Source organism: Pseudomonas putida S13.1.2 (genome assembly GCF_000498395.2).
GTDB lineage: Bacteria > Pseudomonadota > Gammaproteobacteria > Pseudomonadales > Pseudomonadaceae > Aquipseudomonas > Aquipseudomonas putida_Q.
Window position 1 is genome coordinate 1,933,642 of sequence record NZ_CP010979.1, and the last position, 57,671, is coordinate 1,991,312.

Here is a 57,671-nt window from a genome sequence, read left to right on the forward strand (position 1 = left end):
ATCCTCACCGGTGAAGCCGGTGTGGGCAAAACCGCCGTGGTCGAAGGCCTGGCCCTGCGCATCGCCCAGGGCGATGTGCCAACTGTGCTCAAGAGCGTTGCCGTGCATACCCTCGATCTTGGCCTGCTGCAAGCCGGGGCCGGGGTAAAGGGCGAGTTCGAAAACCGCCTGAAGGCGGTCATCGAAGAGGTCAAACGCAGCCTGCACCCGATCATTCTGTTCATCGACGAAGCCCACACCCTGATCGGCTCTGGCGGCCAGGCCGGGCAGAACGACGCTGCCAACCTGCTCAAGCCGGCGTTGGCGCGTGGCGAACTGCGTACCATCGCCGCCACCACCTGGGCCGAGTACAAGAAGTACTTCGAGAAGGACGCCGCCCTCGCCCGCCGCTTCCAGGTGGTAAAGGTCGAAGAGCCTGACGAGGACAAGGCCATTCACATGTTGCGCGGGCTGCTGGGCAAGATGCGCGAGCACCACAAGGTGGCGGTGATGGACGAAGCGCTGGTGCAGGCGGTGCGCCTGTCCAGCCGCTACATCACCGGGCGCCAACTGCCTGACAAGGCGGTCAGCGTGCTCGACACCGCCTGTGCGCGCATTGCCCTGGCACAATCGTCGCAGCCTGGCTTGCTGGAAGACTGCCGTCGACAGATCGACAACCTGCAGGCAGAAATTGACGTGCTCGGCCACGAAGCCGGCAAGGGCCACGACCATGACCGCCGCCTGGGTGAGCTGCAGGCCAGCCTGCAGGCCAAACAGCAGCAGGAACAGCAATTGAACGAGCAGTGGCAGCAAGAGCTGGCGCTGGTCGAACAGCTCAAGGCGCTGGATGCCGCCAACGACGCCGATGCCGGGCAGCTCAATAGCCTGCGCGCCGAACTGGCGCGCGTGCAAGGTGACCAGCCACTGGTGCACGCGCTGGTCGACAGCGGCGCCATCGCCCAGGTCATCAGCGGCTGGACCGGCATCCCGCTGGGCAAGATGCTGCGTGACGAAATCGACACCGTACAGCGCCTGCCGGCCCTGCTCGGCGAGCGCGTGCTGGGCCAGGACCATGCCCTGCACGAAATCGGCAAGCGCATCAAGATTTCCCGGGCGCGCATGGAAGACCCGAACAAGCCGATCGGTGTGTTCCTGCTGCTCGGCCCCAGCGGCGTCGGCAAGACCGAAACCGCCCTGGCCCTGGCCGATACCCTGTACGGCGGCGAGCGCAACCTGATCACCATCAACATGTCCGAGTACCAGGAGGCCCACACCGTGTCGAGCCTCAAGGGCTCGCCACCCGGCTATGTCGGCTATGGCGAAGGCGGCGTGCTGACCGAGGCGGTGCGCCGCAAACCGTACAGCGTGGTGCTGCTCGACGAGGTTGAAAAAGCCCACCCGGACGTGCTCGAACTGTTCTTCCAGGTATTCGACAAGGGCGTACTGGACGACGGTGAAGGCCGCGAAATCAATTTCCGCAACACGGTGATCATCCTCACCTCCAACACTGGCACCGAGCGCATCATGCAGACCTGCCTGAATGCCACCGAGCTGCCCACGCCGCAGGCCATCGTCGAAGGCCTGCGCGACGAACTCAATCATGTGTTCAAACCGGCCTTCCTTGGCCGCCTGAGCATCGTGCCGTTCTACCCGGTGCAGGACCAGATCCTGGAGCGCATCGTCGCCCTCAAGCTCGCGCGCATCGCCAAGCGCTTCGCCCGCAACCACCAGGCCGAACTGAGCTACGACGAGGCGCTGGTCAAAGCCATTGCTGCGCGCTGCACCGAGGTAGACAGCGGTGCGCGCAATATCGACAACATTTTGTCCCAGACCTTGATGCCCGAACTCGCCCAGCGCGTGCTCGAACGCATGGCCCAGGACACGCCCATCGAACGCCTGGTGATCGAATTGGGCAGCGATGGCGACTTCGCCTATCGCCTGGCCTGATCAACGACCGGAGGTTTAGCCGTCATGCAACGCAAGCACACAGCCCTCAAACGCCTGACCACCGCCGCCCTGCTGCTGGCGCTGGCCGGTTGTGGGGTTACCGACCGAATCGGCAAACGCATGGAGGACAGCTGGGCTGCCGACATGCTGGCCGACAGCGAAAAGGTCATCCTGACCTCTGACGGCGGCAACCAGCTCAACCCTGATGCCGAGGGCACGCCACTGTCGGTGGTGATGCGCGTGTACCAGCTGACCGACCTTGAGCGCTTCGCCGCGACCGATGCCGAGACCCTGTGGGATACCCCGCAAAAGGCACTGGGCAACACCTTGGTGGAAGCACGCGAGATCACCCTGCTGCCGGGCATCGGCCAGATCGACCAATGGCCGCTGGCCAAGAATGCTCGCTACGTTGGTGTGGCGGCGTTCTTCCGCGATGAACAAGGCGCGCGCTGGAAAGTCGCTTTCGACGCCAACTCGCTGCGCAAGGACGGCATCTGGTTCTCCTCCGACGGCCTGCGGGTACTGGTGGACAAGACTGAAATCAGCGCCATGCGTGGCGTGGATGTGCTGAACAAACCACCCACCGCCGACCAGCTCGCGGCTGCGCAAAAGGCCAACGACGCTGACCCGACCCTGACGGACAAGGTGCAGGGCGCAGCTATCGAGAAAGCCTCCGACGCCGCGGGCCAGTCGGCCAGCAACGCCATGGATTCAACCTTCAACTCTTTAGTGGATAGCGTCAAATGAGCAAGCAGAGCCGGGTGATGTGGTCGGAAGGCATGTTCCTGCTGCCCCAGCACTTCCAGTACCAGGACGAGTTCCACCAGCACCAGTTGGCTGAGGCGACCCTGCGCAGTACCCCGTTCCATTGGGGGGTACAGGCGCTGCAGGTCGACGAGGACGCCCTGGCCAACGGTACGCTGCAGCTCAAACGCCTGAAGCTGGTGTTCTCCGATGGCAGCCTGTACGACGCTCCGCAGCACGACCCGCTGCCTGCCGCACGCGACCTCAAAGACCTGCTCAAGGCCAATGACCTCAAGGTTTATGCCGCACTCAAGCTGCCTGAGCCCTTTGGCCTCAATTACGTCGAAGATGGCCACGAACACAAGGCTGCGCGGCGTTTTCGCAAACAGTTCGACACCCTGCCAGACCTTAACGAAGGCGAACTGGAGAACGAAATCACCAGCCTGCGCCTGAACGTGGTAATGCTGGTCGACGGTGACAGCCTCGACGGTTACACCCATTGTCCATTGGCCAAGCTGACCCGCAACAGCATGGGCGGCTTCAATATTGACCCGCATTTCGTCCACCCTACCCTTCACCTGGGTAGCCACGAAACCATCGTCGGCCTCGGCAAGCGCCTGCTCGGCGCCCTGCAGGCCAAAAGCAAGGCACTGTCCGGCCGGCGACGTGAGCGCGCCGACCAGATCGCCGAGTTCGGGTCCAGCGACGTCACCCTGTTCTGGTTGTTGAACACGGTCAACCGTGCCCACCCGCAGTTAGCTCATCTGCTGGCTCACCCGCGCCTGCACCCGGAGCGCCTGTACCTGTTCCTCGCCGACCTGGCTGGCGGGCTGCTGACCTTCACCCTGGACACCCAGTTAAGCGACATCCCTGAGTACGACCATCAAGACCCTGCAGCGTCATTGGTGAAACTGGACGAGATGATCCGGGTAATGCTCGACAACGTCGTGCCCAACCAATGCATCGTCATCAACCTTACCCAGACCAAACCGTCGCACTGGCAAGGCCAGTTGCACGATCCACGCCTGGCCGAGGCGGACTTCTATATTGCCGTGCACGCCGACATGCCCGGCGCCAGCCTGCTGGAGCTGGTGCCCCGGGCGTTCAAGGTCGGCTCACCGGAAGACATCGAAGTGGTGGTCAACAGCGCCATGCCTGGTGTCACCCTCAATCATGCCGCCCGGCTGCCGAACGCGATTCCGGTACGCCTGGACAACCAGTACTTCGCCATCGAGCCGCACGGCAATGTGTATGAGCGAATGATCAATGCCCAGGCTATCTGCTTCTATGCGCCCAGCGCCTTTACCAACCTCAAGCTTGAACTGATGGCGGTGCTCAAATGACCGAAGCCGTATTGCAACAGGGCGCCGTCGCGGCCGCCAATGACAAACCGACACTCAAGGACCTGGTCCAGGACTTCATCAGCATGGCGCTGATCGTGCGTCGCGGGCGCCAGGTCACCTCGGTGCAGGCTTTCGAGGGCAGCGTCGAGCGCTTTTTCACCAACCTGGAGCGTGATGCCCGCGCCGCCAACTACAGCGTCGAGCAGGTCAAGGACACCCAATACGCGCTGTGCGCTTTCCTCGACGAAAGCGTACTGCGCTCAGGCGACAACGAACTGCGCCGGCACTTTGAACTGCAGCCGTTGCAGTTCCGCTATTTCGGCGTGCACCTGGCAGGTGAAGGCTTCTTCGAAAAAGTGGATGCGCTACGTGCCGACGTCAAGCAGAACATCGACGTGCTCGAGGTCTACCACCTGTGCCTGGCCCTGGGCTTCGAGGGCAAGTTCAGCCTCGGCCAGAAAGACCAGCTGCGCTACCTGGCCAACACCTTGGGCCAGGATATCGCCCGCTACCGCAAGGCGCCCAAAGCCCTGTCACCGGACTGGGCCCTGCCCGACCAGGTGTCGCAGATGCTGCGCCATGAAGTGCCGCTGTGGGTGTATCTGGCGCTGATCGCCCTGGTCTGCATCGCCGTGTACCTCACGCTCGACTGGTTGCTGGACAAGGACGTCGCCGCCCTGTCCGAACAAATCCGCCAGCTGTTCAGTGCCTGAGCACACGTCAGGTAGCCGAGTCAGGAAGACATGAAAACATTACTGCGTCTGTTGAAAAGTTTCTGGGTGCTGCTGCCATTGCTTTGGCTGGCCAGCCTGTTGATTTGCTGGCTGGCCGCGCCGCTGGTGCCGTGGCTGCGTCATCACGTGCCGGAAGCGCTGGCAATCATCAGTGCCTGCTTCCTGCTGGTGATTGTGCTGCGCCAATATCAGCGCATCCGTGCCGAGCACAACCTCGAGAACCTGCTGCAAATCGAGGTCGACCGCTCGTGGAATGCCACCGGCGAGTTCCGTGACCAGCAGGTGCTGCGCGAGCGCCTGAAGCACGCCATCGCCATGCTGCGCACCGACCGTTCTGCCGGAGGCGGCGGCAAGGCGGCGCTGTCCGATCTGCCCTGGTACCTGGTGGTTGGCATGTCGGCTGCGGGCAAGACCTCGCTGCTGACCCATTCCGGCCTGTCGGCCAGTATTGCCACGGCTAACGACAGTGAAAGCGGTACCCAGCACTGCGACTGGTACTTCAGCCCCGACGCCGTGATGATCGATACGGCCGGGCGCTACCTGCGCGACGACCAGTCGGCCAGCGAGTTCTCGGCCTTTCTGCGGATGCTGCGCAAGCAGCGCGGCAAGGCGGCGATCAATGGCCTGGTCCTGGTGGTCAGCCTGCCCGAGTTACTGGCGGCCAACAGCGATGAGCGCAATGCCCTGGCCAACCAGTTGGTGGCAAGGGTGGAAGAATACGCCGAATGCCTGGGCGCCAACCCGCCGATCTACCTGATGTTGAGCAAGACCGACCAGCTGCCGGGGTTCAGCCAGGCATTTGAGGGCCTCGACCTGCACGAACGCCAGCAGCCGCTGGGCATGACCTTTGGCCTGTCGGAAATCCGCAACAATGGCCTGCACGCCGTGCTGCAAACGCGGCTAAAAAACCTGCAAGGCCGTATTCGCCAGCACGTCGACGCACAGATGATCGCCCTCGGTGCCGAAGCCGATAGCACCCTGCTGAACTTCCCGCAGTACTTCGCCGCCCTGGGTGAAGTGCTCGAACCCTTCCTCGACCACTTCACCCAGGGCCATCGCGAGGGTAAACCGCTATTGCTGCGGGGCCTGTACTTCACCAGTGCGCTGCAGACCGGACAGCAGCTGGGGCAGGTTTATGAAGACGTCATCGCCGATGAATTCGCCCTGCAGGCGGCCTACGACGAGCGGGTCGAAAGCACCACCCAGGCCGTGGGTAACCGCAGCTACTTCATCACCGACACCTTCCGCCGGGTGATCTTCCCGGACCGCGACCTGGCTTTGTACCAGTCGCGCCCGGGCAGGCAGGCCGCGTTCAGCCCCCTGTTCCTAGGCCTGGCCGTCGCCACGGGGGTTGTGTTCATCGGCTGGCAGGCTCTGTCGTTCATCAACAACCGGCAATGGCTCGAAGGCCTGCGCGGGCAACTGGCGCAGATCGAACAAGCGCAGGAGCGCGAGCAACTGCTGGCTGCCGGCAAGGGGTTGGAAGTGCTGCGCGAACAGATGTCGATCGTCGAAGCCCATCGCCTGCAAGGTGTCCCGCTGCAATTGGCTGCCGGCCTCTACCATGGCGAAGCGATCCACCAGGTGAGCAGCACCGCTTACCTGGCACAATTGCGCAGCCAGGCGCTGGAGCCGATCGCCCGCAGCCTGCAAGTGCAGATGCGCGCGTTCAACACCTTCGCCAACGGCATCAACCAGGCCCTGGAGTTCACCCCGGCGCCGCAGCCTAAAAAACGCGGCGGCAAGGCAATCGCCGCTGCCGTGGCTGCCAAGGCCGCAGCAGTCGACACCCGCCTGGGCGCCTACGCCGCCAAGGTCAACCTGGCCACGGCCAGCGATGCTGCCGAGCTGTCTGCCACTACCGGCGGCCTGTCGTTGTCCGAAGAAATGCTTGGCCGGTTGAACGAACAACAGGTGGCCTCGATCATCGAGGCCTACAACACACTCAAACTGTACCTGCTGGTGACCGAACCCCAGGCTCACCCGGACCCGGCCTTCGTCGCTGCGAGCCTTCCCCAGGCCTGGGCCGGTGCAGCAGCTGAAGGGTCCCCGGCCGACACCCGGGTAATCGAAGAAAATGTGCCGCTGTACGTGCAACTGCTGGAGCAAGGCCAGGCGCCCGCGCTGCCGCGCAACGAGCAGTTGATCAACGAAACCCGCCAGAACCTCAAGGCATTCATGATCTCCAGCTCCCTGGTCGATCGCGAATACCTGCGCCTGCAACTTGAGTCGAGCCGCCAGTTCCCGGCGCTCAGCCTCAACGACCTGGTCCCGCAACCTGGCCGCGCGCTGTTGTACAGCTCCGCTGGCATACCGGCAATCTACACGCGCCAGGGCTGGGACACCTTCGTCAAGCCCGAGCTGATCAAGCTGGTGTCGGGCAACCTGCGCAACGAGTCGGACTGGGTGCTGGACGGCGAAGGCGGCGATGCCGTCGTGCAAAAAGCCAACTTCGTGCGCGAGTTCATGGCCCGCTACAAACGCGACTACACCCAAGCCTGGTACAAGATGGTCCGCAGCGTTGGCATGCGCCACTTCGCCGACCTGGCCTCGGCCACCGATCAACTGGGCCTGCTCAGCGATGTGCAGAACTCGCCGGTAAAGAACCTGCTGGCTGCGGTCAATGACAATACCCGGTGGGACCTGCCGATCAACCCTGCGATCCCGGCCCCAGGTGCCGCCCGCGATGACGGCTTCTGGAGCAAGGTCACCGGCCTGTTCGATGCCGATCACGCGCTGCCCGCCAACGTCGCCCCGGCCCTGCCGGCGGTGGATGACGGCAGCCTGGCCAAGCGTTTCGAGCCGGTGGCGCGGGTGTTCGCCGAGAACAACGCAGAAGGCGCCGACAGCACCATCATGGACCGCTACCTGGCGGCGCTGCGCAAGCTCAAGGTGCGCATGAACAACATCCAGCGCTCGCAGGATGTGGGCAAGAGCAGCAAGCAGTTGATCAGCGAGACCCTGGAAGGCCAGCCGAGCGAAGTCACCACCGTACGCAATTATGTGGAAGGCAGTGTCGACACCAGCCAGGACGGCCTGTCGCGCTCCTTGCAGGGGCTGTTCAGCCTGCCCATCCAGTACGCCTGGGCCACCCTGCGCGACCCGGCCGGCCAGCAAATCGCCAAAGCCTGGGCGCAGCAGATCGCCAAACCGTGGGAACAGGTCATGGCGCACCGTTACCCCATTGCCGGTGGCAGCAACAACGAAGCGTCGGTGAAAGACCTGCAGCGCTTCGTCGACCCGCAAAGCGGCCTGCTCCCGGCGTTCAAGCGTAACGAAATCGGTAACCTGGCCGGCGGTGAAGGCCTGGGCGTGGGCGACAACAAGGGGCCAGCGCTGGTCAACCCCGGCATGCTCAACAGCATCGACAAGGCCAGCTCGGTTGGCCAGGTGATCGCCAGCCTCTCGGACCGTGACAACGGCTTTGAGATCATGCTGGAGCCTTCAGCCAACTTCACCGACATCGTGTTCACGCTCGATGGCCAGGAACAGCACTACCGCAACGGCCGCAGCAGCTGGAACCGCTTTGCCTGGCCGGCCACCAGCAACGCCCCAGGCGCACGCCTGGACGTGGTTACCCTGAGCGGCGCACGGGTTACCGTGTTCGACTTCCCGGGCCGATGGGGCCTTCTGCGCATGAACGAAAGCGCCCGCGTCGACGACCTGGACGGCATTCAGCAACGCTTTAGCTGGAACACTGCCAGTGGCCGCGTGAGCCTTGTTGTACGCAACTTCGGTGGGGTCAAGCTGACCGACCTGGGCAACGTCAAGGCCCTGAGCGCCCTCAACGACAGGGGCGCGCAATGATCGGTTGCTTCGGCAAGCTACCGACGAGCGCGGACTTCGTCAGCCTGCACGGCGCGACGGAGGAAGCCTGCGAGTTCGACGCCTGGTTGCAGTCGTCGCTGGCGGCCATGCGCCACCACGATGACTGGCAAGCGTTGTTCGACACGCTGCCGATGTGTTTTTTCAACTACCGCGCACGCAACGGCAACTGGCTGCTGGGCGGCCTGCTCAGCTCGCGCGATGCCAGCCAACGGCGCTACCCGTTCTTTATCTTCCAGCTGATCAAGGGCGAGGAAGGTATTGCAGGGGTCAACCCGTTCACCCTTGGCGAACTGTTCAGCGCGCAGATCAAGCCTTTGCTGCATCAGGCCGTGCAAGGCGCCGATTGCACCAGCCTGTTCGAACGGATCAAGGCCTTGCGCCCGCTGCAGGGCCAGGACCTGGACCTGTTCCGCCGGGTTCATGCCAAGTTCCTGCACGACTTCAGCTTTGCTGATGTCGCCCGCGCCCTGCACGGTTCGTGGCCGGGCTTCGACAGCGCCACCGCGCTCGCTCACCTGAAAAACGGCAGGGGCTCGCTGCACGGCGACTTTGCGGGCGGTATTGAATTGCCACTACCGGCAGAACGCGGCCTTAAAAATCCTGTTGCCGATCTGTGGCTGACCTGGCTGACACGCATGAGCGGTAGCCATGGCGTGCCGGCGGTAAGCCTGTTGGCCGATGACTTCATGCACCCGCGCCTCTACTGCTTCCCGTCGCGCCATGCCAACTGTGCCTACCGACTGCTCAGTGGCTGCGCTGACAAGGGTGAGCACCTGAAATTGTTGAGCCCACTGACAGGTGCGCCACAGCTGCACGATTACGACCGACCTCTTGAACACGTCATCGACCAGTTCGTCGATGCACTGGATGCGACGCCTGTATGAACAAGATCAAGTACTACTGCCTGCGCTACCAACCCTACCTGCTGGGGGTGGCGTTCTTCCTGGCGATTTTCCTGGTCTGGGCCATTGGCCGTGCCTTCGGCTTCGCCTCGCTGCACAGCTTGCTCGCAGGTATCGGCGTGTTTCTGGTGCTGTCTGCGGGCTATGTACTGCTGCTGTACCGCGGTGTCGGCCAGCACCACAACCTCGAAGGCTTGCTGCGTGACGACGCTGACCAGGCCGTACTCAGCGCCACCCCGGCCGACCGCGAAGAAGTCAGCCTGTTGCGCGAGCGCCTGCTGCAGAGCATCGAGCGCCTGCACAGCAACAAGCCCCGCGGCGCCTCGGCCAAGGACGCGCTGTATGCCCTGCCCTGGTACCTGGTGATAGGCCAGCCGGCTGCGGGCAAGAGCACCATGATCCTGCAGTCGGGCCTGAACTTCCCCTATGCCGAGCGCGAAGGCGCAAGGGTGGCGGGCCTGGGCGGCACGCGCAACTGCGACTGGTTTTTCAGTTCCGAAGCGGTGCTGCTGGACACTGCCGGGCGCTACATGAACAGCCCGGAAGAAGCCGGTAAATGGCGCGGTTTCCTGCAGCTGCTGCGCCAGCATCGCCAACGCCGTCCCCTTAACGGGTTGATCGTTAGCGTCAGCATCGACGACATCCTGCATGGCTCGGCCGAGGACCAGGAGCGCGTGGCCAAGCGCCTGCGCGAACGCATCCAGGAAAGCTGCGCCCTGCTCGAAGTGCGCCTGCCCATCTACCTGGTGTTCACCAAGTGCGACCTGATACCCGGGTTTACAGCGTTCTATCGCCAGCTGGACGACGCCTCACGTGGCGAAGTGATGGGCAAAACCTTCTCGCACAAGGGTTACGAACAGGCCGACTGGGGCCAGCGTTTCGGCAAGGCCATGGACGAGCTAACCGGTTACTGGCGGCAGGTGGCAGGCCAGCAGTTGGTGCAACAGGACATTCAGGTGACTCGGCAGAACAACGCTGCTTATCGGTTCCCGCTGGAGCTCGCCGCCCTCAAGCCGCGCTTGCAGCAGTTCGTCGACAGCCTGTTGCGTGCCAACCCGTACCAGAGTGCCGAAATGCTGCGTGGTTTCTATTTCACCGCCGCGCTGCAAGCCGACGAGGCCCAGTGGGGCAGCCACGGCCAGCATGTGGCCGAGCGCTTCGCACTCGAACACGCCGCAGGTGCTGCCGAAGCTGGCAGCCAGCCGGCGCCGCTATTCATCAATAGCCTGTTCCGCAAAGTCATCATCCCCGACCAGCACCTGGTGGCGCTGTACACCAGCAACCACCGCGAGCGGCGGCGCAAGGCCGGGTGGGTTGGCGCCGCCGGCCTGGCGGCCCTGGTGCTATGCAGCCTGTGGGGCTGGTCGTACCTGAACAACCGCGCCACCCTGGCCAGCATTGCCGGCGAACTGGCCCAGGCCAAGGCCGACGACCAGGCTGCCAGCGGCCAGTACACCGCCTGGCGTAGCCTCGACCGGTTGCGGTTCTGGGCCGCGCACTACTATCAGCAACACCATGAGCAGGGCGTGCCGCTCGGCATGCGCCTGGGCCTGTACCAGGGCCATGAAGTCGAGCCGCTGCTGCGCAGCCGCTACTTCGCCACGTTGCAGAACGTGATGCTCAAACCCACGGCCGATAACCTCACGCGAACCCTTTACCTGTTGACCACGCTCAAGGTCTACCAGCGCAACACCCGCGAGTTGCAGCCGGTGAGCGGTGTTGACAGTGTCGAGGCCGAGGCGCTGCCGCATGACAACCGCGCCCAGTCGATCGCCGATTTCGGCAAGGCCACGCTGGACACCTATGTGATGCTGTCCCCGGCCCAGCGCGAAAAGGCCGACCCGGCGTTCCTCAAGGCGCACCTGCCGGACTACTGGTACCCGGCTATCGCCCGCCACACCGGCCAGCGCATGACCGCAGCCGGTAGCGAAGCAGACAGCAAGGACTACCTGTACGCAAGCCGTCAGATCACTTTCTACAGCGACCAGATCCGTGAGCCAGATGTGCCACGCATCCTCGACAACGCCTTCCTGATGTCCAGTTCGCGTAACTACATCGACAGCCTGCGGGCCCAGTCGCTGCGCTCGATCGAGACCATCACGCTGGAATCCGACACCCTTTTCGCTTTCGGCCGCGCCGACTTCCAGAGCCTTAGAAACGAAGGCCAGGGCCAGCTTAGCGCGATTGCCAGCAAGCTGCTGAACACCCCGAACATCGGCAAGATCGTCATCTCGGGCCACGCCGACCAGTTGGGCGACAGCCAGGGCAACCTGCAGGTTTCGAAACAACGGGCGCAAACCATACGCACCTATCTGGTCGGCAAGGGCGTGCCTGCCGAACTGGTGGTTGCACAAGGCGAAGGGAGCCGCAAGCCATTGGTCAATTGCGACATGCAGCAACCGCGAGCGCAATTGATCAAGTGTCTTGAGCCCAACCGCCGGGTGGAAATCGAAGTGCGTGGTCTGAACTGAGCCATGCCGCAAGAACCGGTCGCCCAGGCCTCACAGGAGGAGGCCTGGGGGGCGGCAAGCTACCTCTGCCGGCGTGCCCGGCGAGGTCAAAACCAAGGGGTGCATGAGCAACCCTTTACATGTTGTTAATGGAGAGTTTCACAATGGCATTTGACGCGTATATCCAAATCGACGGCATCCCGGGCGAAGTACTGGATGACAAACACAAGGACTGGATCGAAGTGCTGGGCTACGAGTACGGCGCCACCCAGGCTACCTCGGCAACCGCCAGCTCCTCGGGTGGTGCGTCGTCCGAGCGTGTTGCCCTGAGCGACTTCAAGATCCGCAAAGCCGTCGACAAGGCTTCGGCCAAGCTGTTCGAGCACTGCTGCACCGGCAAGCACATCGCCAAGCTGAAGCTGAACGTCAACCGTGCAGGTGGCGATAAAGTCACCTACCTGACCATCGACATGGAAGAAGTCGTGGTCTCGTCGGTGAAGTTCGTTGCCGGTGGCAACCAAGGGGGTGAAGACAAGGCCGTCAGCGACCTGCCAATTGAAGAAATCAGCTTCAACTTTGCCCGTATCAAGACCACCTACACCCAGCAGAACCGCACCGACGGTCAGGCCGGCGGCAACATCGTCGGTGGCTGGGACCGCACCGCGAACAAAGTGTTTGCCTAAGCAGGTGACAAACATGGGCCGCTTCGGCGGCCTGAACCAGCAGCGCCGCCAGGTCTTCTGGCGCGCTGTTCATTAGCCATGTCCAGAGTGTTATATGCCTGAAATCCTCAATGACCTTTCGCTGGCCACGCTGGCCGCCCCCATCGAGGGTGGCAGTGGCGAAGACTTGAGCTTCTCTGCCTTGTTCGACCAGATCAAGGAGGCACGCCGGGCCGACCCTGACTACCTGACACAGGGCGACTGGCAAACCGACCTGAAGACTGCCAACTGGGAGCAGGTGATCGACCTGTCGGCGCAAGGGCTGGCGGAGCAGAGCAAAGACTTGATGCTGGCGGCCTGGCTCAGTGAAGGGCTGGCTCAGCGCGAGCACTTCAAAGGTATCACCTTTGGCCTGGAGCTGACCGAACGGGTTCTGGACGCGTTTTGGGAGACGCTGTACCCAACCCTGGAAGACGGCCTGGATGAGCGCGCAGCGCGGCTGTCCTGGCTCAAGACCACGCTCAGCGACATTGCCGGTGGTTTGCCCATTACCCAAGGGCAGAATTTTGGCGTGTTGCGCTATGACGAATCACGCCACGTAGAAAACCTCGCCTTGCAAAACCCCAAGGCAATGCAGACAGCGCTGAACGAAGGCAAGATCAACGCCGAGATTTTCCAGCGCTCGGTAGCACTTAGCGACACCGATCACCTGCGCGCCAAGGCCTTGGAGATTGCCACCAGTCTCAATGCATGCAAACGCCTGCAGGCTACGGTAGACCGCCTGTTCGAGCGCGAGGCACCCAGCTTTGCCAGCCTTGCCGACATGCTCTCGCGTGCCAGCCAGCTGGCGGAGAAATTGCTCAAGGACCGCGGTGTCGAGCTGCACCCCACCCTCCTCGAGGAGCAGGAGCCAGAGGCCATCGCGGCCAACGCCCAATCAGCAGGTGAACAAATGGATACACGCCCACCGGCGACTGCGCCAGCCGCCATGCGCACCACGCCGCTGACCCGCGACGAGGCGTTTACCATGCTTGCGGGCATTGCCCAGTACTTCAAGCAGAGCGAACCGCAAAGCCCGGTACCCTACCTGATAGAACGTGCAATAAAGTGGGGCAACATGCCGCTGGAAGGCTGGCTCAGTGATGTGATCAAAGACAACAATGTCGTGGACAACATCCGTGATGTGCTGGGCACCCGCTAAAATGCTGTTACTTTGACGGCCACTCCCCCAACGTTCAAGGATCGCCGCATGCGTCAGCGCCCTACCTCGCCAACGGGTTTTGTTCGAGTCCGTGGCGCCCGCGAGCACAACCTGAAGAACATCGATGTGGATGTGCCCCGCGATGCTTTGGTGGTATTCACCGGCGTGTCCGGCTCGGGCAAGTCTTCACTGGCTTTTTCCACGCTGTATGCCGAAGCCCAGCGTCGCTATTTCGAATCGGTGGCACCCTACGCCCGGCGCCTGATCGACCAGGTTGGCGTGCCAGACGTGGATGCCATTGACGGCCTGCCGCCGGCGGTTGCGCTGCAGCAGCAACGCGGTACGCCAAGCGCACGTTCCTCGGTGGGTAGCGTGACCACCCTGTCCAGCTCAATCCGCATGCTCTACTCGCGGGCCGGCCACTACCCGGCCGGGCAGGCGATGCTGTACGCCGAAGACTTTTCACCGAACACGCCCCAGGGCGCCTGCCCGGAGTGCCACGGCCTGGGCCGGGTCTACGAGGTGACCGAAGCAACCATGGTCCCCGACCCGTCGCTGACCATCCGCGAGCGCGCGGTGGCGGCGTGGCCGATGGCCTGGCAGGGGCAGAACCAGCGCGACATCCTGGTAACGCTGGGCTATGACGTCGACATTCCCTGGCGCGACCTGCCGCAAGCGCAGCGCGACTGGATCCTGTTCACCAAGGAGACGCCCACCGCACCTGTTTATGCCGGTCTGACCCCGGCACAGACCCGCGAAGCGCTAAAGCGCAAACAGGAGCCCAGCTACCAGGGTACGTTCATGGGCGCCCGGCGATACGTGCTGCACACCTTCATGCACTCGCAGAGCGCGCAGATGCGCAAGCGCGTGGCCCAGTACATGCGCCCCAGCCCCTGCCCGCTGTGCCAGGGCAAGCGCCTGAAGCGCGAGGCACTGGGCGTGACTTTCGCCGGCCTGGACATCGCCGAGCTGTCGCACCTGTCGCTGCAGGCGCTGGCCGAGGTGTTGCGCAAGGTGGCGGCAGCGGACTACCTGACCCAAAAACAGGATGCGCTGACGGTAGAAAAGCGCCTGGCTGCCCAACGCATCGCCAACGAATTGCTCGAACGCATCGATACCCTGCTCGACCTTGGCCTCGGTTACCTGGCCCTGGAGCGCAGCACCCCGACCTTGTCATACGGTGAGCTGCAACGCCTGCGCCTGGCCACCCAGCTGAATTCGCAGCTGTTCGGCGTGATCTACGTGCTCGACGAGCCGTCGGCCGGCCTGCACCCTGCCGACAGCGAAGCGCTGTTCGAAGCCCTGCAACGCCTGAAGCATGCTGGCAACTCGGTGTATGTGGTGGAGCACGACCTGGACACCATGCGCCGCGCCGACTGGCTGGTGGATGTAGGGCCAGATGCCGGCGAGCATGGCGGCACCATTCTCTACAGCGGCCCGCCCGCAGGCCTGGCCGAGGTCGAGCCGTCGCGCACTCGCGCCTACCTGTTCAGTGCCCCGGCCCGGACCACGCGTGAACCCCGGCAGGCCCGCGACTGGCTGAAGCTTGAAGGCATCACCCGCAACAACCTGCACAACGTCAGCGCCGCCTTCCCGCTTGGCTGCTTTACCGCCGTTACCGGTATTTCCGGCTCGGGCAAGTCCAGCCTGGTCAGCCAGGCCCTGCTGGACCTGGTGGGCGCGCACCTGGGCCATGCCGAGCAACGTAGCGAACCTGAAGAACAAAACCTGGAAGACGAACCTGAACAGGCCAGCAGCGGCCATGTGAGTGCGGGCCTTGGCAGCATCAAGCGCCTGGTGCAGGTCGACCAGAAGCCGATTGGCCGCACGCCGCGCTCCAACCTGGCCACCTACACCGGCCTGTTCGACCATGTACGCAAGCTGTTCGCCGCCACCGAACAGGCCAAGGCCCAGGGCTTTGACGCCGGGCGCTTTTCCTTCAACGTCGCGAAGGGCCGTTGCGCCAACTGTGAAGGTGAAGGGTTTGTCAGCGTCGAGCTGCTGTTCATGCCCAGTGTCTACGCACCTTGCCCAACGTGCCATGGCGCCCGCTACAACCCCGAAACCCTGGCGGTGAGCTGGCAAGGCATGAACATCGCGCAAGTGCTGCAACTGACCGTCGACCAGGCCCTGCAGGTATTTGCCGAACAGCCACCGGCGCGCCGGTGCCTGCAAGTGCTGCAGGATATCGGCCTGGGTTACCTGCGCCTGGGCCAACCGGCCACCGAACTGTCCGGTGGCGAAGCGCAGCGCATCAAGCTGGCTACCGAACTGCAGCGCACGGCCCGTGGGGCAACCCTGTACGTGCTGGATGAGCCCACCAACGGCTTGCACCCGCAAGACACCGACCGGCTGCTGGTGCAGTTGAACCGCCTGGTCGAGGGCGGCCACAGCGTGGTGGTGGTCGAACATGACATGCGCGTGGTGGCGCAAAGCGACTGGGTGATCGATATCGGGCCAGGGGCCGGGGATGCCGGGGGCAAGGTAGTGGTCAGTGGCACGCCGCAGGAGGTGGCCGGGTGTGCCGACAGCCGCACAGCGGCGTTTTTGGCCAAGGCCTTGTAGCGCCTGCGCATTGCCAGGTTCCACGAACGGCGCTTAGAATGCGATCAATTCTTAATTGCACCCCTTTTGCCGGAACCTTGCGCACGCCATGCCGCCCGCCGACCCTACCCTCAACCTGCAGGTCCAGACACTGTACACCGAGCACCATGGCTGGCTGCAGGGCTGGCTGGGGCGCAAACTGGGCAACGCCTGCGATGCAGCCGACCTGGCGCACGACACATTCGTGCGCCTGCTCAGCCGCCAGGGCAATCACTGCTTTGGCAACGAACCCCGGGCCTTGCTGACCCACATCGCCAAGGGCCTGGTGGTCGACCGCTGGCGCCGTCAGGATGTCGAGCGGGCCTATCTGGAGGCCATCGCCCATTTGCCGCAACCCGAGGTGCCCTCCCCGGAAACGCGCTGGCTGATCCTGGAAACCCTGTACCGCATCGACGCCATGCTGCGCGACATGCCGGCCCGGGTCCGCCAAGTGTTCCTGCTGTCGCAGCTGGACGGGCTGACCTATGCGCAAATCGCCGAGCAGTTGCAGGTTTCACTGATCACGATCAAGCGCGACATGCGCACGGCTTTCCTTGCCTGCCTGAGCATCGAGTGATGGTGCAGCGTATCGACCCGCTTATCCTTGGCGAAGCCGCTGACTGGCTGGTGCAGCTGCAATCGGGCACGGCCACCGAAGACGATCAGCGCGCCGTGCAGGCCTGGTGCCAGCGCAGCGCCCAGCACGCCCAGGCCTGGCAGCGTGCAGAGGCCATACTGGGTGATTTCCGCCGCCTGCCCACACCCGTTACCGGTGAAACCCTGCGCCGGCTCAGCCGTAACGGTGCAGTCAGCCGCCGCCAGGCCCTGCATCGCCTGGGGCTGTGGTTGCTGGCAGCACCGGCGGCCTGGCTGGCCTGGCGAGAAACACCCTGGCAGCAATGGACCGCCGATGCGCGCACAGCGGTCGGCGAGCAACGCGCGTTGACACTTGCCGACGGCAGCCAGGTGCTGCTGAACACCGACACAGCCATCGATATCACCTTCGACGCCCGACAGCGCCGCATCGACTTGCTGGCGGGCGAAATCCTGCTTACCAGCGCCAAGGACCCTGCCACCCCGGCTCGGCCACTGCTGGTGCGTACCCTGCATGGCCAGGCGACTGCACTGGGCACCCGTTTCAGCGTGCACCTCGATGGCCCGTTGACCCGGGTAGCCGTGCTCGAAGGCGCGGTCGAGGCCCGCCCGGTGCACGCCACCAGCGGCCTGCTGCTCCGGGCCGGCGAGCGCAGCGCTTTCGATGCCGACCGGGTACTGCCCGCCGCTGCGCTGGAAACCGGCGACCTGGCCTGGGAGCACGGCATGCTGCTGGCCCGTGACATGCGCCTGGCCGATCTGCTGCAAGCGTTGGCCCGCTATCGCCCCGGCGTGCTGCGCTGCCACCCGGCAGTGCGCGAGCTGAAGGTGTCCGGCGCCTTCCCGCTGGCCGATACCGATGCCAGCCTGCGGCTGCTGAGCGACACCCTGCCGGTGACAATCCAGGGCCTGACCCGCTACTGGGTAACCGTAGAACCTCTCGCCTGACGCGGGCCCTGTAGGAGCGGCCTTGCGCCGCGATGGGCCGCAAAGCGGCCCCGACAATCTTGCAAGAAGGCAGAGAACCTGGGACCGCTACGCGCTCCATCGCGACGCAAGGCCGCTCCTACAGGGGCCTTGAATATTTCGGTGATACCTTTTCCTGCGTCGTCCGGTGATGAGTGCAGAACCTTCATTTTCTGCACCCACAGGACCCTCGCATGACGCCCCACCAGACGTACCGCTTGCCTTTGAAGGCCCTGAGCCTTGCCATCGCCATGGCCGCCCTGGCCCCCACAGCAATGGCCGCCGACGCTACCTCGCGTACCTACCACCTGGCTGCCGGGCCATTGGCCGACGTGCTGGCGCGCTTTGCCGCCAGCGCCGGGGTACCGCTGTCGTTCGACCCGGCGCTGCTCAAGGGCGCGCAAAGCCAAGGGCTGGACGGCAACTACAGCGTGCCGGAAGGCTTCGCCCGCCTGCTGGCCGGCAGTGGCTACAGCCTGATAACCACCGACAGTGGCGGCTACACCCTGGCACCGACGGTAGACCTGGGCAGTGCTTTGGAACTGGGCGCGACCACCATCAACAGCGACCTGGCCGCCAGCAGCGACACCTGGCAAGGGGGCCAGATGGCCCGTAGCGCCCGTCTGGGCGTGCTCGGCGACCAGGCAATCAGCGACGTGCCGTTCAGCGTTACCAGCTATACCGCCAAAACCATCGCCGACCAGCAGGCCCGCACCTTGGGTGACGTGTTGCTCAATGACGCGTCGGTCCGCCAGTCGGCAGGCTTTGGCAACTTCTCGCAGGTGTTCACCATCCGCGGTTTGCCGCTGAATACCGACGACATCAGCTACAACGGCCTGTACGGGGTGCTGCCGCGCCAGATAGTGACCACCGAGGCGCTGGAACGGGTGGAGGTATTCAAGGGGTCGAGCGCCTTCCTCAATGGGGTCGCGCCACAGGGCAGTGGCATTGGTGGTGCCATCAACCTGGTGCCCAAGCGCGCCGAAGATACCCCTACTCGGCATATCACCCTCGACTACGCCACTGGCGACAACGTTGGCGGCCACCTCGACCTGGGCAGGCGTTTTGGGGAAGACAACCGTTTCGGCGCGCGCATCAACCTGGCCCAGCATGACGGCGGCACCGGCGTCGACGACGAGGCCCAGCACTCTACACTGGTGGCCGTGGCCCTTGATTACCGTGGCGAACGGCTGCGCCTGTCCACCGACCTGGGTTACCAGAAAGAGCGCATCAACCAGGGCCGCGCAGTGATCTACCCCACCGGCAGCAAGGTGCCCCACGCGCCATCTGCACGTGACAACTACTCGCAGCCCTGGAGCTGGTCGCAGCTGGAAGACACCTACGGCATGCTCAACGCCGAGTACGACCTGAACGACAACTGGATGCTGTACGCCGGTGCCGGGGCCAAGCACACCCGCGAGAACGGCGAATACTCGTCGCTGTATGTCAGCGACGAGAACGGAACGGCGCGCGGCGGTTTCCTGTATTCGCCCCACGACGAGGACAACAAGAGTGCTGTCGCAGGGCTCAACGGGCGCTTTGCAACCGGCCCGGTCAGCCACCGGGTCAATTTTGGCCTGTCGGGCATGTGGGGTGAACAGCGCTCTGCCTACGAGGCGCTGGCCGCCAGCAAGCGCTATGACAGCAACCTGTACAACCCGGTGAAGGTGCCGCGCCCGACCGACACCTACTTCGGCAGCGACCTGCACGACCCGCGCATCGTCGGCAAGAACCGCAACAAGAGCGTTGCGTTGTCCGACACCCTGGGTTTTCTTGATGACCGCGTGCTGTTGACCGTGGGCGTGCGCCGGCAATCGATCAGCGTCGACAGCTGGGCGACGGCCACAGGTGTGCGCAACACGCCTTACGATGAGTCGATCACCACCCCGGTGTATGGCCTGGTGATCAAGCCTTGGGAGCATGTGTCGTTCTATGCCAACCGCATCGAGGGCCTGGCCCAGGGCCCGACGGCACCGTCGAGTGTCAGCAATGCCAATGAAGTATTCCCGCCCAAGCGTAGCAAGCAGGTGGAGGCCGGGGTGAAGCTGGACTGGAACAGCTTTGGTGCCACCTTGGGCGTGTACCGTATCGAGCAGCCCAACAGCGTCACCTACCGCGTTCCCGGGGCAGCGCTGGATACGTTCAGCATGGACGGTGAGCAGGTCAACAAGGGTGTGGAGCTGAACCTGTTCGGTGAGCCAGTGGACGGCCTGCGCCTGTTGACCGGTGCAGTGTTCATGCACACCGAGCAGAAAAACACCGCCAATGGCAGCAACGACGGCAACCGCGCTGCCGGCGTGCCGCGCTTCCAGTACAACCTGGGGGCTGACTGGGACGTGCCCGGCATTCAGGGCGCCGCACTCAGCGCCCGGGTATTGCGTACCGGCGGGCAGTATGTGAATGCGGCCAACAGCTTGAGCATCCCGGCCTGGACCCGGGTGGACCTGGGCGGGCGCTACCGCTTCAAGGTCGATGACAAGCAGGTGACGTTGCGGGCCAATGTGGAGAACGTGGCGAACAAGGCGTACTGGGCATCCGCGTCGACCTCGAACAACTACCTGACCCAAGGTACGCCACGGGTGCTGCGCCTGTCGGCCAGCGTGGATTTCTGAGCCTGGAGGCTGGGGCCTGTTTTAGCCTGCTCCGGCCTCTTCGCGGTTAAACCCGCTTGTATGGTTAGACTTGAAGGGGTGGTGGGACTAAATGCCCGATTCTGACTGTTCACAGCAGTACAGACCGTGGGAGACATCGCCCCACCCCTTCCACCAAAGCGCCGATAAAGAATGCATCGTTTGCAAACGACGATAGAAGCAAGCCAGCGCCTCTTGGTGAAACCCCTTCAAGCCAAAAAACCATAACGTGAGGAGGCTCCCGTGGCAATGCAGGCTGGCAAATTGATCGTGGGTGCGGATGTCGCGAAAGCAGAGTTAGTGATTCATCACGATGATCGCGATGAGATCATCAAGGTGAAAAATACCAAACCGGAAATCAAGAAATGGCTGAAGCAACAGCCTCTCAACACGGCAATTGCTGTTGAGGCGACCAATGTTTACCACCTGGACTTGGTTGAGCTGGCCCATAGCCTGGGTTTCGAGGTCTATGTCATTGATGGATTCCAACTGAGCAACTACCGCAAAAGCGTGGGTGTACGGGTAAAAACGGACCCCACTGATGCTCGGTTGCTGTCCCGATTTTTGAGAAACGAGGGGGAAGACCTCCGCCCTTGGACTCCCCCTCCCGCCGTCTACGGCAAGCTTCAGAGCCTTCTGCGACGCCGAGCGGCCTTGGTGACTGCCCGCACGGCGATGACTCAAAGCTGGGCTAATGAAGCCCTGTTGAAAGCCGCCTTCACAACCTTTGTAAAATCGATAGACCGGCTGGATTTGTTGATCCAAAAGAAAATTAAAGAGGTGCTGCGCGAAGCTGGGCTGCACGAGCAAGTTGCTCGCTGCCAAGCGGTAGAGGGCATTGGGTTTCTCACCGCCACTGCCTTGGTAATGGCCTTTATGCGGGGCGAGTTCAAGAGCAGTGATTCGTACATTGCATTCCTGGGAATGGATCTACGAGTGATTGATTCTGGGCAGAAGAATGGACGTCGCCGCCTGACCAAGCGAGGCTGCTCAGAAATCCGTCGTCTGTTGCATAACGCGGCGATGTCAGCCAGCCGGACGGCCACTTGGAAAGGGATATACGAACAACATCGCAATGCGGGTAAAGCAACAACCCAGGCGTTGGTAATCCTGGCCAGAAAGCTTGCGCGAGTGGCATTCGCCCTGATGAAGAATCAGGACGAATATGTCTCCAAAGGTGGGAAACCGGCTTGCTGAAAACCATAGAATCTCCCACAGGTACATCGCCAGCCTCAAGGCCAGTGTCAAACCTGTGGGAGCGGGTTTACCCGCGAAGAGGCCGGAACAGGCTGTAACTGTTTTCTTTGCAGTTGCCGCTCAAGTACAGTCTCCCCCATGGACAAATACGCCCCCCGCCAGTGGCTCCCCCACGAAAAACCCTCCCTGCCGGGCTCACCCTCCACGCCTGTGCATTCGCCAGCCAAACGCCTGGCCTACGGGGTGGTCGGCCTGCTGGTGGCAATCACCGGTGGCCTGGGCAACGCGCTGGTCACCGCCAACCTGGTATTCCTGCAGGGCGCCCTGGGCGCGACGACCGCAGAAATGGCCTGGCTACCGGCCGCCTACGTCATGACCAACGTGTCCATCAACCTGCTGCTGGTGAAGTTCCGCCAGCAGTTCGGCCTGCGCGCGTTCACCGAAGTGTTCCTGGTGCTGTATGCCCTGGTCACCTTCGCCCACCTGCTGGTCAATGATCTCAACTCGGCCATCGCCGTGCGTGCGGCCCACGGCATGGTTGGCGCAGCGCTCAGCTCGCTGGGGCTGTACTACATGATCCAGGCGTTCCCCGCGCAATGGCGGCTAAAGGCGATGGTGCTGGGCCTGGGCGCCTCGCAACTGGCGCTGCCGCTGGCGCGGATCTTTTCCGAAGACCTGCTGCAGATCGCCGAATGGCGTGGCCTGTACCTGTTCGAGCTGGGGCTGGCACTGGCAGCGCTGGGGTGCGTCCTGATGCTCAAGCTGCCGCCAGGTGACCGCTTCAAGACGTTCGAGCCACTGGATTTTCTGACCTTCACCCTGATGGCCAGCGGCACCGCCCTGCTCTGCGCCGCGCTGTCGCTGGGGCGCATCGAATGGTGGCTGGAGGCGCCGTGGATCGGCGTGGCACTGGCGGCATCGATCGCCCTGATCTTCGCTGGCCTGGCCATCGAGCACAACCGGCGCAACCCGTTGCTGATGACCCACTGGCTGGGCAGCGGTGCGATCATTCGCCTGGCACTGTGTGTGGTGCTGATCCGCATGGTCACTTCCGAACAGTCCACCGGCGCGGTCGGTTTCCTGCAGGTGCTCAACATGGGCAGCGAGCAGATGCGCATGCTGTACTGGATCATGCTGCTGGGGGCGGTGGCTGGCCTGGCCAGCAGTGCCCTCACCATCAACCCCAACCACTTGGTAATCCCGCTGTTCGTCTCGCTACTGGCCATGGCCACAGGCGCGTTCATGGACAGCAGCTCGAGCAACCTCACACGCCCGGCACAAATGTACTTCAGCCAGTTCCTGCTGGCGTTCGGCAGCACCTTTTTTCTCGGCCCTTCGATGGCCCTGGGCATCAGCCATGTGCGCGCCAACCCGCGCAACCTGGTGAGTTTTTCGGTACTGTTCGGCATCTGCAACAACCTCGGCGGCCTGATCGGTGCGGCCCTGCTGGGCACCTTCCAGACCTGGCGCGAAAAGTTCCACTCCAGCCACCTGATGGACCGCCTCAGCTACCTCGAACCGTTGGTGACTGCCCGAGTCCAAAGCGGCGGCGCCGGTTACGGTGGCCTCATCGCCGACCCGGCGCTGCGCAACGAAGCAGGCATGCGTGTGCTGGCCACTGCTGCCACCCGCGAGGCGAACGTCATGGCCTACAACGATGTGTTCGTGCTGATCGGCAGCATCGCTATCCTGACCATGGTCTGGATCTCTATCCGTAGCACCTGGCTCTGGTACGCACGGCGCCAGACCACCTCCACCGACTCCACCCCCGGCGCGCCCACCCGATGACCGACGACACCCGCACCACGACCACCACCGCCATCGCCGAAACCCCGGAAGGCACCACACCGCCCAGCGAGCCGACCAGCCCGGGGCGCTCGCGGCGGGTGCGCATCCTGTCAACAATCAGCTTCGCCTGCGTGGCCCTGGCCGGCATCCTGCTGGTGCTGTATGCCTGGCGCCTGCCGCCGTTCGGCAGCGCCATCGAAAGTACCGAAAATGCCCTGGTACGCGGCCAGGTGACCATCATCGGCCCGCAACTCAGTGGCTACATCGTCGACGTGCCGGTGCACGACTTCCAGTTCGTCAAGGCCGGCGACCTGCTGGTGCAACTGGACGACCGCATCTACAAGCAGCGCCTGGCCCAGGCCATCGCCCAACTGCAGCAACAGCAGGCGGCCCTGGCCAACAACCTCCAGCAGCGTAAAAGCGCCGAAGCCACCATTGCCCAGCGTCAGGCAGCCATTGGCGATGCTTTGGCCCAGGCAGCCAAGGCCAAAGCCGACCTTGGCCGCAACCAGGCGCTGGTCAATGACGGCTCTGTATCACGCCGTGAACTGGACCTGGCCCGTGCCAGTGAAGCCGCTGCCGTCGCCAGCCTGGCCCAAGCCAGGGCGGCGCTGGAAATCGCTCGCCAGGACCGGGAAACGGTGGTGGTCAACCGGGCCGCGCTGCAGGCCTCGGTGGAAAATGCCAAGGCGGCTGTGGAGCTGGCGCGCATCGACCTCGACAACACCCGGGTCACCGCCCCGCGCGACGGCCAGCTGGGGCAGATCGGTACACGCCTGGGGGCTTATGTGAATTCCGGCGCGCAATTGATGGCGCTGGTGCCCGACACCGTGTGGGTGATTGCCAACATGAAGGAAACCCAGATGGCCAATGTACGCATCGGCCAACCGGTGAGCTTCACCGTGGATGCGCTCAACCACCTGAAGCTACACGGGCATGTACAACAGATTTCGCCAGCGACCGGCTCGGAGTTCGCCTTGCTGCAGGCGGACAACGCCACCGGCAACTTCGTCAAGATTGCCCAGCGGATTCCGGTGCGCATTACCGTGGATGCCGACCAGCCGGCTGCCAGGCACTTGCGGCCGGGGATGTCAGTGGTGGTCAGTATCAACACCCATAGCCAGGATTGATGTGGTTGCTGCCGGCCTACATCCACCAGGCCAGCACCACCGGCAACCAGGCAAACGACAGCACCGTGGAACACATCACCAAGTTCGCCACCTGCTCTGGTTCACGGTTGGCCCGCACCGCCATCAGGTAGTTGAACACCGCCACCGGCATCGCCGACTGCACCACCAGGACCGCGCGCTCAAGGTTGTCCATACCTAGCGCCGCCCCTACTGCCCAGCCCATCGCAGCCCCAAGGCCAATGCGCAAGCCGCCCAGCAACAGGCCACTGCCCACGTGACGCAGGCGAATGCTGGCCAGTGACACCCCCAGGGTCAGCAGCATCAGCGGGATAGTCATGCCGCCCAGCAAATCTGCGGTGTTTGCCAGCCAGCGTGGTAGCTCGAAATCGAGAAAGATGATGGGCATGGCACCGGCCAGGCTGATGACGATAGGGTTGCGCAGCAGCGCCTTGAGCGAAGCCGCCGTGCCGGAAATGGCCATGCCGATGGTGAATTGCACGATCGACAGGGTCAGGAAAAACGCCACGGCCAGGGCCAGGCCGTGCTCACCAAAGGCGTACAGGCTTATCGGCAGGCCCATGTTGCCCGTGTTAGGGAACATGAACGCCGGCAGCAGTACTCGCCAATGCATGCCCGAAGCGCGACACACCAGCAACGCGGCCAGGGCCATGCCCAGGGTGCACAGCAGGCAGGCCACGGCCATGCTGGTGAAGGCATCCGGGTTCAGCTCGGTGCGGCTGAGGGTGGACAGCACCAGCGACGGGGTACCGACGGTCATCACTACCCGGGCGATGAAGTCGGTGGGGTAGTCCAGGCCCTTGCGGGCCCAGGCAAAGCCGATGCCGGCAACGATGAAAACCGGGGCCAGGACTGCGAACAACGACGCGAACATGATGGGCCTTCCTTGGTGTGGGTTCAGCATTATGCAGCAGTCCGTGAGAGGGCCGGGGCTGCTTTGCAGCCCAATCGCCGGCAAGCCAGCTCCCACAGGTATTGCACATGCCTTGGAAATAGCACGCTTCCTGTGGGAGCTGGCTTGCCGGCGATTGGGCCGCACAGCGGCCCCAGGATGTCTGCCCAAGACACTTTCATGTCGCCCTTGGACTGCGGCGTCTCGTCGCATACCTGTGCCCCTTGGGCAAAAGCTTCCAAGCCCGTAGAATCCCGCTTCCTTTTCGCCCGTCGCCTTGAACGGTGGCAACCCGCAGCAATGACAGAGTCCGTGCCTGAACACATGAACGCACATGTGAAAAAGGCTCAACCCTCCCCGCCCGGCCCATTCCCAAAGGGGCCAGCGGTTGAGTCTTGCCCAGGTCGCATCCGTGTCGCCACTCGCCCCCTTGTCGGGTCGAGCCGGTGTGCGCGTCCGAGAAGGCGCTCATTCCGCTCATCCAACTAGAGGTTCGTATGTCTCCGCGTTTGCTGGCCATGGCGCTGGCGCCCCTGCTCGGGCTGTTCATCATTGCCCTGGGCAACGGCTTCATGTCTTCGCTGACCACCCTGCGCCTGGGCGCTGCCGGTGAATCGGCCACCACCATCGGTGTTGTCTCGTCGACCTACTTCATCGGCCTGACCCTGGGTGCCATCTTCAACGACCGGCTGATCTTGCGCATCGGCCATATCCGCGCCTACACAAGCTTTGCTTCGCTGATCGCCGCGACCATCCTGCTGCAAGGGCTGTTTTACGACGTCACCTGGTGGTCGGTGCTGCGCCTGATCAACGGTTGGGCGGCAGTGGGCGTGTTCCTGGTGATCGAAAGCTGGCTGCTGCTGGCCGGCGACGCGAAAATCCGCGGCCGCCTGCTGGCGCTGTACATGATTGCCTTCTACGGCGCCGGGGTGATTGCCCAGGCAGGCCTTGGCGAAATCACCCAGCTTGGCGACACCGCCCCCTTCATGCTGGCAGGCGTGCTGGCTGCGCTGTCGGTGCTGCCCATCGTGATCCTCCCGCGGGTATCGCCACTGCTGGACCAGGTCGAACCCCTCAAACCGCGCCAATTGCTCGGTGTGGCGCCGTCTGGCCTGGTGGGCTGCTTCGGTTCGGGCGTGGCGATTGCCGGCATCTATGCCCTGCTGCCGCTGTACCTGCAGCGCATCGGCCTGGCGGTCGGCGAGGTCGGCAACATGATGGCCTGGGTGATCCTCGGCGCCATGCTGCTGCAATACCCGGTGGGCCGCTGGTCTGACCGCAAGGACCGCCAGGATGTGCTGATTGCCCTGGCTGCACTGTGCGTGGTGTTGTCGCTGGTCACGGTATTCCTGCCGTCGGACTCGATCCTGCTGCCGGCCATGCTGTTCCTGCTCGGTGGTGGCGTATTCACGCTGTACCCAGTGGCAGTGAGCCATGCGGCCGACCGCGCGCCTTCCGATGCGCTGGTACCAATGATTCAAGGCTTGCTGCTGATCAACTCGCTGGGTTCGGCCATGGCGCCGGTGGCGATCTCGCCGGTGATGACCGAGTTTGGCGAGGCCGGTTTGTTCTGGGCCTTTGCCGTGGTCAACCTGGCCATGGTCTGCTTCTTCATGTGGCGCCGCGGCAAGCGCCCGGCCGCAGAACACCCGGCGCCGTTCACCGCGTCGACCACCTTCTCGCCAACCGGTGCCGAGTTGCGGGTGACCGAAGACCTGATGCATGCGGCGCAAGAGCATCCACCGCTGGAACCGGTCGAAAACCCGGCGCCAGCACAGCGCTCAGAATCTCATTGATTCCAGGGCCGCTCTCACAGGAAATCAAATTTGCTTGTGGGAGCGGCCTTGCGTCGCGATTGGGCTGCAAAGCAGCCCCGGAAATGACCACCCGTCGCCCAGAAGGCACCCCGCCACCCGTCGCCAGCCAAACGAATGACAGATCATCCGCAAAGGAGCATTCCCATGATCCGCATTCGCCCGCTTTCCCTGTGCCTGGCGCTGGCCTTGACCAGCCTCACCGGCACCACCTTCGCCGCCACCGACACCAACACCGACAGCCGTCCGCAAACCGATCAGTCTGGCGGCAAGACCGCCGGTGACGACAGCAGCGTCAACAGCCCCGGCAGTGGCCAGGACAACGACAGCAGCGACACCGGCAGCAACAGCGATGCCGCCGACGGGGCCAGTGGGGGTTCCAACAGCACGGGCGAGGCGACCGGCTCTGGCGCCGGGCACACCGGCGGCACCGCCGAGGACCAGGACAGCCACTAAGGCTTGCCTCGGCTACACTGCGCCCCAAGGCCCTGCGAAGGATTCGTCATGAACGTCAAACCGTGGCTGCTCGCCGCCCTGCTGCCTTGCACGGCGTTGGCCAACAGCAGTAACCAAGGGGCGCTGTCGATCAGTTCCTCGTCGTTCACCGATGGTGGGGTGATCGCCCTGCAGCAGGTCGGCCCCGACCCGGCCTGCGGCGCCGGTGAAGAGCGCACCCCGCAATTGAGCTGGGAAAACCTACCCGCAGGTACCCGGTCGCTCGCGCTGATCATGTTCGACCCGGACGGCGGCAAGGGTATCGGCGTGGTGCACTGGGTAGCCTACAACATCGACCCGGAGCACGATGGGCTCAAGGAAGGCATGGCGGGGCTCAGTGGGCAATACGTGACTGTGGGGCGCAACTCGCGTGGAACCCTCAGCTACCGAGGCCCCTGCCCACCCGCAGGCGATAACCCGCACCATTACGCACTGACCCTGATCGCCACCGACCTGCCGTTGGGCACGCTGCCCGAAGGCCTGGACCGCAGTGGCCTGTTGCAGTTGCTGCAAGGCCACGCATTGGGTGCGCAGAGCCTGGTCGGGCGTTACGGCCATTGAACCACCCAGTACAAAAATAAATGATCGACCCCATAGCATTTATCCATTGAATGGCCCGCCGTAACTGAAGTAAGCTCGGGCTCATTCACTGGAGAGCAACATGCCAAAACACGTCCGCAACCACGCCAACCACACCGGTCGCAACCTGCGCCCTGTGCTGGCCGTTGCCGGCTGCATGGCACCAGACAGCTATTACTTTGGGTATTGGTTTAGCCACTAGGCGCCGATACCCACACGGCGCCCACCTTCGAGGGGCCGCCGAACATGAGAATACTCAAACCCCCGGTCGGCTCCCCGACCGGGGGTTTTGCTTTTCAGGCCTTTGAACAACACCGATTCACATTGAGGACAGATTCATGAACTACGCCACTTATTACTACGCAAACACCTATGCCTGGCGATTTAGCCAATCCCGTTCGGGCCAGCCTGCCGCCTCCGATCGGTCCTCTACAGGTGGCAATGCAGCAGCCAATACGAATTCAACGATCTGTCGAACACCTCGATAGGGCCGACCACGCGGGCCTGAACCCGCCGTCCGCCCAGGGAAAAACGCCATGCAAGCTACCAACCTCGCCCTGCCCCTGACCCAGCCGCAAGCAGCCAACACCACCGTCAGCAAGCGCCTGCCCAGCCCGCACCTGCTCAAGCAGCAGATGCCACTGTCCAGTGAACTGGCCCAGCAAGTCCAGGCCCACCGCCAGGCTATACGCAACATCCTCGAAGGCCGCGACCAGCGCCTGCTGGTAATCGTCGGCCCGTGCTCGATCCACGACCCACGTTCGGCCCTGGAATACGCCGACCGCCTGGCCGCCCTCAGCCGCGAAGTCGGTGACAAGCTGCTGCTGGTGATGCGCGCCTACGTCGAAAAACCGCGTACGACCGTGGGCTGGAAAGGCCTGGCCTACGACCCGCACCTTGATGGCAGCGACGACATGCACTCGGGTATCGCCTTGTCCCGCGGGCTGATGCTGAGCATGATCGAACGTGGCCTGCCGGTTGCCACCGAGCTGCTGCAACCGATGGCCGCCGGCTACTTCGACGACCTGCTGGCCTGGGCTGCGATTGGCGCACGCACCACCGAATCGCAAATTCACCGCGAAATGGTCAGTGGCCTGGAACTGCCGGTCGGGTTCAAGAACGGCACCGACGGCGGCATCGCCATTGCCAGCGACGCCATGCGAAGCGCTGCCCACCCGCACCGCCACTTCGGCATGGATACGCAGGGCCACCCGGCAATCATCGAAACCTTGGGTAACCCGGACACGCACCTGGTACTGCGCGGCGGCCACAAAGGCCCCAACTACGATGCCAGCAGCATCGCCATGGCCCGCCAGGCACTGGCCAAGGTGGGCATTCAGGCGCGGATCATGGTCGATTGCAGCCATGCCAACAGCGGCAAGGACCCGGCACGTCAGCCAGCAGTGTTCAACGATGTGCTGGAACAACGCCTGGGCGGCGACCGCTCCATTGTTGGCGTGATGATCGAGGGGCACCTGTTCGATGGCTGCCAGGCGCTGGGCAAGGGTGCACTCAAGTACGGCGTATCGATCACCGACGGCTGCCTCGGCTGGGCATCGACCGAGACCATGTTGCGTGAGGCGGCACAAAAACTGTAAGCCCAAGGTTGCGAGCCTGGCGAGACATACCCCAGGCAAGTGCGCTAGGCTTGCCTTTTTACCCCAAGGAGCAGTACCCATGGCCCGTGCAACCGCCCGCCACATCCTGGTCAGCAGCGAAGACAAGTGCAACGAACTGAAAACCCAGATCGAAAAAGGCGCCGACTTTGCTGAAATCGCCAAAGCCAACTCCACCTGCCCGTCCAGCCGTCAGGGCGGTGACCTGGGCTCGTTCGGCCCGGGCCAGATGGTCAAGGAATTCGACACCGTGGTGTTCAGCGCCCCGGTCAACACCGTGCAAGGCCCGGTGAAGACCCAGTTCGGCTACCACCTGCTGGAAGTGACCAGCCGCCAGGACTGATTCACCCCTCCCGGTGATCAGACCCCCTGTGGGAGCGGGTTTACCCGCGAAGAGGCCAGACCAGACAACCTCGTTGCCTGCTCCGACGCATTCGCGGGTAAACCCGCTCCCACAGGTATTGTGGGGGCTTGTATTTTCGTGCATGGGCTTTACGGTCCAGGCCGCTCCCAGCCACGCCCTCACCGTCTACGACGAAGCCCCCCGCTACACCCCCAACTTCCAGCATTTCGACTACGTAAACCCCGACGCCCCCAAAGGCGGCATCCTGCGCCGCTCGGCGATCGAGATCGGCCAGTTCGACCATATCCTGCCGTACATCGACAAGGGCATCGGCGTCAGCGAGGTCGACGGCCTGCTGTACGCGCCACTGGCGGTACGCTCGTTCGATGAACCCTACACCGTCTACGGCCTGATCGCCCGGAACATGGAGCGTGGCCCAGAGGATGCCTGGCTGCGTTTCGAGATTGACCCGCGTGCTACCTTCGCCGATGGCAAACCGGTGCGCGCCCAGGACGTACGGTTCACCTTCGAGCTGTTGATGAGCAAGGGCAGCCTTAAATACCGCACCCAGTTCGCCGACGTGACCGGCGTGACCGTGGAAGGCCCGCAGCACGTGCGCTTCGATTTCAGGCCCGACCACGGCCGCACCCTGGCGCTGGACCTCGCCAGCCTGCCCGTGCTGCCCGAACATGACTGGCAGCAGCGCGACTTCGCCAATGGTGCCGCCTTCGACAAGCCGGTCGGCAGCGGGCCATACCGCATCGGGCGCATCGACAACGGCCGCAGCATCACCTTCGAACGCGACCCGACCTGGTGGGCGCGCAACTTGCCGGCCAGCCGGGGCCGCTACAATTTCGACCAGTTGCGCATCGAGTACTTCGGCGACACCGAAGTGGCGCGGCAGGTGCTCAAAGGCGGTGGCTACGACTATAACCGCGAGTTCTCCGCCACCGCCTACACCCTGGGCTACAACGGCGCGCAACTGGACGACGGCCGCCTGCAACGCGCCCACCTGGGGCCGGCCAAACCGCAGGTCGCCCAGGGTTTTGTGTTCAACCTCGACCAGCCGCAGTTCAAGGACCGCCGCGTGCGTCAGGCGCTGGGCATGCTGTGGGACTACGAGTGGAGCAACCGGCAGATGATGCGCAACCTGTACATCCGCCAGCAGAGCGTGTTCTCCAACACGCCGCTGGCAGCCCGCCAGCTGCCTGATGCAGGCGAACTGAAGCTGCTCGATCCGCTGCGCGGCAAAGTACCGGACGAAGTCTTCACCACCGTGTTCACCGCCCCGGTCACCGATGGCTCGGGGATTGTCCGCAAGCAGCAGTTGCACGCCCTGGACCTGCTTGAACAAGCCGGCTGGCACCCCGAAGGTGACCGCCTGGTGAACAGCCAGGGCGCGCCGCTGGCCTTCACCTTCCTCAACGGCCAGTCAGGCCTGGAGCGCCTGCTGCTGCCGTGGAAACGCAACTTGGCACAGATCGGCGTCACCCTGAACATTCGCAATGTCGATTCTGCCCAGTACGTCAACCGCCTGATGGCACGTGACTACGACATGATCGTCACCGGCTACCCGGTCACCCTGTCGCCCGGTGCCGAGCTGTACAACTACTTTGGCTCGGCAGCCGCCCACGACCCCGGCTCGAACAACCTGATGGTGTTGCAGGACCCGGCCGTGGACCAGCTGATCGACGGCCTGGTGCGCGCCGACACCCAGGCCGACATGCTGAACCACGCCCATGCCCTGGACCGGGTACTGCAATGGAACTACTACTGGATCCCCAACTACTACCCGCCGGGCAGCTCCACCGCCTGGTGGAACCGCTTCGGCCTGCCCAAGGTCCAGGCCGCCTATGACGAAGGCCTGGACACCTGGTGGGAGGTAAGCCCCACCCCGTTGACCAACGTGCAAATGGCCGAACGCCGGCAGGCCGCGCCATGACCACCTACATCCTGCGCCGCCTGTTGCTGATCATCCCGACGCTGCTGGCGATCCTGCTGGTCAATTTCGTCATCGTCCAGGCCGCGCCGGGTGGCCCGGTGGAACAGGCCGTGGCGCGGCTGCAAGGCCTGGGTGGCGGCGCACCCGGCGCCCGGGCCGAAGTGGTGCACAGCGAGTCGCGGGCCACCCGCGGCCTGGACCCGAAACTGATCGAAGAGATCAAGCGCCAGTACGGCTTTGACAAGTCCGCCCCCGAACGCCTGTGGTTGATGCTCGGCCAGTATGCCAGGCTGGATTTTGGCAACAGCTTCTTCCGCGGCGCCAAAGTCACCGACCTGATCCTCGACAAGTTACCGGTCACCCTGTCGCTGGGTTTCTGGGCCACGCTGATCACCTACCTGGTATCGATCCCGCTGGGCATCCGCAAGGCGGTGCGCCACGGCAGCCGCTTCGATGCCTGGAGCAGCGCACTGATCGTGATCGGCTACGCCCTGCCCTCGTTCCTGTTCGCCCTGCTGCTGATCGTGCTGTTTGCCGGCGGCACCTCGCTCAACTGGTTCCCGGTACGCGGGCTGGTCTCAGAAAACTTCGACGAACTCAGCCTGCTGGGCAAGATGGCCGACTACTTCTGGCACCTGGTGCTGCCGGTGGGGGCCTTGGTAATTGGCGGTTTCGCCACCCTTACATTGCTGACCAAAAACGCGTTCCTCGACGAGATCTCCCGCCAGTACGTGGTCACCGCCCGCGCCAAAGGCCTGAGTGAGCGCCGGGTGCTGTACGGCCATGTGCTGCGCAATGCCATGCTGCTGGTGGTGGCCGGGTTACCGCAGGCACTGATCACGGTGTTCTTCGCCGGGTCGTTGCTGATCGAGGTGATCTTCTCGCTCGATGGCCTGGGCCGCCTGAGTTACGAGGCCGCCGTATCGCGAGATTACCCGGTGGTGTTCGGCACCCTGTTCATCTTCACCCTGGCGGGCCTGTTGATCCGCCTGATCGGTGACCTGTCGTACACCCTGCTCGACCCGCGTATCGACTTTGACACGAGGGCGCACTGATGCTTTCCCCCGTCTCGCGCCGCCGCTGGCAACGCTTTCGCCGCAACCGCCTCGGCTGGGTCTCGCTGTGGCTGTTCGCCGGCCTTTTGCTGTTGTGCCTGTGCGCTGAGCTGGTGGCCAACGACAAGCCACTGCTGCTGGGCTACAAGGGCGACCTGTACGTACCGGCGCTCAAGCGCTACACCGAACAGGCATTCGGCGGCCAGTTGCCGTTCCAGCCCGACTATCGCAGTGCCTATGTACGCCAACTGATCGCCGACCAGGGCGGCTGGATGCTGTTCGCGCCCATCCCGTTCAGCGCCGACACCCCCAACTACGACCTGCGGGTACCCACCCCCAGCCCGCCCAGCGCAAGCAATTGGCTAGGCACCGACGACCAGGGCCGCGATGTGCTGGCCCGGGTGCTGTATGGCACGCGGGTATCGCTGCTGTTCGCCTTCGCCCTGACCGTGGTCAGCGTGTTTATCGGCGTGGCGGCCGGCGCGTTGCAGGGCTACCACGGCGGTTGGGTGGACCTGCTCGGGCAACGCCTGCTGGAGGTGTGGTCAGGGTTGCCGGTGCTGTACCTGCTGATCATTCTCAGCGGTTTTGTCGAGCCGGATTTCTGGTGGTTGCTGGGGATCATGGCGCTGTTCTCCTGGCTTGCCCTGGTCGATGTGGTGCGCGCCGAGTTCCTGCGTGGGCGCAACCTGGAGTACGTGAAAGCCGCACGCGCGCTGGGGCTTTCGGACAGCCAGCTGATGCTGCGGCATATCTTGCCCAATGCCATGAACGCAACGCTGACCTATGTACCGTTCATGCTGACCGGGGCGATCACCACCCTGACTGCACTGGATTTTCTCGGTTTCGGCATGCCGGCCGGGAGTGCCTCGCTGGGTGAGCTGGTGACCCAGGGCAAGCAACACCTGGAGGCACCGTGGCTAGGCTTTACGGCGTTCTTTGCGCTGGCGGTGATCTTGTCGTTGCTGGTGTTTATCGGCGATGCCTTGCGCGAAGCGTTCGACCCCAGAGGATGAGTTATCAGGCCCGTCCTCTTCGCGGGTAAACCCGCTCCCACAGGGTCTTCACAGAAGCTGGATCTTTCGGGGTACTGTGGGAGCGGGTTTACCCGCGAAGAGGCCGGACCTGCCGTTACTTGATAAGGAGCTTTGCATGACCCTCACAGGCAAGACTGCACTCGTTACCGGTTCCACCAGCGGCATCGGCCTGGGTATCGCCCAGGTGCTGGCACGCGCTGGCGCCAATATCGTGCTCAACGGCTTTGGCGACCCGGCACCGGCCATAGCCGAAATCGCCCGCCATGGCGTGAAGGTGGTTCACCATCCGGCCGACCTGTCGGACGTGGCCCAGATTGAAGCGTTGTTCACCTTGGCCGACCGCGAATTCGGCGGCGTCGACATCCTGGTCAACAACGCCGGTATCCAGCATGTAGCGCCGGTGGAGCAGTTCCCGCTGGAAAGCTGGGACAAGATCATCGCCCTCAACCTGTCAGCCGTGTTCCATGGCACGCGCCTGGCCCTGCCGGGCATGCGCACACGCAACTGGGGGCGCATCATCAACATTGCCTCGGTGCATGGCCTGGTCGGCTCGACCGGCAAGGCAGCCTACGTGGCAGCCAAGCATGGTGTGGTCGGCCTGACCAAGGTGGTGGGCCTGGAAACTGCCACCAGCAATGTCACCTGCAACGCCATCTGCCCCGGCTGGGTGCTGACCCCGCTGGTGCAAAAGCAGATCGACGATCGTGCTGCCAACGGTGGCGATCCGCTGCAAGCACAGCATGATCTGCTGGCCGAAAAGCAACCGTCGCTGGCGTTTGTCACCCCCGAGCACCTGGGTGAACTGGTACTATTCCTGTGCAGCGAGGCCGCAAGCCAGGTTCGCGGCGCCGCCTGGAACGTCGATGGTGGCTGGTTGGCCCAGTGACGGGCGGCCTGGGCCTGGCGGCGGGTTCGCATTCGTTTATCTGCAAGGAGGCCGTATGCGCCCTACCCCGATGACCGCAATTCTGGCCCTCACCCTGGCTGCCGCCGCGCCTGTGATGGCTGCCAGCCTGAAGGATGTCGCGCCTTACCCAGAGGCGGAAAAAGGCTTCACCCGGCAGGTCATCCACCTGCCGGCACAGGCCGATGAGTCGGCCTATAAACTGGAAATCCTCGCCGGCAAGACGTTGCAGGTCGACTGCAATCGCCAGCGCCTGGGCGGCAGCCTGGAAGAACGCACCCTGGAAGGCTGGGGCTACAACTACTACCGTCTGGACAAAGTCAGCGGCCCGGCCAGCACCCTGATGGCCTGCCCGGATGGCAAGAAGACCCAGGCCTTCGTGCCGGTGGTCGGTGACGGCTTCCTGCTGCGCTACAACAGCAAGTTGCCGGTGGTGGTGTATGTGCCCAAAGATGTCGAGGTGCGCTACCGCATCTGGTCGGCGTCGCAGGACGTGCAAAAGGCTAACGTCGAATAACTACCGCGGTCCCTGTAGGAGCGGCCTTGTGTCGCGATGGGCCGCAAAGCGGCCCCGGCAATCTGTACTGCGAAGCTGAAAATCTGGGGCCGCTTTGCGGCCCATCGCGACACAAGGCCGCTCCTACAAAGCGAATCTATCAGGCATAATGCGCCCCTTTTTTTGCGCCCCGAAGCTCAGGTACCCCATGAAAGCCCAAGCCCGCCACATCCTGGTCAAGACCGCTGACGAAGCCGAAAAGCTCAAACAGCGCATCGCCAACGGCGAGGCTTTCGACGTGCTCGCCAAAAAGTTTTCTATCTGCCCTTCCGGCAAGCGCGGTGGCGACCTGGGTGAAGTCCGCCCGGGGCAGATGGTCGGCGCCATCGACCAGGTTATTTTCAAGAAGCCTTTGCGTGTAGTGCACGGGCCGATCAAGAGCAAGTTCGGTTACCACCTGGTGCAAACGTTCTACCGCGATTGATGGCAGCGGGCCACCTGACATTTTTGCCAGTTGCCCCCTCACCAAACATTACATACAACTCTGGCAGGGCCGAAGCCGCCCCGCTGGCGTCGCTTCAGGTAGTGGACCCTTCAATGGACCCGGAGACCTGCCTATGCGATGCCCCCGCTTGCTGCTGCCCTTCCCCCTGCTGGCACTGCCATTGCTGGCTCATTCCCAATCCCTGACGGTTACACCCGGTGAAACCCTGGGCGCCCTCGTGCAAACCGATGCCGCTGATGAGTTCATCCTCAGCGGCGGAACGGTCCAGTCATTGCAACAAGGCAATGGCGAAGACACCTTCACGATGTCTGGCGGCACGCTAGGGTCGTTGAACCAGGGCGGTGACATGGACACGTTCAACATGACCGGCGGCACCATCACGGGCGCTTTTGAAGATGGTGACACCGCGTGGTTCAAAGGCGGCAGCATTGGCCGAATCGATCTCAAGCTCGCTGACAACTTCCTCGAGATTTCCCAAGGGCTCGGTGTAGAAACCGTTGTTGTTGGCAACGTTGTCAGCGGGCTTGGCAACGACACGATCATCATGACGGGCGGCACCATCGGCGGTGATATCAGTACCAGTAGCGGCGTTGACAAGATCACCATCAGCGGCGGCACGCTCAAAGGCGAAATACGCACGGGCAACGGCAAGGATGAATTTACCTGGACAGGTGGCCAGATCGGTAAGCGGGTCATCATGGAGAGTGACGATGACACCGCCATCGTCCGCGCCCTCGACCTTGGCAACTCGGCCGTTATCCTGGACGGCGGCACCGGCACGGACACCCTGACGTTCGAGCAGAGCCAGGTCGGCCAGGGTGCGTCGTATATAAACTGGGAGGCCATCAACCTCAAGCAGGGCAGCCAGCTCACCCTCAACGACACCCTCACGCTGGGAGACCTCGGCAGCGATCAGCCACGCGTGATCCCCGCCACTGGGACCGGGACCCTGCAAATCGATGCAAGCAGCGCGCTGATCAGCCGCCAGGGCAGCATCGTCAGCATCCAGAATGACAGCAAGGCATCGGTAGTCAACGCCGGCACCCTCGACCTGAGCCGTGGCAACGACGCTCAGGGCCGCCTGACAATCCAGGGCGATTACACCGGCAACAACGGCACCCTGCGCCTGAATAGCGTGCTGGCAGGCGATGGCGCTGCCTCCGACCGCCTGGTGGTCAGCCGTGGCGCCATCAGCGGCTCCACGCGATTGCTCGTCAACAACCTCAATGGCGCGGGTGCAGCAACTGCACAGAACGGCATCCAGGTCGTCGAAGCCCGTGACGGCGCCACCAGCACTGCCACTGCATTCGTGCAGACGCAAACGCTATCGGTGGGTGCCTATGACTACCGGTTGTTCAAAGGTGGTGTAACCGCTGGCAGCGAAAACAGCTGGTACCTGCGCTCGACGCTGGTCGCGCCACCTGCTCCAGCACCGGTACCCGAGCCCGAACAACCCACACAACCTTCACAGCCGGGCGAGCCACCTGTGATAGCACCGGCCCAGACACCACCTGTTGCCGCACCGGCACCTGGCCAGGTTGACCTGCCTGCCCCCGTGCAAGGCGAAAGCCTGCCGCTGTATCGCCCGGAAGTCCCGGTTTACGCTGCCGCCCCAAGAGGCGCTGCGATCATCGCCCGCCAGGCCCTGGGCACCTTCCATCAGCGCCAGGGCGACCAACAGTTGCTCAAAGGCGAAGGCGCCCTGCCTGCCAGTTGGGGGCAGGCCTACGGCGGCACCCTGCGCCAGCAATGGAGCGGTATGGTCAGCCCAAGCCTGGATGGCGACCTGTACGGTTTCAAGGTGGGCCAGGACATGTATGCCAAGACGGGTGACGGCGGTTATCGCCAACATGTCGGCTTTTACGTCAGCCACAGCCGCCTGGACGCCGATGTCAAAGGTTTCGCCCTGGCCGAGCAAGACCGCAGCGTGGGTGACCTGAAACTTGATGGTGACAGCGTCGGCACTTACTGGACGCTGGTCGGGCCACAAGGCGCGTATCTGGATGCAGTGTTGCAGTACACCCGTCTAGATGGACGTGCCCGCTCGCACCGCGGCGACAAGCTGGACATCGATGGCCACGCCTGGACGGCGTCGCTGGAATCCGGCTACCCCATCGCCCTGTCCGAACGCTGGACGCTGGAGCCGCAAGCCCAGCTGATTGCACAAAAAGTCTCGCTCGACAGCGCAAACGATAGTGTCTCGCACATCAGCCATGACGCCCAGGTAGAGCTGACCGGGCGCTTGGGGGTGCGCCTGGAAGGTGCGTTCACGGGAAGCAGCGGGCGCCTGTTGCAGCCCTATGCGCAAGTCAACCTGTGGCACGGCGACGGTGGCCGCGACACCTTGACCTTCGATGATGTCGACAAGATCAAGACCGACTACCGCTACACCTCGGTACAACTGGAAAGCGGCGTGGTGGCGCAGGTCAGCCAAGCGCTGAGCCTGCATGGCGGCGTGCAGTACACCGCCAACCTGGACAGCCGCCAGCAGGAAGCCAGCGGCGTCAACCTGGGGGTGCGCTGGCAGTTCTAGCGCCGCGCCGCCAGCAAGCCGAGGCCGGCGCAGCCCAGCAGGGAGGCGCTGACCCGGTTGAACAAGCGGCGCGGGCCGGGCTGGCTGAACCAGCGCTGCAGGTAGGCGCCCAGGCCTGCGTAGATGGCGATGGCTGCCCATTCCAGCAGCAGGAACAATACCCCCAGCCACAGGAACTGCTCGCTCACCGGCGTGGTGCTGCCGACCGAAATGAACTGCGGCAGGAAGGCGGTGAAGATCAGGATGGCCTTGGGGTTACCGGCCGCCACCCAGAACTCCTGCCGGATCAGGCGCCAGGTGCCACCCGGGTGGTCCGCTGCCACCACTGCCTCGCCTACCGGTGCACGCCACAGTTGCCAGGCGATGTAGAACAGGTACGCCGCACCCACTACCTTGATGGCCAGGAACAGGTATTCACTGGTGTGCAGCACCACGGCCAGGCCCATGGCCGCCAGGGCGATCATGCCGCTGAAGGCGACGATGCGACCACCACCTGCCACGCAGGCCGTGCGCAGCCCGTAGCGGCTGGCGTTGTGCAGCGACAGCAGGTTGTTCGGCCCCGGCGCCATGTTCAGGGCAAAGCAGGCGGGGATGAAAAGCAGCAGGCTTGAAAGGTCCATTGTTGTTTTCCTTGGGCAACAGGCGTCTATTTCGGCGCGTGCCGGGCCTTGCGGTCAAGTTACAGCCAGCGATAAAAACTGTATGGGTACGCGGCACCTGTTACGCTGCCGGTGAAATCGAGGACCTTGTGATGCCCCGCCCCCACGCCGCGCTGTGGCGCGACCCGGCACTCCCGCATGTGGAAAGCCGCCGCGCCTGTCATAGCCGGGCCTGTTACAAGGCCCACAGCCACCCGACGTTTTCCATCGGTGCGGTGGATGCCGGCCACAGCCATTTCAGCGGCGCCGCGCATGGGCAGGAACGGCTGACGCCCGGCACGCTGGTGCTGGTGCCAGCCCACCGCGTACATGCCTGCAACCCCGAGCCCGGCCACGCCTGGAGCTACCAGATGCTGCATGTGGATGCCGACTGGCTGGCACACGTGCGCCTGGAGTCGGGGCTGGGCGGCGCCGGGCCCGGCGAGCCGGCGCGTATCTGCCGGGCGCCGGCGGTGTATGGGCAGTTCTGCGAGCTGAACAGGTTGCTGTTCTCCAGCGCCAGCAACAGTGAGAAGGATGCGGCGCTGATTGCCTTTGTGGGTGACCTGGACTTTTCCGCACAAGCCCCTCTGGCAGCGGCCCCCGCCCTGGGGGCGACTGCGTTGAGCGAGTTGATCGCGCGCCTCGAAGGGCAAGACCCCGCGCAGCTGAACCTGGAGGTACTGGCCCGCGAGGCCGGCCTTGGGCGCTACCAGCTGATCCGCGCGTTCCGCACGGCCACCGGTTTGACGCCACATGCCTATGTGCTCAATGCCCGGGTCAATCGCGGGCGGCAGTTGTTGGGTGAAGGGCTGGCGTTGGCGGAGGTGGCCTACCAGCTCGGGTTTGCCGACCAAAGCCATTTCCAGCGGGTGTTCAAGGCCCATGTGGGGGTGACGCCGGGGCAGTATCGGGATGTGCGCAGCCCTTGAGATCCTGGGGGCGCTTTGCGCCCCGATCGCGACGCAAGGCCGCTCCCACATTGAACGGCATACGCAGGACCTTTGTGGGAGCGGCCTTGTGTCGCGATAGGGCTGCGCAGCAGCCCCAACGCACTACCACGCAATATTCTTCAATACGCCCGACAGCCCCGGCAGCAGACTGCGGTTTTTCCCGCAGAGCCGCCCCGCCCATGCAACAGTTCCTGATCATCGCCCTCGCCCACTTTCTCGCCCTGCTCTCACCCGGCCCGGACTTCTTCCTGGTCGCCCGCAGCTCGATCAACAGCGGCTGGCGCATCGCCAGTGGCGCCTGCCTGGGCATTGCCCTGGCCAATGGCGCGTTCATCGCCATGGCCTTCACCGGCCTGTCGGTGCTGCAGGAAGGCAGCCTGCTGTTCACCACCCTGCAACTGGCCGGCGCCGGTTACCTGCTGTACATCGGCGTACTGTTCCTGCGTCATGCCGGGCAAACCAGCCTGCGCGCAGTCGCTCACAACCAGCGGGTTCAAGGCTGGTGGCGCAATGTGGGCATGGGTTTGTTGTCCGGCATCCTCAACCCCAAGAACGCGCTGTTCTATGCCAGCCTGGCCAGCATGGTCGCCAGTGCCAGCGCCGGCTGGAAATCGGCCTACGCCTTGTGGATGTTCAGCATCGTCCTGCTCTGGGACCTGCTGGTAGCCGTGGCCATCGGCAACCAGCGGGTACTGCAGCGTTTCGCCCGCTGCCTGCCATGGCTGGAGCGGGCTTCAGGGATCATGCTGGTGATATTGGCTGCGGCGCTGGTGCTGCATCTGGCCCAGGGCTGACCAGGCGCAGGGTGCGCATGTCCATCAAGGTAAAATGGCCGCCCGCCCAGCCCCCCGTATCCAGGTGCCAGACATTGCCCAGCCGCTTTGCCTCCAGCACCGGCGTGTGGCCGACCAGCAAGGCACGCAGGCCCTGTACCTGTTCTGTATCGCCTTCCTTCAGGCGCCGCCGCGACCATTGGCACACCTTGCGGACTTCAGGGTCGTCATCCAGTTGCAGGCTGGAACGTAGCACTGCCCAGTCCGCAAACGGGCTGTCTGCATGCAGTAACCCGACCAGGCCGGCCGCGCTTTCCACCTCAATGGCAATCGGCAACTGCTCGAAGCGTTCCACGAAACGCAATTGCGCCTTGCGCGGCAGGTCCAGGAACCAGCTTCCGCCCGCTGCGCGGTACATATCCAGGTCAAGCCGCCCCCCTCGCACGCGAGTGATTGCCAGCGCCTCATGGTTACCTTGCACCGCATGGAACCAAGGCCGTGCGAGCCACTCCAGCACGGCCTCGCTGTGCGGCCCACGGTCGACCAGGTCACCCACACTGAACAGACGGTCTACGGCCGGGTCGAAACCCACCGCTTCAAGGCACTGCTCCAGGCGCTGGAAGTGACCATGGATATCGCCCACTGCAAGGTCACGTCCCCGGATATTGGCGAGTAACCGCCGAAACCGCTCCATTACAATCTTCCTCTGCAGGCGCTGCCATGGCGGGCGTAAAATGGAGACACCCCCCATCTACTCCGGAGGTGCATCATGCGTACCGCCCTCGTGTGTGCCGTGCTCATGGCGCTGTCACTGCACAGCATGGCACAAGGCGCCCCGCCCGCGCAGGTCGAGGTGCATTTCGACCACCCGGAAAAATTCCGCGATGCCAGCCTGGACAGCCACGGTTATGCGCGTGGCGCCGATGCCTATGTGATGAAATCCCTCACCCAGTACCTGCAAAAGCTCGGTCAGCGTTACCTGCAACCGGGCCAGCAACTGGTTATCGACATCCGCGATATCGACCTGGCCGGGCGCTTCGAGCCCTGGCACAGCCAGGCCTACGATGTGCGCTTCATGCGCGAGATCACCTGGCCGACCATCGACCTGACCTACACCCTCAACCAGCCGGGCAAACCCGCCCAGCAGGCCCAGGAACGGGTCAGTGACAAGATGTACCTCAGCCGCCCCGGCCGGGTCGCCAGCAGCAGCGACCGCCTGTATGCCGAGAAGGCCATGCTCGACGACTGGTTCCGCCAGCGCTTCGCAACGCACCCGGCAACCTGAAAAAACCCTTCACTGGTACAGGCGTTGGTGCCGATAGTATGCTCAGCCCTTCAACCTGTACCAGGGAAGGGTTTTTTCATGAAACTGTGCGCCGTACAACTGGCGTCGCTCAAGGGCGATTTGCCAGGCAACCTCCAGCGTCATCTGGCCTGCATCGAGCAAGCTGCGGCCCTTGGCGCCGAGCTGGTGGTCTTCCCCGAACTGTCGCTGACCGGCTATGAGCCAAGCCTTGCGCGCCAGGCCGCCTTGCCGGTCAATTCCGAGCGACTGGGCCAGCTGCAGGCAGCCTGTGACCGCCTGGGTATCACGGTGGCCGTAGGCCTGCCGTTGCCGACACCCGACGGCATTCGCATCGGCATGCCGATCTTCAGCCCCGGGGCACCGCGCCAGGCCTATGCCAAACGGCGCCTGCATGATGACGAGCTGCCCTATTTCACCCCTGGCGATCAGGCACTGCTGCTGCAGGTCGGCGAGCACCGGCTGGCACCGGCGATCTGCTACGAATCGATGTTCATGGCGCACGCAGCTGCAGCCCGCGAGCACGGCGCCGACCTGTACCTGGTCAGCGTGGCGAAAACCGCCAAGGGCATCCGCGAGGGCTACGCGCATTACCCGGAGGTGGCTCGTGAACTGGGTATGCCGGTGTTGATGGCCAACTGCGTGGGGCCGGCCGACACCTTCATCGGTGCCGGCGGTTCGGCAGCGTGGGACAGCCAGGGGCGTTTGCTGGCCAGCCTGGATGATCACAGTGAAGGGCTGATCATCCTGGACCTTGGCACTGCCAGTGCAATGGCCCATCCGTTGGACCCGCACCCCGCATGATCTATGTGTTTCTGGCGTTGCTGAGTTACACCTGCACCTACTGCCTGGTCGGCTTGCTGATCCAGGGCCAGCTTGCCGACGTGGCCGAGGGTTTGCGCCACAGGCCCGATGCCCCGACACCCGGCGAGTACCTGCGTGCAGTCAAGACCCATGCGCGCTGCGCCCATCGGCAGTACACCCTGATGGCCGGTTCGGCGCTTGCGGTGCTGGTCTGCCTGGTCGCCAGCTGGTTCGGCTGACGCCTACAGGTCCAGTGCCAGGCTTTGCCGCCCCTCCAGCGCCAGCAGATACTGCTTGGCCGCCAGGCCACCGGCAAAGCCGGTCAGGCTGCCCGAAGCACCGATCACGCGGTGGCAAGGCGCGATGATCGAGATCGGGTTGCGACCGTTGGCGGCGCCTACCGCTCGCACCGCGCTGGGGTTGCCAATTTGCCGGGCGATGTCACTGTAGCTGCGGGTTTCACCAAAAGGTATCGCCAGCAGCGCGGCCCACACCTGGCGCTGGAACTCGGTACCGGCAAAATCCAGCGCCAGCTCGAAGCGACGGCGTTTGCCAACAAAGTATTCGCCAAGCTGCCGCGCGGTGTCCTGTAGCACCGGGCACTGGTCGTCACGGTGCAAGGCACCGAGGCGCACGCGGTTTTCCCGTTCCTCTTCCCACAGTACGGCTGCCAGGCAATCGCCGCGGGCCACCAGGGTCAGGGTGCCGACGGGCGATTGCATGAAAGTGAAAGCGCTGGACATAGCGGGCTCCTGCAGATTGCGATCAACTGACTGTACGCATCCACAGTCCTTCCTGCACCCGTTTTGTTGCTCAGGTAATTGCGCAGCCAGCAATGTGCCGCGCCTGGTTGAGATTGACCTTGGGGATCAGTGCGGCGGGAATGCGCGACGTTGCCGACAGGTTGTAGACATGGAAATGCTCGTTGACCACTTCCCTGGCCATCAGCGTCAACGACGGCAGAATACGGCTGTCCCAATGCTGGTCGAGCCCGCACGGCGAGCACTGCCCCTGGCCATTCTCGTAAAAGCGCCCAACGCTCTGATCGAGGTCTACCCCTACCAGCAACACTTCTTCAAAGCCCAGGTGATAGGCCAGCTGCAAGGCCACATACGCCACTGTGCGGGCATCGAAGAAACCATGGGCCAAGTCTTTGCTGAAGGCAATCGAGCGGCTGCGTTTGCTCCACAGTGCGCGGTTGCACACACAGCTGGCACCATGGCCACGCAAGCCGTCCAGCAGGCCCGGCGTGTCGGCCTTGTGCAAGGCATAACACTCGGTGCCGGCTGGCACATCGGCACCCGCATACTGCTCAGGCCACAGCGCCAGGCGCTCGCTGTCGCGCACGGCAGTGGCGAAGAAGCCCGGCTGTTGCTGGCGGAAACTTTTGTCGGTGCAAACGTAAAAGAAAGGCTTGAGGCCGTGCTCGGCGGTCATCGCGACCGACCCGTTCATGGCGATGATGGGCAAATGGGCGAATTCGCCCAGCGGAAAATGCCTGGCAGAGGCACCGGAGGCAAGGATCACCACCGGGCCCTGTCGGGTGTTGCGACACGCCTCGAAACTGGAGAACGCCCCGCGTTCAGCGCTTGGCTGCGACGGAAGTGTGTTCATCAATGGCATCTTTAACTGGTCAGTACAAACCACAATACTGATCCGTGTATGTGCCGTGGCCGCTTTTACCTAACTTTACCCGCCTGAACGTAAACAACCGCCTTGTCCCTGAATGGCGGGGATCTGAGGGCTCCACAGTACTTGGGCGTCGCGTGTGCAATACCGCCTGGTCCGGTTGAAGCCATCATAGGAGACCACCTGGCCCAGGGGTTGTTCCACCACTGTGGATGAGGAAACCCCATAGCCGCCACCCAGGCGACGGACGGGTTCACCAATGCGTCATCAACATCGGTTTTATTCATGAGCGTTCTTGATGCTTATCACGGGTGCGACTAATACTTAAGTCTCTGCCTGGGGAGGCACGAAACATGCAAACCAGATTCGTTATCGTTCCCGCTGTGCCGATCGAAAAGGAGTCGTTCCGCGTAGGTAGCCGCTTCTACGCCGCCACCGTGTGTGGAGGGTTCGACATTTACGACAACCAGGCGAAGGAGCGGCTCAAGCCGAGCTACCCGAGCCGGACCGCTGCGCAGGTGCAGTGCGAGCAGTTGAACAAGCAAGCCGAAGTGGGGTGATCATGGGCGCTGCCCGCCAGGCAGCCGCCCGCGCGATCCCGGCAGGCGCAGCGGTGGGCCGCACAGCGGCCCCCGGTGCCGGTGTGGGTTAACCGTCAGCCCAGGAACAGCTTGTACGCTGGGTTGTGAGTCTCATCCCAATACCGATACCCCATCTCGTCCAGTGCCAAGGGCAAACCCGCCGACTCATCCGCCGGCACCTCCAGCGCAGCAAATACCCGGGCCTCCGCCGCGCCGTGGTTGCGGTAATGGAACAGGCTGATGTTCCAACGCTTGCCCAACCGCTCCAGGAAGCCCAGCAACGCCCCTGGGCGCTCGGGGAACTCAAAGCGCAGCACCCGCTCATCAGCACCCGGCGCCGCGTGGCCACCCACGGTATGACGCACATGCAGTTTGGCCAGCTCGTTGTCGGTCAGGTCCAGCACGCTGTAACCCTGCTCGCGCAGGTTGGCCAGCAGCTGGTCACGCGGGTCGTGCACAGGGTGAGTCTGTACCCCGACGAACAGGCGCGCTTCCTTGCCGGGGTAATAGCGGTAATTGAATTCGGTGATCTGCCGCTTGCCCAGCGCCTGGCAGAAGGCGCGGAAGCTACCCGGCTGCTCCGGGATGGTCACGGCAATGATCGCCTCGCGCTGCTCGCCCAATTCAGCCCGCTCGGCCACATGCCGCAGGCGGTCGAAATTGACGTTCGCCCCGGAATCAATGGCCACCAGGGTCTGCCCCTGCACGCCATCACGTGCCACGTACTTCTTGATCCCGGCCACGGCCAGGGCACCGGACGGCTCGGTGATAGAGCGGGTATCGTCGTAGATGTCCTTGATCGCCGCGCACAGCTCGTCACTGCTGACGGTAACCACCTCGTCGACAAAATGCCGGCACAGCTCGAAGCAGTGGGCACCGATCTGCGCTACCGCCACACCGTCGGCAAAGGTGCCGACCTGCGGCAGGATCACCCGCTCGCCGGCGGCCATGGCGGCCTGCAGGCAGTTGGAGTCCTCCGGCTCGACGCCAATCACCCTCACCTCCGGGCGCAGGTACTTCACGTAGGCGGCGATACCGGCGATCAGCCCGCCACCGCCCACCGGTACAAAAATGGCGTCCAGCGCGCCAGGGCGCTGGCGCAGGATTTCCATGGCCACGGTACCCTGCCCGGCGATTACGTCCGGGTCATCGAAGGGCGGCACAAAGGTGGCCCCTTCGCTGTCGGCCAGCTTCAGCGCGTGGGCCAGGGCGTGCGGGAAGCTCTCACCGTGCAGCACCACATGCCCGCCGCGCGAACGCACCCCTTCCACCTTCAGTGACGGCGTGGTGGTCGGCATGACGATGGTGGCCTTAAGGCCCAGGTGCGACGCCGCCAGGGCCACGCCCTGGGCATGGTTGCCCGCCGAGGCGGTGATCACCCCGCGCTCGCGTTGCACAGCACTGAGGCGTGACAGACGTGTATAGGCGCCGCGGATCTTGAACGAGAAGGTAGGTTGCAGGTCTTCGCGCTTGAGCAGCACCTGGTTACCCAGGCTGGCAGACAGGGCAGGCGCGGCTTGCAGTGGGGTTTCGATGGCCAGGTCGTACACCGGCGCGGCCAGAATGCGCCGCACCTGCTCCGACAGCAGTTGCTGGGGGGTGACGGTAGTACGAGGGACGCTGAAACTGGTCATCAATGACTCCTTGGCTGTTTTTACGTTGCCCAGGAGTCAGAAAGAAAAAACCCGCCTCCAGGGCGGGTCAGGTGCACGTACGCGCTAGCCCGCCAAGCTGATAATGGCGGTAATAATAATGGCGTTCACATGCGGGAATGTATTCATGGGGTAGGAACTTAGCCGGTAGTGCAGCACAAAGTCAACACTTGGCCTGCTGCGCCGAAAGCGGCACATCGAACACCTTGTCGAAGCCCCACTGGAAGGCAAAGGCGTAAACGAAGAAGAACACGAACAGCGCCAGGTTGGTCAGCAGCGCCGCCCACAGGCTCACATCCAGCCAGTACGCCACCAATGGCAGCAGGATCACCACCAACCCGCCCTCGAAGCCCAAGGCGTGCAGCAAACGCCGCATGAATGTGCGCTCACGCTGGCGCTGGCGCGCTTCCCAGCGCTCGAACACCCAGTTGTAGCCCATGTTCCAGCTCATCGCGATGCCCGACATCAGCACCGACAACACCGCCGATTGCGCCATGCCGGCACCGAACGCCAGCTCCAGCGCGGGCGCCACGCAGGCGACGGCGATGGCTTCGTAGAGAATGGCCTGGACGATCTTGCGGGCCTTGCCTTGCATGTTCAGCTCCCTGGGTAAACGATCTGTAAAACTACAAGATGCGGCCAACAAGAAAAAGCCCGAAGTTTGGGCAACAACGCGATTGCCTGAAAAACATCACGTGCTGGGCACTACCCGGCAGGCAAGCGAATCCTGAACTGCGCCCCACCCAGCGCCGACTGCGCGACCGTCAGGGTGCCGCCCTGCCCTTCAATCGCCCGCCGGCTGATCGCCAGGCCCAGGCCGAACCCACCGGTGTTGCGGTCGCGGCTGCGATCCAGCCGGTAGAACGGCTGGAAAATCCGCTCCCGCTCCTCCACCGGTATGCCGATCCCGTCATCCTCAACCGTCAGCAGACAGGCGCCATCGTCCTCCAGACGCAAGCGCAGCAGCAGGCTTTCATCGCAATAGCGCATGGCATTGCGCACCAGGTTCTGCACCGCCCGCGCCGTCAGCCGTGGGTCCAGCACAAACCGGGGCAAATTGCCCTCGGCCCGTACTTCCCACTGGATACCCCGGCCATCAAGCTCTTCGGCAAAACCACCGAGTACGCTGTCGACCAGTTCCAGCAGCGACACCTCGACCCGCTCGCGGGCGTGGTCGGCGTTGTACAGGCGGCTGTAGGACAGCAGTTCGAGCACCAGCTCATCCAGCTCGCGCACATGCCCCACCAGTTCCAGCAGGCGCTTGCGACTGGCCGGCGGCACTTCGTCGAACAGCAGCACCAGGCCGAAGTCCAGGCGGGTCAACGGTGTACGCAGCTCATGGGACACCGCATTGAGCAGCTCGCGCTGCTGGTTGACGTGGCGTTCCAGGTCACTGGCCATGGTGTCGAACACCCCGGCCAATTCACCAATGTTGGAATGCGGCGAAATGTGTGTGCGCTCGGCCATCTGCCCCTGGCCCAGGCGCCGGGCGGTTTCCTTCAGGCGCTCCAGGTCGCGCCAGTGCGGCCATACCCATAACAGCAGGCAGCCCAGCATGGCCGCACCGATCAGCACGGTCACGCCCCACGACAGCACATTGATGTCCAGCGGGTCTGGCGGTGCATGCAGGCGCACCAGCCAGTGCTTGTCCAGCGGTGCCAGCACGGTTTCGTAGTAACCCCACTCGGCAATGCGCACAGCGTACTGGCCGTGCTCCAGGCGCGCCTGTTCGTCCGCGCTCAGTTCGGCCTGGTCCATGCGCAGCAATTTCACTTCCAGCGGGGCGAACGCGCTGGCCAGGTCCTGCTCCACGGCCGGCCACTGCTCGCGCGGGGCCTGGTGGAACTGGCGCACGATCAACGATTGCACGCCTTTGGCCTGGTCCAGGTTGTAGGCCATGAAACGCTCCTGGAACAGGCCGACGATGGTGTCAGGAATGAACAGCAGCGCACCGGCGTAGGCGACGATGATCACCAGGTACAGCCGCACCAGGATCTTGAGCATGGCCGGTCAGCACTCCCACTCGACGCGGCTGAACAGGTAGCCCTTGCCCCACACGGTCTTGATCTTGCGCGCTTCGCCGGCGTTATCGTCGAACTTGCGCCGCAGCTTGGAGATGGCCACGTCCACCGAACGGTCAGTGCCGTTGAACTCGATACCGCGCAGCTGCTGCAAGATACGGTCGCGGTTCAGCACTTCGCCGGCATTGCGCGCCAGTACCACCAGCAGGTTGTACTCGCCGCTGGACAGCTCCACTTCCTCGCCGCGCCAGCTGACCGTGCGCTCGGCCAGGTCGATGCGCAGGCCACCGATCAGGATCAGGTCGTTATCCAGCCGCGGCTCGTTGACGCTGCTGCGGCGCAGCAGGGTACGCACGCGGGCCAGCAGCACGCGCGGCTCGCAGGGTTTGGTCACGTAGTCGTCGGCACCCATTTCCAGGCCCAATACCTGATCATGGCTGTCGTCGCGGGCAGTGAGCATCAGGATCGGCAGGTTCTGCGACTCCTGGCGCAGCAGCCGGCACAGTTGCAGCCCATCGATACCCGGCAACATCAGGTCGAGGATGACCAGGTCGGGTTTTTGCCGACGATATTCGTCCAGCACATGATCGCCCCGGGCGATCACCTGGACATGGAAGTCGTTGCGTTGCAGGTAGCTGGCGATCAGCTCGGAAAGTGCGCTGTCGTCTTCGACCAGGAAAATATTCGGCATAGGGGCTTGGGATCTAGGTTGTGGTAGACCTCACTGGCCTCTTCGCGGGCTTGCCCGCTCCCACAGGGGCCGCACAGAACCTGAAACCTGTGCAATACCTGTGGGAGCGGGCAAGCCCGCGAAGAGGCCGGCACAGGTGTACGCAGAATATAGAACCCAACCGCCCGAAAGGATTGTTCTTCACACTTTTTCACACTCGCCCTACAGCTGTTAACAGCCGCACGGGCAATACCTGCCGTACCATAGGTGCGGTCATCATCGGAAGATCCGCATGCCTATTACCCTCCCCCCTCGCCTGCGCCCCGTGGCGCTCATGGCGTTTCTGAGCCTGTCCCTGGCCGGCTGTGGCGACAGCGCCGAGCAAGACGAAAAAGCCCCTACCCCGCAAGTGCGGGTAGAAACCCTGCAACTGCAGCCGCTGGCCATCAGCAGCGAACTCAGCGGCCGCATCCTGGCGCCGCGCACCGCCGAAGTGCGCGCGCGCGTCGAGGGCGTGGTGCTCAAGCGTGTGTACCGCGAAGGCAGTGACGTCAAACAGGGCGATGTACTGTTCCTGATCGACCCGGCGCCGTTCAAGGCCGACCATGACAGCGCCCGCGCCACCCTGGCCAAGGCCGAGGCCACCCTGTACCAAGCACGCTTGCAGGAGCAGCGCTACCGCGAGCTGGTCGACGACAAGGCTGTCAGCCGCCAGGAATACGACAACGCCAAGGCCAGCTTCCTGCAAGCCGACGCTGAAGTGGCGGCCGCCAAGGCCGCCCTGGAGCGCGCCCGCCTGAACCTGGGCTACGCCACCGTGACGGCGCCGATTTCCGGGCGCATCGGCCGTGCCCAGGTCACCGAAGGCGCCCTGGTCGGCCAGAACGAGACCACCCCGCTGGCGACCATCCAGCAGCTGGACCCGATCCATGCCGACGTTACCCAGTCTACCCGCGAGCTCAACGCCCTGCGCCGTGCCTTGCGCGCAGGCCAATTGCAGCAGGTGGGCGACGGCCAGGCCCGCGCCACGCTGATCCAGGACGACGGCAGCGCCTACCCACTGCCAGGCAAGCTGCTGTTCTCGGACATCAGCGTCGACCCCACCACCAACCAGATCACCCTGCGCAGCGAGTTCCCCAACCCGGACCTCGACCTGCTGCCCGGCAGCTACGTGCGCGTGCGCCTGGAACAGGCCGTGCAACCCAAGGGCCTGAGCGTGCCGCAGCGCGCCATTCTGCGCGACAGTGCCGGCGTGCCCAAGGTGCTGGTGGTCGACCAGCAAGCGCGGGTCAGCGATCGCCAGGTGGTACTGGGCAGCGCCCAAGGCGACCGCTGGGTCGTCAGCGAAGGCCTGGCCCCCGGCGAGCGGGTGGTGGTCGAGGGGCTGCAACACGTCAAGGCCGGTGACCAGGTGCAGGTCGACAACGCATCCGGGGCACCGCCCATCGCACAGCATACCGGCCAGTGAGGGCCTGATTCATGCCGCAATTCTTCATCGACCGCCCGGTATTCGCCTGGGTGGTCGCGCTGTTCATCCTGCTGGCCGGTACGCTGGCCATCCCGCAGCTGCCGGTAGCCCAGTACCCCAACGTGGCGCCGCCGCAGGTGGAAATCTACGCCGTTTACCCGGGTGCCTCGGCGGCGACCATGGACGAAAGCGTGGTGAGCCTGATCGAGCAGGAACTCAACGGCGCCGACAACCTGCTGTACTTCGAGTCGCAGAGCAGCCTGGGCAGCGCCACCATCACCGCCACCTTTGCCCCGGGTACCAACCCGGACCTCGCCCAGGTCGACGTGCAGAACCGCCTGAAGGTGGTCGAGTCGCGCCTGCCGCGGCCGGTTACCCAGCAGGGCCTGCAGGTGGAAAAGGTGTCCACCGGTTTCCTGCTGCTGGGCACCCTCACCTCCGAAGACGGCAAGCTCGACGAAACCGCACTGTCGGATATTCTCGCGCGCAACGTGATGGACGAAATCCGCCGCCTGAAGGGTGTCGGCAAGGCTCAGCTGTACGGCTCGGAGCGCGCCATGCGCATCTGGATCGACCCGGGCAAGCTCATCGGCTTCAACCTCACGCCCAACGACGTGGCCGAGGCCATCGCGGCGCAGAACGCCCAGGTGGCGCCTGGCAGCATTGGCGACCTGCCCAGCCGCGACACCCAGGAAATCACCGCCAACGTAGTGGTCAAGGGCCAGTTGAGTACACCGGAGGAATTCGCCGCCATTGTGCTGCGCGCAAACCTGGATGGTTCCACGGTGACCATCGGTGATGTCGCCCGGGTCGAGATCGGCGCCCAGGAATACCAGTACGGCACGCGCCTGAACGGCAAGCCGGCCACCGCGTTCAGCGTGCAGCTCTCACCGGGTGCCAACGCCATGGAAACCGCCACCCTGGTACGGGCGAAAATGCAGGACCTGGCGCGGTACTTCCCGGAAGGCGTCAAGTACGACATTCCTTATGACACCTCGCCGTTCGTCAAGGTGTCGATCGAGCAGGTCATCACCACCCTGTTCGAAGCCATGTTGCTGGTGTTCGCGGTGATGTTCCTGTTCCTGCAGAACCTGCGCTACACCCTGATCCCCACCCTGGTGGTGCCGGTGGCGCTGATGGGCACCTTCGCGGTCATGCTGGCCATGGGCTTCTCGGTCAACGTGCTGACCCTGTTCGGCATGGTATTGGCCATCGGCATCCTGGTCGACGATGCCATCGTGGTGGTGGAAAACGTCGAGCGCATCATGGCCGAGGAAGGCCTGCCGCCCAAAGAAGCAACGCGCAAGGCCATGGGCCAGATCAGCGGTGCGATCGTCGGCATCACCCTGGTGCTGGTGGCGGTGTTCCTGCCAATGGCCTTCATGCAGGGTTCGGTTGGGGTGATCTACCAGCAGTTCTCGCTGTCGATGGCGGTGTCGATCCTGTTCTCGGCATTCCTGGCCCTCAGCCTCACCCCCGCGCTGTGCGCCACCCTGCTCAAACCGGTGGCCAAGGGTGAGCACCATGAGCGCAAAGGGTTTTTCGGCTGGTTCAACCGCCGCTTCGAAAGCATGAGCAACGGCTATCAGCGCTGGGTGGTACAGGCGCTCAAGCGCAGCGGCCGCTACCTGCTGCTGTACGCGGTGCTGCTGGCGGTGCTGGGCTATGGCTTCAGCCAGTTGCCCACGGCATTCTTGCCCACCGAAGACCAGGGCTACACCATCACCGACATCCAGCTGCCGCCAGGGGCCAGCCGCATGCGCACCGAACAGGTGGCTGCGCAAATCGAGGCACACAACGCCGAAGAACCCGGCGTAGGCAACACTACGATGATCCTCGGCTTCAGCTTCTCCGGTAGCGGGCAAAACGCGGCACTGACCTTCACCACCCTCAAGGACTGGTCCGAGCGCGGTGCCGACGACAGCGCCCAGTCGATTGCCGACCGCGCCAGCGCGGCCTTCTCCCAGCTCAAGGACGCCGTGGCGTTTTCGGTGCTGCCGCCGCCTATCGACGGCCTGGGCGAGTCGACCGGCTTCGAGTTCCGCCTGCAGGACCGCGGCGGCATGGGCCACGCCGCGCTGATGGCTGCCCGCGATACGCTGCTGGCCAATGCTGGCAAAAGCAAGGTGCTGACCAACGTGCGCGAAGCGTCGTTGGCCGAAAGCCCGCAAGTGCAGCTGGAAATCGACCGCCGCCAGGCCAATGCCCTGGGGGTGTCGTTTGCCGACATCGGCTCGGTACTGGACGTGGCGGTGGGCTCCAGCTACGTCAATGACTTCCCTAACCAGGGCCGTATGCAGCGTGTAGTGGTGCAGGCCGAAGGCGACCAGCGCAGCCAGGTCGAAGACCTGCTGAAAATCCACGTGCGCAACAACAGCGGCAAGATGGTGCCACTGGGCGCATTCGTCCAGGCCAAGTGGGTAAGCGGCCCGGTGCAGTTGACCCGCTACAACGGCTACCCGGCGGTGTCGATTTCCGGTGAGCCGTCAGCCGGCCACAGTTCGGGCGAAGCCATGGCCGAAATCGAACGCCTGGTGGCGCAGCTGCCGCCCGGCGCGGGCCTTGAGTGGACAGGCCTGTCGCTGCAAGAGCGCTTGTCCGGCAGCCAGGCACCGATGCTGATGGCATTGTCGTTGCTGATCGTGTTCCTGTGCCTGGCAGCGCTGTACGAAAGCTGGTCGATCCCGACCGCCGTGCTGCTGGTGGTGCCGCTCGGCATGCTGGGTGCGGTGCTGGCCGTGACCCTGCGGGGCATGCCCAACGACGTGTTCTTCAAGGTTGGCCTGATTACCCTGATCGGCCTGTCGGCAAAGAACGCCATCCTGATCATCGAGTTCGCCAAGCACCTGGTCGACCAGGGCGTGGACGCCGTCGACGCCGCCGTGCAGGCCGCCCGCCTGCGCCTGCGGCCCATCGTGATGACCTCGCTGGCGTTCATCCTCGGCGTGGTACCACTGGCCATCGCCAGCGGCGCCAGCTCGGCCAGCCAGCAGGCCATCGGCACCGGAGTGATCGGCGGCATGCTCAGCGCCACGTTGGCGGTGGTGTTTGTGCCGGTGTTCTTCGTGGTGGTAATGCGCCTTGCGGGGCGTAGCAAAGCTGCCATCGCTCGTGAAGACGAAGCAGGCGCCAGCCAGGCGGAGCAGCCGCACGGGTAAAAGTCGGTATGTTAATATTGCTGGCATCGGTGGAGGAGCTGAAATGACACAAGCCCGCGATGCCAGCATCAAATGCCAGGTACTGGAACTTGCCAAACAGCATGGCATTACCAGCGAGAAAGACCGTTTCAGTGACCTGGCCACAACGATTACCAGCCTTTCGGGTGATGTCGTTACCCTCGACGATATCGAAAGAATGCTGGTTTCGCTGAAGAAGAAAGGCGTTCTTACCAAACGGCAGATGCTTGAACTGGAAGCACGCTACCTCAGCGAATCGCCTGGACACGATAGTGGGCGAAAAATCAGCGCATGATATTCGATCCGTTCGACGATTTTGAAACCGCAGGCTACCTGCGAAATGCCTTTAAACTGAAAGACCCTGCGCAAATCAAGAAACTTGAGCATGTGGCTTTTGAGTCCAGCCTGGAGGACGCCATTTCCCTCCTGTCCAACTGTCAGCACATCACCTACCAAACCCTGCTTGGCCTGCACCACCTGCTGTTTTCCGACTTCTACCCCTGGGCGGGCAAGGATCGCGCCGAGCTGGCGCCAAGGCTGGCAGTTTTCAAAGGATCGGATAGCGACCCTCGGCATACGGCTTTCTGCCCACCTGGCCAGATCCGTCATTGGACATCCCATGCGCTTAAGCTAGGGCAAGATCAGCAGTGGTTGAGGGAGCACCCTGGTGAGGTACTTGGACTGCTGGCTGATGCCCATCCCTTTCTGGACGGTAATGGCCGAACCATACTGCTGGTTTTCATGGAGCTTTGTCATCGGGCCGGCTTCGCCATGGATTGGTCTCGCACCAGCAAGGATGACTATCTCTCTGCCTTGAGCGCCGAAATCAATGAGCCCTCGAAAGGCCATCTTGATCATTATTTGAAACCCTTTCGGGTAGACATCTCTGACAAAGAGCAATGGCCAGAGATCCTGACCGCCATCAAAGGGCTGGATGGCCTTGATAAAGAGAACATCAGGTATGAAAGCCTGGACGACCCAGAGGTGCGAGCGCTGTATCTTGGTTATCGCTCACTCCCCCCCTGCTCCATCCTCATTCTCGCCGGAGGCCGCGGCCAACGCATGGGCGGGCGCGACAAAGGCCTGATTGCCTGGCAGGGCGAACCGCTTGTTGCGCATGTACAGCGGGTAGTGCGGCCGCTAAGCGATGACTTGGTGATTTCCTGCAACCGTAACCAGGAGGCTTACCGCACGTACGCCGACCAGTTGGTGGGCGATGCAGAAGCCGACTTCCCCGGGCCGCTGGCAGGGGTGATTGCCGGGCTCAAGGTGGCTCGGCATGAGTGGGTGGTGCTGCTGGCCTGCGATGCACCGCGGGTTGACCGCGAACTGATCGAGGGCCTGCTGCGGCTGGCGGTGGCCGGTGACAGTGCGGCAATGGTGCGCCAGGGTGGGTATTGGCAGCCGATGTTCAGCGTGCTGCCACGGCGAATACTGCCAATGCTGGAGCAGGCCTGGGCGGCGGGTGAGCGCAGCTTGCAGAAGGCCCTGCTGCGTGAGGCGGTGCAGGGGTTGGAGTGTGCCGAGGATGATCGCCGGCTAAGCAACTTCAACAGCCCGGAACTGCTGCAAGGCTGAGATTCTCTGCTGCCTGTACCGGCCTCTTCGCGGGTAAACCCGCTCCCACAGGTTCATCACAGTGTTCGGATTCTGTGCGGTCCCTGTGGGAGCGGGTTTACCCGCGAAGAGGCCGGTACAGGTAATGCATCATCGGGAGGACAACTCCTCGACACTGATCTCGCGCATCCTGAACTTCTGCACCTTGCCGGTCACCGTCATCGGAAACTCGTCGACAAAGCGGAAGTACCGGGGCACCTTGAAGTGCGCAATCCGCGCCCTCGCCCACTCACGCAGCGCTTCTTCACTGGCGGTATGCCCCGGGTGCAGCCGCACCCAGGCCACGATCTCTTCGCCGTACTTGCTGCACGGCACGCCAATCACTTGCACATCCGCCACCGCCGGGTGGGTGAAGAAAAACTCTTCCAGCTCGCGCGGGTAGATGTTCTCGCCGCCGCGAATGATCATGTCCTTGCTGCGCCCCACGATACGCACATAGCCCTGTTCATCCATTACCGCCAGGTCGCCGGTGTGCATCCAGCCGTCTTCATCAATGCTCTCGGCCGTGGCCTTGGGGTTGTTCCAGTAACCGAGCATGACGCTATAGCCGCGAGTGCACAGTTCGCCTATCTCGCCACGCGGTACGGTGTTGCCGTCGGCGTCCACCACTTTGTTCTCCAGCCGGGGCTGGGTACGGCCAACACTGGTCACCCGGCGTTCCAGGTCATCATCGGGCCCGGTCTGCAGTGACACCGGGCTGGTTTCGGTCATGCCATAGGCAATCTGTACCTCGGCCATGTGCATTTCGCCGATCACCCGGCGCATCACCTCGATCGGGCAGGTAGCGCCGGCCATGATCCCGGTGCGCAGGCTGGACAGGTCGAACTCGCCACGTTGCGGGTGGTCCAGTTCGGCGATGAACATGGTCGGTACACCATACAGCGCGGTAGCCTTTTCCTCGGCTACCGCACGCAGCGTGGCCAGCGGGTCGAAGGCATCGCTGGGGTAGATCAGGGTGCTGCCGTGGGTCATGCAGCCAAGGTTGGCCATGACCATGCCGAAACAGTGATACAGCGGCACCGGCACCACGAGCCTGTCGTGCTCGGTTAGGCCCAGGCTTTCGCCGACCATGTAGCCGTTGTTGAGGATATTGCTGTGGCTGAGGGTGGCGCCCTTGGGGAAACCGGTTGTGCCCGAGGTGTACTGGATGTTGATCGGGTCGTCGCAGCGCAGCTGCGCCTGGCGCTCGGCCAGGGCCTGGCGGCTGACAGCCTCGGCACGCGCCTGCAACGCGTGCCAGGCCAGAAAGCCCGGTGGTGGCGAGGCAGCCAGGCTGACCACCCCGTGCAGCTCGGGGAAGCGCTCGCAGCTCAGCGCGCCTGGTTGGCCGCCGGCCAGGCCAGGGACCAGGCCCTGCAGCATGGCGTGGTAATCGGAGGTCTTGAATGCGTCAGCGCAGATGACCCAACGGCAGCCGGACTGGCCCAGGGCGTAGTCCAGTTCGCTGGAGCGGTAGGCCGGGTTGATGTTGACCAGAAT

Annotated in this window: 49 protein-coding genes and 1 pseudogene (2 of these 50 only partly in view); 39 read left to right on the top strand and 11 right to left on the bottom strand. The window is 63.6% G+C overall.

Features of this window, described 5'->3' with window-relative positions; translation table 11 throughout:
- From tssH to N805_RS08835, 16 genes are all read left to right on the top strand, one after another.
- Positions 1 to 1,926 carry the 3' portion of a type VI secretion system ATPase TssH gene (tssH, locus tag N805_RS08760; RefSeq protein WP_028613915.1) on the top strand. The gene continues 672 nt to the left of window position 1, outside the view, so the window shows 1,926 of its 2,598 coding nt (coding positions 673-2,598); its start codon lies beyond the left edge, outside the window; its stop codon occupies positions 1,924 to 1,926.
- 24 nt (positions 1,927 to 1,950) lie between these two features.
- Positions 1,951 to 2,673, top strand: a complete 723-nt coding sequence (gene tssJ, locus N805_RS08765; RefSeq protein ID WP_028613914.1) for a type VI secretion system lipoprotein TssJ — start codon at positions 1,951 to 1,953, stop codon at positions 2,671 to 2,673.
- The gene (tssK, locus tag N805_RS08770; protein ID WP_028613913.1) at positions 2,670 to 4,013 is read left to right on the top strand and encodes a type VI secretion system baseplate subunit TssK; all 1,344 of its coding nucleotides are present in this window, start codon (positions 2,670 to 2,672) and stop codon (positions 4,011 to 4,013) included. Before tssJ ends, tssK begins: the two co-directional genes overlap by 4 nt.
- Positions 4,010 to 4,726: a type IVB secretion system protein IcmH/DotU gene (gene icmH / locus N805_RS08775; RefSeq protein ID WP_028613912.1), complete on the top strand. Its 717-nt coding sequence runs from the start codon at positions 4,010 to 4,012 to the stop codon at positions 4,724 to 4,726. The genes tssK and icmH overlap by 4 nt, the downstream gene beginning before the upstream one ends.
- Before the next feature lie 30 nt (positions 4,727 to 4,756).
- Positions 4,757 to 8,554, top strand: a complete 3,798-nt coding sequence (locus N805_RS08780; RefSeq protein ID WP_028613911.1) for a type VI secretion protein IcmF/TssM N-terminal domain-containing protein — start codon at positions 4,757 to 4,759, stop codon at positions 8,552 to 8,554.
- On the top strand, positions 8,551 to 9,459 hold the full coding sequence (tagF, locus tag N805_RS08785; protein ID WP_028613910.1) for a type VI secretion system-associated protein TagF: 909 nt from the start codon (positions 8,551 to 8,553) through the stop codon (positions 9,457 to 9,459). Before N805_RS08780 ends, tagF begins: the two co-directional genes overlap by 4 nt.
- On the top strand, positions 9,456 to 11,948 hold the full coding sequence (gene tssM / locus N805_RS08790; protein WP_028613909.1) for a type VI secretion system membrane subunit TssM: 2,493 nt from the start codon (positions 9,456 to 9,458) through the stop codon (positions 11,946 to 11,948). The genes tagF and tssM overlap by 4 nt, the downstream gene beginning before the upstream one ends.
- A gap of 143 nt (positions 11,949 to 12,091) precedes the next feature.
- Positions 12,092 to 12,610: an Hcp family type VI secretion system effector gene (locus N805_RS08795; RefSeq protein WP_016499518.1), complete on the top strand. Its 519-nt coding sequence runs from the start codon at positions 12,092 to 12,094 to the stop codon at positions 12,608 to 12,610.
- A gap of 94 nt (positions 12,611 to 12,704) precedes the next feature.
- Complete coding sequence (tssA, locus tag N805_RS08800; RefSeq protein WP_028613908.1) at positions 12,705 to 13,790, top strand: type VI secretion system protein TssA; 1,086 nt, start codon at positions 12,705 to 12,707, stop codon at positions 13,788 to 13,790.
- Positions 13,791 to 13,838: 48 nt separating this feature from the next.
- Positions 13,839 to 16,355, top strand: coding sequence for an excinuclease ABC subunit UvrA (locus N805_RS08805; protein WP_028613907.1), 2,517 nt, complete (start codon positions 13,839 to 13,841; stop codon positions 16,353 to 16,355).
- 88 nt (positions 16,356 to 16,443) lie between these two features.
- Positions 16,444 to 16,950 carry a sigma-70 family RNA polymerase sigma factor gene (locus tag N805_RS08810; protein ID WP_028613906.1) on the top strand — a complete coding sequence of 169 codons (507 nt, stop codon included), beginning with the start codon at positions 16,444 to 16,446 and terminating at the stop codon, positions 16,948 to 16,950.
- Entirely contained in the window at positions 16,950 to 17,915 is a 966-nt protein-coding gene (locus tag N805_RS08815) for a FecR domain-containing protein (protein WP_028613905.1), read from the top strand. The genes N805_RS08810 and N805_RS08815 overlap by 1 nt, the downstream gene beginning before the upstream one ends.
- 212 nt (positions 17,916 to 18,127) lie before the next feature.
- On the top strand, positions 18,128 to 20,545 hold the full coding sequence (locus N805_RS08820) for a TonB-dependent receptor (RefSeq protein ID WP_028613904.1): 2,418 nt from the start codon (positions 18,128 to 18,130) through the stop codon (positions 20,543 to 20,545).
- 261 nt (positions 20,546 to 20,806) lie between these two features.
- On the top strand, positions 20,807 to 21,760 hold the full coding sequence (locus N805_RS08825; RefSeq protein WP_028613411.1) for an IS110 family transposase: 954 nt from the start codon (positions 20,807 to 20,809) through the stop codon (positions 21,758 to 21,760).
- 138 nt (positions 21,761 to 21,898) lie between these two features.
- Positions 21,899 to 23,548 (top strand): MFS transporter, encoded by a 1,650-nt coding sequence (locus N805_RS08830; RefSeq protein ID WP_028613903.1) that lies wholly within the window; start codon positions 21,899 to 21,901, stop codon positions 23,546 to 23,548.
- Complete coding sequence (locus N805_RS08835; RefSeq protein ID WP_028613902.1) at positions 23,545 to 24,678, top strand: HlyD family secretion protein; 1,134 nt, start codon at positions 23,545 to 23,547, stop codon at positions 24,676 to 24,678. The genes N805_RS08830 and N805_RS08835 overlap by 4 nt, the downstream gene beginning before the upstream one ends.
- Before the next feature lie 16 nt (positions 24,679 to 24,694).
- Here the strand turns inward: N805_RS08835 and N805_RS08840 are convergent, their stop codons facing one another.
- Positions 24,695 to 25,570 carry an AEC family transporter gene (locus N805_RS08840; RefSeq protein ID WP_028613901.1) on the bottom strand — a complete coding sequence of 292 codons (876 nt, stop codon included), beginning with the start codon at positions 25,568 to 25,570 and terminating at the stop codon, positions 24,695 to 24,697.
- A gap of 515 nt (positions 25,571 to 26,085) precedes the next feature.
- Here N805_RS08840 and N805_RS08845 point away from each other — a divergent pair.
- The 12 genes from N805_RS08845 (at position 26,086) to N805_RS08900 (ending at position 38,907) form a co-directional block, all read left to right on the top strand.
- A complete protein-coding gene (locus N805_RS08845; RefSeq protein ID WP_028613900.1) occupies positions 26,086 to 27,384 on the top strand; it encodes an MFS transporter in 1,299 nt (432 codons plus the stop codon).
- A 165-nt stretch (positions 27,385 to 27,549) separates the two neighbouring features.
- Positions 27,550 to 27,858, top strand: coding sequence for a hypothetical protein (locus tag N805_RS08850; protein WP_028613899.1), 309 nt, complete (start codon positions 27,550 to 27,552; stop codon positions 27,856 to 27,858).
- Positions 27,859 to 27,906: 48 nt separating this feature from the next.
- Complete coding sequence (locus tag N805_RS08855) at positions 27,907 to 28,458, top strand: YbhB/YbcL family Raf kinase inhibitor-like protein (RefSeq protein WP_028613898.1); 552 nt, start codon at positions 27,907 to 27,909, stop codon at positions 28,456 to 28,458.
- 554 nt (positions 28,459 to 29,012) lie between these two features.
- Positions 29,013 to 30,074: a 3-deoxy-7-phosphoheptulonate synthase gene (locus tag N805_RS08860; RefSeq protein ID WP_028613897.1), complete on the top strand. Its 1,062-nt coding sequence runs from the start codon at positions 29,013 to 29,015 to the stop codon at positions 30,072 to 30,074.
- 79 nt (positions 30,075 to 30,153) lie between these two features.
- Positions 30,154 to 30,435 (top strand): peptidylprolyl isomerase, encoded by a 282-nt coding sequence (locus N805_RS08865; RefSeq protein ID WP_028613896.1) that lies wholly within the window; start codon positions 30,154 to 30,156, stop codon positions 30,433 to 30,435.
- A 142-nt stretch (positions 30,436 to 30,577) separates the two neighbouring features.
- On the top strand, positions 30,578 to 32,377 hold the full coding sequence (locus N805_RS08870) for an extracellular solute-binding protein (RefSeq protein ID WP_028613895.1): 1,800 nt from the start codon (positions 30,578 to 30,580) through the stop codon (positions 32,375 to 32,377).
- A complete protein-coding gene (locus N805_RS08875) occupies positions 32,374 to 33,432 on the top strand; it encodes a microcin C ABC transporter permease YejB (protein WP_028613894.1) in 1,059 nt (352 codons plus the stop codon). The genes N805_RS08870 and N805_RS08875 overlap by 4 nt, the downstream gene beginning before the upstream one ends.
- Positions 33,432 to 34,448 (top strand): ABC transporter permease, encoded by a 1,017-nt coding sequence (locus N805_RS08880; protein WP_028613893.1) that lies wholly within the window; start codon positions 33,432 to 33,434, stop codon positions 34,446 to 34,448. The genes N805_RS08875 and N805_RS08880 overlap by 1 nt, the downstream gene beginning before the upstream one ends.
- A gap of 136 nt (positions 34,449 to 34,584) precedes the next feature.
- Entirely contained in the window at positions 34,585 to 35,355 is a 771-nt protein-coding gene (gene hbdH, locus N805_RS08885) for a 3-hydroxybutyrate dehydrogenase (RefSeq protein ID WP_028613892.1), read from the top strand.
- Positions 35,356 to 35,410: 55 nt separating this feature from the next.
- Positions 35,411 to 35,890, top strand: a complete 480-nt coding sequence (eco, locus tag N805_RS08890) for a serine protease inhibitor ecotin (protein ID WP_028613891.1) — start codon at positions 35,411 to 35,413, stop codon at positions 35,888 to 35,890.
- A gap of 187 nt (positions 35,891 to 36,077) precedes the next feature.
- Positions 36,078 to 36,353 carry a peptidylprolyl isomerase gene (locus tag N805_RS08895; protein WP_016499499.1) on the top strand — a complete coding sequence of 92 codons (276 nt, stop codon included), beginning with the start codon at positions 36,078 to 36,080 and terminating at the stop codon, positions 36,351 to 36,353.
- Between the two features lie 133 nt (positions 36,354 to 36,486).
- On the top strand, positions 36,487 to 38,907 hold the full coding sequence (locus tag N805_RS08900; protein WP_028613890.1) for an autotransporter outer membrane beta-barrel domain-containing protein: 2,421 nt from the start codon (positions 36,487 to 36,489) through the stop codon (positions 38,905 to 38,907).
- Here the strand turns inward: N805_RS08900 and N805_RS08905 are convergent.
- Entirely contained in the window at positions 38,904 to 39,527 is a 624-nt protein-coding gene (locus N805_RS08905) for a LysE family translocator (RefSeq protein ID WP_028613889.1), read from the bottom strand. The two genes, N805_RS08900 and N805_RS08905, sit on opposite strands and share 4 nt — an antisense overlap.
- 131 nt (positions 39,528 to 39,658) lie before the next feature.
- Between N805_RS08905 and N805_RS08910 the strand changes: the two genes are divergently transcribed.
- On the top strand, positions 39,659 to 40,477 hold the full coding sequence (locus tag N805_RS08910; protein ID WP_028613888.1) for a helix-turn-helix transcriptional regulator: 819 nt from the start codon (positions 39,659 to 39,661) through the stop codon (positions 40,475 to 40,477).
- Between the two features lie 200 nt (positions 40,478 to 40,677).
- The gene (locus tag N805_RS08915) at positions 40,678 to 41,292 is read left to right on the top strand and encodes a LysE family translocator (protein WP_028613887.1); all 615 of its coding nucleotides are present in this window, start codon (positions 40,678 to 40,680) and stop codon (positions 41,290 to 41,292) included.
- Here the strand turns inward: N805_RS08915 and N805_RS08920 are convergent.
- Positions 41,240 to 41,965 carry a metallophosphoesterase gene (locus tag N805_RS08920; protein ID WP_028613886.1) on the bottom strand — a complete coding sequence of 242 codons (726 nt, stop codon included), beginning with the start codon at positions 41,963 to 41,965 and terminating at the stop codon, positions 41,240 to 41,242. The genes N805_RS08915 and N805_RS08920 overlap by 53 nt on opposite strands.
- A gap of 75 nt (positions 41,966 to 42,040) precedes the next feature.
- Here N805_RS08920 and N805_RS08925 point away from each other — a divergent pair, with 75 nt between their 5' ends.
- The 3 genes from N805_RS08925 to N805_RS08935 all read left to right on the top strand — a co-directional run bounded on the left by N805_RS08925 (position 42,041) and on the right by N805_RS08935 (position 43,617).
- Positions 42,041 to 42,556 carry a DUF3016 domain-containing protein gene (locus tag N805_RS08925; RefSeq protein ID WP_028613885.1) on the top strand — a complete coding sequence of 172 codons (516 nt, stop codon included), beginning with the start codon at positions 42,041 to 42,043 and terminating at the stop codon, positions 42,554 to 42,556.
- Between the two features lie 78 nt (positions 42,557 to 42,634).
- Positions 42,635 to 43,378, top strand: coding sequence for a carbon-nitrogen hydrolase family protein (locus N805_RS08930; protein ID WP_028613884.1), 744 nt, complete (start codon positions 42,635 to 42,637; stop codon positions 43,376 to 43,378).
- Complete coding sequence (locus N805_RS08935; protein WP_028613883.1) at positions 43,375 to 43,617, top strand: hypothetical protein; 243 nt, start codon at positions 43,375 to 43,377, stop codon at positions 43,615 to 43,617. Before N805_RS08930 ends, N805_RS08935 begins: the two co-directional genes overlap by 4 nt.
- Positions 43,618 to 43,620: 3 nt before the next feature.
- Here N805_RS08935 and N805_RS08940 read toward each other — a convergent pair whose 3' ends face one another.
- Both N805_RS08940 and N805_RS08945 read right to left on the bottom strand, forming a co-directional pair.
- The gene (locus N805_RS08940) at positions 43,621 to 44,121 is read right to left on the bottom strand and encodes a methylated-DNA--[protein]-cysteine S-methyltransferase (RefSeq protein WP_028613882.1); all 501 of its coding nucleotides are present in this window, start codon (positions 44,119 to 44,121) and stop codon (positions 43,621 to 43,623) included.
- 70 nt (positions 44,122 to 44,191) lie between these two features.
- Positions 44,192 to 44,992, bottom strand: coding sequence for an LPS biosynthesis protein (locus N805_RS08945; protein WP_028613881.1), 801 nt, complete (start codon positions 44,990 to 44,992; stop codon positions 44,192 to 44,194).
- A 368-nt stretch (positions 44,993 to 45,360) separates the two neighbouring features.
- Between N805_RS08945 and N805_RS08950 the strand changes: the two genes are divergently transcribed.
- A complete protein-coding gene (locus N805_RS08950; protein WP_028613880.1) occupies positions 45,361 to 45,567 on the top strand; it encodes a hypothetical protein in 207 nt (68 codons plus the stop codon).
- A gap of 95 nt (positions 45,568 to 45,662) precedes the next feature.
- Here N805_RS08950 and ilvA read toward each other — a convergent pair whose 3' ends face one another.
- From ilvA to N805_RS08970, 4 genes are all read right to left on the bottom strand, one after another.
- Complete coding sequence (gene ilvA / locus N805_RS08955; protein ID WP_028613879.1) at positions 45,663 to 47,222, bottom strand: threonine ammonia-lyase, biosynthetic; 1,560 nt, start codon at positions 47,220 to 47,222, stop codon at positions 45,663 to 45,665.
- A gap of 181 nt (positions 47,223 to 47,403) precedes the next feature.
- The gene (locus tag N805_RS08960) at positions 47,404 to 47,835 is read right to left on the bottom strand and encodes a PACE efflux transporter (protein WP_016487315.1); all 432 of its coding nucleotides are present in this window, start codon (positions 47,833 to 47,835) and stop codon (positions 47,404 to 47,406) included.
- Positions 47,836 to 47,945: 110 nt separating this feature from the next.
- Positions 47,946 to 49,244 carry an ATP-binding protein gene (locus N805_RS08965; RefSeq protein WP_028613878.1) on the bottom strand — a complete coding sequence of 433 codons (1,299 nt, stop codon included), beginning with the start codon at positions 49,242 to 49,244 and terminating at the stop codon, positions 47,946 to 47,948.
- A 6-nt stretch (positions 49,245 to 49,250) separates the two neighbouring features.
- Positions 49,251 to 49,952 (bottom strand): response regulator transcription factor, encoded by a 702-nt coding sequence (locus N805_RS08970; protein ID WP_016487321.1) that lies wholly within the window; start codon positions 49,950 to 49,952, stop codon positions 49,251 to 49,253.
- Between the two features lie 271 nt (positions 49,953 to 50,223).
- On the opposite strand from N805_RS08970, the gene N805_RS08975 reads away from it, so the two are divergent.
- The 4 genes and pseudogenes from N805_RS08975 to N805_RS30970 all read left to right on the top strand — a co-directional run.
- Positions 50,224 to 51,399 (top strand): efflux RND transporter periplasmic adaptor subunit, encoded by a 1,176-nt coding sequence (locus tag N805_RS08975; RefSeq protein ID WP_028613877.1) that lies wholly within the window; start codon positions 50,224 to 50,226, stop codon positions 51,397 to 51,399.
- An 11-nt stretch (positions 51,400 to 51,410) separates the two neighbouring features.
- Positions 51,411 to 54,557 (top strand): efflux RND transporter permease subunit, encoded by a 3,147-nt coding sequence (locus N805_RS08980; protein ID WP_028613876.1) that lies wholly within the window; start codon positions 51,411 to 51,413, stop codon positions 54,555 to 54,557.
- Positions 54,558 to 54,600: 43 nt separating this feature from the next.
- A complete protein-coding gene (locus tag N805_RS08985; protein WP_028613875.1) occupies positions 54,601 to 54,870 on the top strand; it encodes a hypothetical protein in 270 nt (89 codons plus the stop codon).
- Positions 54,867 to 55,259: pseudogene (locus N805_RS30970) on the top strand (cell filamentation protein Fic); the annotation flags it as partial. The gene N805_RS08985 and the pseudogene N805_RS30970, both read left to right, overlap by 4 nt.
- On the opposite strand, the gene N805_RS30975 reads toward N805_RS30970, so the two are convergent.
- Positions 55,206 to 55,433: a hypothetical protein gene (locus tag N805_RS30975; RefSeq protein WP_230685747.1), complete on the bottom strand. Its 228-nt coding sequence runs from the start codon at positions 55,431 to 55,433 to the stop codon at positions 55,206 to 55,208. The pseudogene N805_RS30970 and the gene N805_RS30975 sit on opposite strands and share 54 nt — an antisense overlap.
- 204 nt (positions 55,434 to 55,637) lie before the next feature.
- Here N805_RS30975 and mobA point away from each other — a divergent pair, with 204 nt between their 5' ends.
- Complete coding sequence (gene mobA / locus N805_RS30745; RefSeq protein WP_046811363.1) at positions 55,638 to 56,153, top strand: molybdenum cofactor guanylyltransferase MobA; 516 nt, start codon at positions 55,638 to 55,640, stop codon at positions 56,151 to 56,153.
- Between the two features lie 129 nt (positions 56,154 to 56,282).
- Here the strand turns inward: mobA and N805_RS09000 are convergent, their stop codons facing one another.
- A protein-coding gene (locus N805_RS09000; RefSeq protein WP_028613874.1) for a fatty acid CoA ligase family protein crosses the window boundary here: on the bottom strand, positions 56,283 to 57,671 show its 3' portion. The gene runs 285 nt beyond the window's last position; only the last 1,389 of its 1,674 coding nucleotides appear in the window; the start codon falls outside the window, past its right edge; the stop codon is at positions 56,283 to 56,285.

Coding starts and splice junctions, on each gene's coding strand:
- tssJ (WP_028613914.1), top strand. CDS start 1,951: ATGCAACGCAAGCACACAGCCCTCAAACGCCTGACCACCGCCGCCCTG.
- tssK (WP_028613913.1), top strand. CDS start 2,670: ATGAGCAAGCAGAGCCGGGTGATGTGGTCGGAAGGCATGTTCCTGCTG.
- icmH (WP_028613912.1), top strand. CDS start 4,010: ATGACCGAAGCCGTATTGCAACAGGGCGCCGTCGCGGCCGCCAATGAC.
- N805_RS08780 (WP_028613911.1), top strand. CDS start 4,757: ATGAAAACATTACTGCGTCTGTTGAAAAGTTTCTGGGTGCTGCTGCCA.
- tagF (WP_028613910.1), top strand. CDS start 8,551: ATGATCGGTTGCTTCGGCAAGCTACCGACGAGCGCGGACTTCGTCAGC.
- tssM (WP_028613909.1), top strand. CDS start 9,456: ATGAACAAGATCAAGTACTACTGCCTGCGCTACCAACCCTACCTGCTG.
- N805_RS08795 (WP_016499518.1), top strand. CDS start 12,092: ATGGCATTTGACGCGTATATCCAAATCGACGGCATCCCGGGCGAAGTA.
- tssA (WP_028613908.1), top strand. CDS start 12,705: ATGCCTGAAATCCTCAATGACCTTTCGCTGGCCACGCTGGCCGCCCCC.
- N805_RS08805 (WP_028613907.1), top strand. CDS start 13,839: ATGCGTCAGCGCCCTACCTCGCCAACGGGTTTTGTTCGAGTCCGTGGC.
- N805_RS08810 (WP_028613906.1), top strand. CDS start 16,444: ATGCCGCCCGCCGACCCTACCCTCAACCTGCAGGTCCAGACACTGTAC.
- N805_RS08815 (WP_028613905.1), top strand. CDS start 16,950: ATGGTGCAGCGTATCGACCCGCTTATCCTTGGCGAAGCCGCTGACTGG.
- N805_RS08820 (WP_028613904.1), top strand. CDS start 18,128: ATGACGCCCCACCAGACGTACCGCTTGCCTTTGAAGGCCCTGAGCCTT.
- N805_RS08830 (WP_028613903.1), top strand. CDS start 21,899: ATGGACAAATACGCCCCCCGCCAGTGGCTCCCCCACGAAAAACCCTCC.
- N805_RS08835 (WP_028613902.1), top strand. CDS start 23,545: ATGACCGACGACACCCGCACCACGACCACCACCGCCATCGCCGAAACC.
- N805_RS08840 (WP_028613901.1), bottom strand. CDS start 25,570: ATGTTCGCGTCGTTGTTCGCAGTCCTGGCCCCGGTTTTCATCGTTGCC.
- N805_RS08845 (WP_028613900.1), top strand. CDS start 26,086: ATGTCTCCGCGTTTGCTGGCCATGGCGCTGGCGCCCCTGCTCGGGCTG.
- N805_RS08850 (WP_028613899.1), top strand. CDS start 27,550: ATGATCCGCATTCGCCCGCTTTCCCTGTGCCTGGCGCTGGCCTTGACC.
- N805_RS08855 (WP_028613898.1), top strand. CDS start 27,907: ATGAACGTCAAACCGTGGCTGCTCGCCGCCCTGCTGCCTTGCACGGCG.
- N805_RS08860 (WP_028613897.1), top strand. CDS start 29,013: ATGCAAGCTACCAACCTCGCCCTGCCCCTGACCCAGCCGCAAGCAGCC.
- N805_RS08865 (WP_028613896.1), top strand. CDS start 30,154: ATGGCCCGTGCAACCGCCCGCCACATCCTGGTCAGCAGCGAAGACAAG.
- N805_RS08870 (WP_028613895.1), top strand. CDS start 30,578: ATGGGCTTTACGGTCCAGGCCGCTCCCAGCCACGCCCTCACCGTCTAC.
- N805_RS08875 (WP_028613894.1), top strand. CDS start 32,374: ATGACCACCTACATCCTGCGCCGCCTGTTGCTGATCATCCCGACGCTG.
- N805_RS08880 (WP_028613893.1), top strand. CDS start 33,432: ATGCTTTCCCCCGTCTCGCGCCGCCGCTGGCAACGCTTTCGCCGCAAC.
- hbdH (WP_028613892.1), top strand. CDS start 34,585: ATGACCCTCACAGGCAAGACTGCACTCGTTACCGGTTCCACCAGCGGC.
- eco (WP_028613891.1), top strand. CDS start 35,411: ATGCGCCCTACCCCGATGACCGCAATTCTGGCCCTCACCCTGGCTGCC.
- N805_RS08895 (WP_016499499.1), top strand. CDS start 36,078: ATGAAAGCCCAAGCCCGCCACATCCTGGTCAAGACCGCTGACGAAGCC.
- N805_RS08900 (WP_028613890.1), top strand. CDS start 36,487: ATGCGATGCCCCCGCTTGCTGCTGCCCTTCCCCCTGCTGGCACTGCCA.
- N805_RS08905 (WP_028613889.1), bottom strand. CDS start 39,527: ATGGACCTTTCAAGCCTGCTGCTTTTCATCCCCGCCTGCTTTGCCCTG.
- N805_RS08910 (WP_028613888.1), top strand. CDS start 39,659: ATGCCCCGCCCCCACGCCGCGCTGTGGCGCGACCCGGCACTCCCGCAT.
- N805_RS08915 (WP_028613887.1), top strand. CDS start 40,678: ATGCAACAGTTCCTGATCATCGCCCTCGCCCACTTTCTCGCCCTGCTC.
- N805_RS08920 (WP_028613886.1), bottom strand. CDS start 41,965: ATGGAGCGGTTTCGGCGGTTACTCGCCAATATCCGGGGACGTGACCTT.
- N805_RS08925 (WP_028613885.1), top strand. CDS start 42,041: ATGCGTACCGCCCTCGTGTGTGCCGTGCTCATGGCGCTGTCACTGCAC.
- N805_RS08930 (WP_028613884.1), top strand. CDS start 42,635: ATGAAACTGTGCGCCGTACAACTGGCGTCGCTCAAGGGCGATTTGCCA.
- N805_RS08935 (WP_028613883.1), top strand. CDS start 43,375: ATGATCTATGTGTTTCTGGCGTTGCTGAGTTACACCTGCACCTACTGC.
- N805_RS08940 (WP_028613882.1), bottom strand. CDS start 44,121: ATGTCCAGCGCTTTCACTTTCATGCAATCGCCCGTCGGCACCCTGACC.
- N805_RS08945 (WP_028613881.1), bottom strand. CDS start 44,992: ATGAACACACTTCCGTCGCAGCCAAGCGCTGAACGCGGGGCGTTCTCC.
- N805_RS08950 (WP_028613880.1), top strand. CDS start 45,361: ATGCAAACCAGATTCGTTATCGTTCCCGCTGTGCCGATCGAAAAGGAG.
- ilvA (WP_028613879.1), bottom strand. CDS start 47,222: ATGACCAGTTTCAGCGTCCCTCGTACTACCGTCACCCCCCAGCAACTG.
- N805_RS08960 (WP_016487315.1), bottom strand. CDS start 47,835: ATGCAAGGCAAGGCCCGCAAGATCGTCCAGGCCATTCTCTACGAAGCC.
- N805_RS08965 (WP_028613878.1), bottom strand. CDS start 49,244: ATGCTCAAGATCCTGGTGCGGCTGTACCTGGTGATCATCGTCGCCTAC.
- N805_RS08970 (WP_016487321.1), bottom strand. CDS start 49,952: ATGCCGAATATTTTCCTGGTCGAAGACGACAGCGCACTTTCCGAGCTG.
- N805_RS08975 (WP_028613877.1), top strand. CDS start 50,224: ATGCCTATTACCCTCCCCCCTCGCCTGCGCCCCGTGGCGCTCATGGCG.
- N805_RS08980 (WP_028613876.1), top strand. CDS start 51,411: ATGCCGCAATTCTTCATCGACCGCCCGGTATTCGCCTGGGTGGTCGCG.
- N805_RS08985 (WP_028613875.1), top strand. CDS start 54,601: ATGACACAAGCCCGCGATGCCAGCATCAAATGCCAGGTACTGGAACTT.
- N805_RS30975 (WP_230685747.1), bottom strand. CDS start 55,433: ATGATCAAGATGGCCTTTCGAGGGCTCATTGATTTCGGCGCTCAAGGC.
- mobA (WP_046811363.1), top strand. CDS start 55,638: ATGGGCGGGCGCGACAAAGGCCTGATTGCCTGGCAGGGCGAACCGCTT.